48 protein-coding genes and 1 pseudogene (2 of these 49 cut by a window edge) are annotated in these 57,671 nt (G+C 54.2%); 39 read left to right on the forward strand and 10 right to left on the reverse strand.

What is annotated here, in order from left to right; genetic code table 11:
• The 8 genes from purL to yidZ all read left to right on the forward strand — a co-directional run.
• On the forward strand, nt 1–2,001 hold the 3' portion of the coding sequence (purL, locus tag ACF8D4_RS17395) for a phosphoribosylformylglycinamidine synthase (RefSeq protein WP_392466063.1). Its footprint begins 1,881 nt before the window's first position; the window shows 2,001 of its 3,882 coding nt (coding positions 1,882–3,882); its start codon lies beyond the left edge, outside the window; its stop codon occupies nt 1,999–2,001.
• Between the two features lie 1,176 nt (nt 2,002–3,177).
• The gene (locus ACF8D4_RS17400) at nt 3,178–4,752 is read left to right on the forward strand and encodes a cytochrome ubiquinol oxidase subunit I (protein ID WP_025886552.1); all 1,575 of its coding nucleotides are present in this window, start codon (nt 3,178–3,180) and stop codon (nt 4,750–4,752) included.
• Nucleotides 4,753–4,768: 16 nt separating this feature from the next.
• A complete protein-coding gene (gene cydB / locus ACF8D4_RS17405) occupies nt 4,769–5,908 on the forward strand; it encodes a cytochrome d ubiquinol oxidase subunit II (protein WP_028779211.1) in 1,140 nt (379 codons plus the stop codon).
• Nucleotides 5,909–5,920: 12 nt separating this feature from the next.
• Nucleotides 5,921–6,034: a cytochrome bd-I oxidase subunit CydX gene (cydX, locus tag ACF8D4_RS17410; protein WP_025009779.1), complete on the forward strand. Its 114-nt coding sequence runs from the start codon at nt 5,921–5,923 to the stop codon at nt 6,032–6,034.
• 61 nt (nt 6,035–6,095) lie between these two features.
• Nucleotides 6,096–6,680: a nucleotidyltransferase family protein gene (locus ACF8D4_RS17415; protein WP_144128635.1), complete on the forward strand. Its 585-nt coding sequence runs from the start codon at nt 6,096–6,098 to the stop codon at nt 6,678–6,680.
• 417 nt (nt 6,681–7,097) lie between these two features.
• Entirely contained in the window at nt 7,098–7,745 is a 648-nt protein-coding gene (ompW, locus tag ACF8D4_RS17420) for an outer membrane protein OmpW (RefSeq protein ID WP_025009781.1), read from the forward strand.
• A 152-nt stretch (nt 7,746–7,897) separates the two neighbouring features.
• The gene (locus ACF8D4_RS17425; RefSeq protein WP_392466000.1) at nt 7,898–9,130 is read left to right on the forward strand and encodes an MdtL family multidrug efflux MFS transporter; all 1,233 of its coding nucleotides are present in this window, start codon (nt 7,898–7,900) and stop codon (nt 9,128–9,130) included.
• Nucleotides 9,099–9,974 carry an HTH-type transcriptional regulator YidZ gene (gene yidZ / locus ACF8D4_RS17430; RefSeq protein WP_392466002.1) on the forward strand — a complete coding sequence of 292 codons (876 nt, stop codon included), beginning with the start codon at nt 9,099–9,101 and terminating at the stop codon, nt 9,972–9,974. Before ACF8D4_RS17425 ends, yidZ begins: the two co-directional genes overlap by 32 nt.
• A 93-nt stretch (nt 9,975–10,067) precedes the next feature.
• On the opposite strand, the gene ACF8D4_RS17435 is transcribed toward yidZ, so the two are convergent.
• Nucleotides 10,068–10,820, reverse strand: a complete 753-nt coding sequence (locus ACF8D4_RS17435; protein ID WP_044734178.1) for an SDR family oxidoreductase — start codon at nt 10,818–10,820, stop codon at nt 10,068–10,070.
• 117 nt (nt 10,821–10,937) lie between these two features.
• Here ACF8D4_RS17435 and ACF8D4_RS17440 point away from each other — a divergent pair, with 117 nt between their 5' ends.
• The 12 genes from ACF8D4_RS17440 (at nt 10,938) to ACF8D4_RS17495 (ending at nt 24,287) form a co-directional block, all read left to right on the forward strand.
• A complete protein-coding gene (locus ACF8D4_RS17440; RefSeq protein WP_392466004.1) occupies nt 10,938–11,351 on the forward strand; it encodes a YbaY family lipoprotein in 414 nt (137 codons plus the stop codon).
• A gap of 53 nt (nt 11,352–11,404) precedes the next feature.
• Nucleotides 11,405–12,349: a homoserine O-succinyltransferase gene (gene metA, locus ACF8D4_RS17445; protein WP_025009783.1), complete on the forward strand. Its 945-nt coding sequence runs from the start codon at nt 11,405–11,407 to the stop codon at nt 12,347–12,349.
• A gap of 635 nt (nt 12,350–12,984) precedes the next feature.
• A complete protein-coding gene (locus tag ACF8D4_RS17450) occupies nt 12,985–14,166 on the forward strand; it encodes an acetyl-CoA C-acyltransferase (protein WP_028780349.1) in 1,182 nt (393 codons plus the stop codon).
• 125 nt (nt 14,167–14,291) lie between these two features.
• A complete protein-coding gene (locus ACF8D4_RS17455; RefSeq protein WP_025009786.1) occupies nt 14,292–15,785 on the forward strand; it encodes a CoA-acylating methylmalonate-semialdehyde dehydrogenase in 1,494 nt (497 codons plus the stop codon).
• A 123-nt stretch (nt 15,786–15,908) separates the two neighbouring features.
• Nucleotides 15,909–17,066 (forward strand): acyl-CoA dehydrogenase family protein, encoded by a 1,158-nt coding sequence (locus tag ACF8D4_RS17460; RefSeq protein WP_025009787.1) that lies wholly within the window; start codon nt 15,909–15,911, stop codon nt 17,064–17,066.
• Nucleotides 17,067–17,103: 37 nt separating this feature from the next.
• The gene (locus tag ACF8D4_RS17465) at nt 17,104–17,877 is read left to right on the forward strand and encodes an enoyl-CoA hydratase (RefSeq protein ID WP_115390592.1); all 774 of its coding nucleotides are present in this window, start codon (nt 17,104–17,106) and stop codon (nt 17,875–17,877) included.
• Between the two features lie 13 nt (nt 17,878–17,890).
• Complete coding sequence (locus tag ACF8D4_RS17470) at nt 17,891–19,003, forward strand: enoyl-CoA hydratase/isomerase family protein (protein ID WP_107111006.1); 1,113 nt, start codon at nt 17,891–17,893, stop codon at nt 19,001–19,003.
• Between the two features lie 41 nt (nt 19,004–19,044).
• Nucleotides 19,045–19,944, forward strand: coding sequence for a 3-hydroxyisobutyrate dehydrogenase (mmsB, locus tag ACF8D4_RS17475; protein WP_144219971.1), 900 nt, complete (start codon nt 19,045–19,047; stop codon nt 19,942–19,944).
• A 10-nt stretch (nt 19,945–19,954) separates the two neighbouring features.
• Nucleotides 19,955–20,710 carry an SDR family oxidoreductase gene (locus ACF8D4_RS17480; RefSeq protein WP_025009790.1) on the forward strand — a complete coding sequence of 252 codons (756 nt, stop codon included), beginning with the start codon at nt 19,955–19,957 and terminating at the stop codon, nt 20,708–20,710.
• Nucleotides 20,711–20,782: 72 nt separating this feature from the next.
• Nucleotides 20,783–21,766 carry a hypothetical protein gene (locus ACF8D4_RS17485; RefSeq protein ID WP_392466010.1) on the forward strand — a complete coding sequence of 328 codons (984 nt, stop codon included), beginning with the start codon at nt 20,783–20,785 and terminating at the stop codon, nt 21,764–21,766.
• Nucleotides 21,767–21,917: 151 nt separating this feature from the next.
• On the forward strand, nt 21,918–22,142 hold the full coding sequence (locus ACF8D4_RS17490) for a hypothetical protein (protein ID WP_025009792.1): 225 nt from the start codon (nt 21,918–21,920) through the stop codon (nt 22,140–22,142).
• A gap of 78 nt (nt 22,143–22,220) precedes the next feature.
• A complete protein-coding gene (locus ACF8D4_RS17495) occupies nt 22,221–24,287 on the forward strand; it encodes a S9 family peptidase (RefSeq protein WP_392466013.1) in 2,067 nt (688 codons plus the stop codon).
• Nucleotides 24,288–24,292: 5 nt separating this feature from the next.
• Here the strand turns inward: ACF8D4_RS17495 and ACF8D4_RS17500 are convergent, their stop codons facing one another.
• Nucleotides 24,293–24,691 (reverse strand): MerR family DNA-binding protein, encoded by a 399-nt coding sequence (locus ACF8D4_RS17500; protein WP_028780343.1) that lies wholly within the window; start codon nt 24,689–24,691, stop codon nt 24,293–24,295.
• A gap of 227 nt (nt 24,692–24,918) precedes the next feature.
• On the opposite strand from ACF8D4_RS17500, the pseudogene ACF8D4_RS17505 reads away from it, so the two are divergent.
• The 4 genes and pseudogenes from ACF8D4_RS17505 to ACF8D4_RS17520 form a co-directional block, all read left to right on the forward strand.
• Nucleotides 24,919–25,554, forward strand: a pseudogene (locus ACF8D4_RS17505) (heavy-metal-associated domain-containing protein); the annotation flags it as partial.
• 189 nt (nt 25,555–25,743) lie between these two features.
• Nucleotides 25,744–27,951, forward strand: a complete 2,208-nt coding sequence (locus ACF8D4_RS17510) for a heavy metal translocating P-type ATPase (RefSeq protein WP_392466066.1) — start codon at nt 25,744–25,746, stop codon at nt 27,949–27,951.
• A 281-nt stretch (nt 27,952–28,232) separates the two neighbouring features.
• The gene (locus ACF8D4_RS17515) at nt 28,233–28,619 is read left to right on the forward strand and encodes a hypothetical protein (protein WP_144223913.1); all 387 of its coding nucleotides are present in this window, start codon (nt 28,233–28,235) and stop codon (nt 28,617–28,619) included.
• Between the two features lie 204 nt (nt 28,620–28,823).
• Nucleotides 28,824–30,416, forward strand: a complete 1,593-nt coding sequence (locus ACF8D4_RS17520; RefSeq protein WP_392466017.1) for an ABC-F family ATPase — start codon at nt 28,824–28,826, stop codon at nt 30,414–30,416.
• Between the two features lie 98 nt (nt 30,417–30,514).
• On the opposite strand, the gene ACF8D4_RS17525 is transcribed toward ACF8D4_RS17520, so the two are convergent.
• The 4 genes from ACF8D4_RS17525 to ACF8D4_RS17540 form a co-directional block, all read right to left on the reverse strand.
• Entirely contained in the window at nt 30,515–33,493 is a 2,979-nt protein-coding gene (locus ACF8D4_RS17525; protein ID WP_392466019.1) for a ricin-type beta-trefoil lectin domain protein, read from the reverse strand.
• A 407-nt stretch (nt 33,494–33,900) separates the two neighbouring features.
• Complete coding sequence (locus tag ACF8D4_RS17530) at nt 33,901–34,908, reverse strand: ArsA family ATPase (protein WP_045282438.1); 1,008 nt, start codon at nt 34,906–34,908, stop codon at nt 33,901–33,903.
• Between the two features lie 26 nt (nt 34,909–34,934).
• Nucleotides 34,935–35,207 carry a cory-CC-star protein gene (locus ACF8D4_RS17535; protein WP_025009799.1) on the reverse strand — a complete coding sequence of 91 codons (273 nt, stop codon included), beginning with the start codon at nt 35,205–35,207 and terminating at the stop codon, nt 34,935–34,937.
• On the reverse strand, nt 35,207–36,886 hold the full coding sequence (locus ACF8D4_RS17540) for a carbon starvation protein A (protein WP_025009800.1): 1,680 nt from the start codon (nt 36,884–36,886) through the stop codon (nt 35,207–35,209). The genes ACF8D4_RS17535 and ACF8D4_RS17540 overlap by 1 nt, the downstream gene beginning before the upstream one ends.
• 51 nt (nt 36,887–36,937) lie before the next feature.
• On the opposite strand from ACF8D4_RS17540, the gene ACF8D4_RS17545 reads away from it, so the two are divergent.
• The 9 genes from ACF8D4_RS17545 to ACF8D4_RS17585 all read left to right on the forward strand — a co-directional run bounded on the left by ACF8D4_RS17545 (nt 36,938) and on the right by ACF8D4_RS17585 (nt 47,207).
• Nucleotides 36,938–37,123: a hypothetical protein gene (locus ACF8D4_RS17545; RefSeq protein ID WP_392466021.1), complete on the forward strand. Its 186-nt coding sequence runs from the start codon at nt 36,938–36,940 to the stop codon at nt 37,121–37,123.
• A 160-nt stretch (nt 37,124–37,283) separates the two neighbouring features.
• A complete protein-coding gene (locus tag ACF8D4_RS17550; protein ID WP_146507848.1) occupies nt 37,284–38,258 on the forward strand; it encodes a nucleoside hydrolase in 975 nt (324 codons plus the stop codon).
• Between the two features lie 674 nt (nt 38,259–38,932).
• On the forward strand, nt 38,933–39,529 hold the full coding sequence (gene betI, locus ACF8D4_RS17555) for a transcriptional regulator BetI (protein ID WP_025886595.1): 597 nt from the start codon (nt 38,933–38,935) through the stop codon (nt 39,527–39,529).
• Nucleotides 39,529–40,989: a betaine-aldehyde dehydrogenase gene (betB, locus tag ACF8D4_RS17560; RefSeq protein WP_392466025.1), complete on the forward strand. Its 1,461-nt coding sequence runs from the start codon at nt 39,529–39,531 to the stop codon at nt 40,987–40,989. The genes betI and betB overlap by 1 nt, the downstream gene beginning before the upstream one ends.
• A gap of 9 nt (nt 40,990–40,998) precedes the next feature.
• Nucleotides 40,999–42,684, forward strand: a complete 1,686-nt coding sequence (betA, locus tag ACF8D4_RS17565) for a choline dehydrogenase (RefSeq protein ID WP_146507844.1) — start codon at nt 40,999–41,001, stop codon at nt 42,682–42,684.
• 161 nt (nt 42,685–42,845) lie between these two features.
• Nucleotides 42,846–44,063, forward strand: coding sequence for a choline transporter (locus ACF8D4_RS17570; protein WP_028780334.1), 1,218 nt, complete (start codon nt 42,846–42,848; stop codon nt 44,061–44,063).
• A 53-nt stretch (nt 44,064–44,116) separates the two neighbouring features.
• Nucleotides 44,117–44,821 carry a TorF family putative porin gene (locus ACF8D4_RS17575; RefSeq protein ID WP_219160420.1) on the forward strand — a complete coding sequence of 235 codons (705 nt, stop codon included), beginning with the start codon at nt 44,117–44,119 and terminating at the stop codon, nt 44,819–44,821.
• Nucleotides 44,822–44,972: 151 nt separating this feature from the next.
• The gene (locus ACF8D4_RS17580) at nt 44,973–45,587 is read left to right on the forward strand and encodes a PDC sensor domain-containing protein (protein ID WP_392466029.1); all 615 of its coding nucleotides are present in this window, start codon (nt 44,973–44,975) and stop codon (nt 45,585–45,587) included.
• Nucleotides 45,588–45,629: 42 nt separating this feature from the next.
• Nucleotides 45,630–47,207: a methyl-accepting chemotaxis protein gene (locus tag ACF8D4_RS17585; protein WP_107004566.1), complete on the forward strand. Its 1,578-nt coding sequence runs from the start codon at nt 45,630–45,632 to the stop codon at nt 47,205–47,207.
• Between the two features lie 74 nt (nt 47,208–47,281).
• Here the strand turns inward: ACF8D4_RS17585 and ACF8D4_RS17590 are convergent, their stop codons facing one another.
• From ACF8D4_RS17590 to ACF8D4_RS17600, 3 genes are all read right to left on the reverse strand, one after another.
• On the reverse strand, nt 47,282–47,851 hold the full coding sequence (locus ACF8D4_RS17590) for a DUF1415 domain-containing protein (protein ID WP_392466031.1): 570 nt from the start codon (nt 47,849–47,851) through the stop codon (nt 47,282–47,284).
• Between the two features lie 140 nt (nt 47,852–47,991).
• Nucleotides 47,992–48,810, reverse strand: a complete 819-nt coding sequence (locus tag ACF8D4_RS17595) for a DUF2797 domain-containing protein (protein WP_144190920.1) — start codon at nt 48,808–48,810, stop codon at nt 47,992–47,994.
• Nucleotides 48,811–48,940: 130 nt separating this feature from the next.
• Nucleotides 48,941–49,444, reverse strand: a complete 504-nt coding sequence (locus ACF8D4_RS17600) for a glycine cleavage system protein R (protein WP_025009810.1) — start codon at nt 49,442–49,444, stop codon at nt 48,941–48,943.
• 175 nt (nt 49,445–49,619) lie between these two features.
• Here ACF8D4_RS17600 and ACF8D4_RS17605 point away from each other — a divergent pair, with 175 nt between their 5' ends.
• The 4 genes from ACF8D4_RS17605 to phoU all read left to right on the forward strand — a co-directional run bounded on the left by ACF8D4_RS17605 (nt 49,620) and on the right by phoU (nt 55,182).
• On the forward strand, nt 49,620–51,878 hold the full coding sequence (locus tag ACF8D4_RS17605) for an ABC transporter permease subunit (RefSeq protein WP_345843879.1): 2,259 nt from the start codon (nt 49,620–49,622) through the stop codon (nt 51,876–51,878).
• Between the two features lie 62 nt (nt 51,879–51,940).
• Entirely contained in the window at nt 51,941–53,596 is a 1,656-nt protein-coding gene (gene pstA / locus ACF8D4_RS17610; protein WP_109248653.1) for a phosphate ABC transporter permease PstA, read from the forward strand.
• A 32-nt stretch (nt 53,597–53,628) separates the two neighbouring features.
• The gene (pstB, locus tag ACF8D4_RS17615; RefSeq protein ID WP_025009812.1) at nt 53,629–54,447 is read left to right on the forward strand and encodes a phosphate ABC transporter ATP-binding protein PstB; all 819 of its coding nucleotides are present in this window, start codon (nt 53,629–53,631) and stop codon (nt 54,445–54,447) included.
• Nucleotides 54,448–54,477: 30 nt separating this feature from the next.
• A complete protein-coding gene (gene phoU / locus ACF8D4_RS17620; protein WP_025886617.1) occupies nt 54,478–55,182 on the forward strand; it encodes a phosphate signaling complex protein PhoU in 705 nt (234 codons plus the stop codon).
• A gap of 202 nt (nt 55,183–55,384) precedes the next feature.
• Here phoU and ACF8D4_RS17625 read toward each other — a convergent pair whose 3' ends face one another.
• Nucleotides 55,385–55,768: a VOC family protein gene (locus tag ACF8D4_RS17625; RefSeq protein WP_025009814.1), complete on the reverse strand. Its 384-nt coding sequence runs from the start codon at nt 55,766–55,768 to the stop codon at nt 55,385–55,387.
• Between the two features lie 191 nt (nt 55,769–55,959).
• Between ACF8D4_RS17625 and ACF8D4_RS17630 the strand changes: the two genes are divergently transcribed.
• Both ACF8D4_RS17630 and ACF8D4_RS17635 read left to right on the forward strand, forming a co-directional pair.
• The gene (locus tag ACF8D4_RS17630; RefSeq protein WP_107111020.1) at nt 55,960–56,550 is read left to right on the forward strand and encodes a DUF502 domain-containing protein; all 591 of its coding nucleotides are present in this window, start codon (nt 55,960–55,962) and stop codon (nt 56,548–56,550) included.
• Nucleotides 56,551–56,905: 355 nt separating this feature from the next.
• Nucleotides 56,906–57,671, forward strand: partial view of a BCCT family transporter gene (locus ACF8D4_RS17635; RefSeq protein WP_208142677.1) — the 5' portion only. 1,220 nt of this gene lie beyond the right edge of the window; the window shows 766 of its 1,986 coding nt (coding positions 1–766); it begins with the start codon at nt 56,906–56,908; its stop codon lies beyond the right edge, outside the window.

Raw genomic sequence — 57,671 nt, forward strand, 5'->3', positions numbered from 1 at the left:
TCCATCGATCTCGCACAAGCCGTTAAGCGGGTGCTGACTCTGCCAACCGTTGCCGACAAGAGCTTCTTGATCACCATAGGCGATCGCACGGTAACCGGATTGGTGAACCGCGATCAGATGGTCGGCCCCTGGCAGGTACCTGTGGCGGATTGCGCCGTTACCGCCGCCTCGTTCGACAGCTATGTGGGCGAAGCCATGTCCATGGGCGAGCGCACTCCGCTGGCCTTGCTGGATTTTGGCGCCTCGGCGCGGATGGCCGTGGCCGAATCCTTGCTGAACATGGCCGGTGCCGATATCGGCTCACTGAAGCGCATTAAGCTATCGGCCAACTGGATGTCTGCAGCCGGTCACCCGGGTGAAGATGCCGGCCTCTATGAGGCGGTCAAGGCAGTGGGCGAAGAGCTGTGTCCCGAGCTTGAACTGACCATTCCCGTGGGCAAAGACTCAATGTCGATGAAGACCGCCTGGGAAGACAAGGGCGAGCAGAAGGCGGTTACCGCACCTATGTCGCTGATCATCTCTGCCTTCGGTGCGGTGCGCGACATTCGCAATACCGTGACCCCTGAGCTGCGTACCGACAAGGGCGAAACTGTATTGTTGCTGGCCGATCTGGCCAAGGGCAAGACTCGTCTGGGCGGTTCCTGCCTGGCGCAGGTGTTCGGTGAGCTGGGCGATATCGCGCCGGATCTGGATCAGGCTGCCGTATTGAAAGGTTTCTTCGAGGTGACTCAGCAGTTGGTGGCCGAGCGGAGTTTGCTGGCTTACCACGACAAGAGTGACGGCGGTCTGTTCACCACCTTGGTGGAAATGGCCTTCGCCGGTCACACTGGCCTGAATGTGGATATTTCTGCGCTGGCCGGCAGCGCTCTGGCGCGCCTGTTCAACGAAGAGTTGGGCGCCGTGCTGCAGGTGAGCAAAGACCAAGCCGCCGAGATTATCAAGGCTTACACTGATGCCGGTGTGGATTGTCATCCGATAGCAGAGCTGAGCGACGATGGCCGCATCCGTATCCAGGATCACGGCGCCGAAATTTATAATGCTTCACGCACCGAGCTGCGTAAGCTCTGGTCTGAAACCACCTACAGAATGCAGGCGCTCAGGGACAACCCTGAGTGTGCCCGTGAAGAGTTTGACCTCAAGTTGGATGAAACCGATCCCGGCCTCACGGTTAACTTAAGCTTTGATCCGGCAGAAGACGTTGCCGCGCCTTATATCCTCAAGGGCGCTGCACCCAAGATGGCGATTTTGCGTGAGCAAGGGGTCAACTCGCATATCGAGATGGCAGCCGCCTTCGAGCGTGCCGGTTTTGAAAGCCGCGATGTGCATATGTCGGATATCCTCAGTGGCCGTATCAGCCTGGAAGAGTTTCAGGGGCTGGTGGCCTGTGGTGGCTTCTCTTACGGTGATGTATTGGGCGCCGGTGAAGGTTGGGCCAAGTCCATCCTGTTCAATAGCCGTGCCCGTGAGGACTTCAGCCGCTTCTTCGAGCGTGCCGACAGCTTTGCTCTGGGTGTTTGTAATGGTTGCCAGATGCTCTCCAACCTCAAGGAGATCATTCCGGGTACCGAGCATTGGCCGCACTTTGTCCGTAACCGCTCTGAACGCTTTGAAGCGCGTTTTAGCCTGGTGGAAGTGCAGCAAAGCCCATCGCTGTTCTTCAGCGGTATGGCCGGCTCCAGAATGCCGATTGCCGTTTCCCACGGGGAAGGGCGTGCCGAGTTTGCTTCAGCTGCCGCCATGGCAGCGGCCGAGCAGAGCGGCACTGTGGCGCTGCGTTATGTCAATGGTAAAGGTGAGGTGGCCAGCTTGTATCCACAGAACCCTAACGGCTCGCCCAACGGCTTGTCCGGGATCTGTAGCCTGGATGGCAAAGTCACCATCATGATGCCTCACCCTGAGCGGGTGTTCCGCACAGTCGCCAACTCCTGGCATCCGGAAAACTGGGGTGAAGACAGCCCTTGGATGAGAATGTTCCGTAACGCCAGAGTGAAGTTGGGATAAGGTTAAAAATCATCCCATAAAGGGTAAAAAAAGGCGGGTATTTATAACCCGCCTTTTTTATTTAACTTTTGCCCTACAGTAAAAACTTTAAATCATCAATAGCTTGCACTTTGTTCAATATATTCTTATGTATTGAAGTGTCAAAATGCAGGCTTTACAGCGCTTAACAGGCTAAAGCCGGACTAAGGCTGGAATCACTCTTTAATGGCTGCAGAGACGAAAAAGCCCCATAGGAATACCTATGGGGCCGTTTTGCGCTAACAAAACTTCAAGACAAGCAGTTGCTCAGCTGTGATTAGTAAACCAGTTGAGACTTGTAAAGTTCAACAAAAACAGGCTTGTAGCAGTTAACCAGACGTTCAAAAAAATTTTTCATAATGATATCTCCACACAAAGTTCAGTCAATGTGCGCGGAGGAAGGTCTGCAGATATTGATGTCGGCCGACCCGAGCGTCTCCTTAACACAGGCTACATATTAGTCAACCCTGGCGGCTTTATCAAACGAGAAATAATACGATATGAGATTAGAAAAATTAATCTGAATTTTTGGTGATTTTTATGTTTGGTTAATTGGTGTTTATTTATTTCATCATAATCAAATGGTTAAAAAATAATGAGATCAAAATCACACGCTTTGAGTTAGCATATTTAACTTTAAAAATTGTTAAAAAGTTTATTTGGCTAGTTTATACGTGTTTTTTCATAAAGCATCCAAAATGATGGATTATTTATAGTTGGTGTAAATGCTCTAACAGGATTTTACCACAAAGTCAATACTCATCCTTGGTGGCTGTGTGCCCCTCCGCAAAACCCAGCTAAAGCCCGGAGTTTGATTGATTTGCGTCAAATTCAAGTGGTATAAAATCAGGGCAAATCTTAGCTGAACTAATAACGCAAGTGCCTGATATTAAATAATTTGCAAATATTGGAACACTGGCAAATGCTGATGCTGATCGCATAAATCTGCAAAAGCGTGATTCGCCTCTCGTTAAGGCCGCCAAAAACCGATTTTTAAGCTTTTGGTGAGTTAAAGCGCAGCAACGCGAATCATTTGGGTGGTTTATCCGGGTTTCCGGGTAGATAAGAAATTAATGAACTAAGCTATCCAACTCACCACCTGTTGTCTTTGATGGGGATCTGAAGACAACGGGCGGAGCACCATGTAAGGAGTCACAAATGATAGTTGAAGAAGTCGTTGAGCTATCGCGCATACAATTCGCGCTGACAGCCATGTATCACTTCTTGTTTGTTCCTTTGACTTTGGGTTTGGCCTTCCTGCTGGCAATCATGGAATCACTCTATGTGATGACAGATAAGCAGATCTACAAGGACATGACTAAATTCTGGGGCAAACTTTTCGGTATAAACTTTGCCCTGGGGGTTACCACAGGTCTGGCAATGGAGTTCCAGTTCGGTACCAACTGGTCCTACTACTCACACTATGTGGGTGACATTTTCGGTGCTCCTCTTGCGATTGAGGGCTTGATGGCCTTCTTCCTGGAATCCACTTTCGTGGGTATGTTCTTCTTCGGTTGGGACAGATTCTCCAAGCGTCAACACTTGGCTGTGACCTGGTTGGTTGCATTGGGAAGTAATTTGTCTGCGCTGTGGATCCTGGTCGCCAACGGCTGGATGCAAAACCCTGTGGGTAGCGTGTTCAACTATGAAACCATGCGCATGGAAATGACCAGCTTCGCGGAAGTGGTATTTAACCCAGTCGCTCAGGTTAAATTTGTTCACACTGTCGCTTCCGGTTATGTAGCCGGTGCCATGTTTGTTCTGGCTATCAGTTCTTACTACATCCTCAAGAAGCGTGACCTGCCATTTGCCCGCCGCTCTTTCGCCATTGCGGCGAGTTTTGGTATGGCCTCTATCCTGTCTGTTATCGTACTGGGTGACGAATCCGGTTATAAAGTTGGTGAAGCTCAGCGGGTGAAACTGGCGGCGATTGAAGCTGAATGGCACACAGAGCCTGCTCCGGCAGCCTTTACTGCGATAGGTTTCCCTAACCAGGAAACCATGCATACCGACTATGCCATCAAGATCCCATATGCCATGGGTATCATAGCTACTCGTTCTATTGATGAAGAAGTGACAGGTATCAAGGATCTGATCGCCGAGCACGAAGTTCGCATCCGCAACGGTATGAAGGCTTATGCCCTGCTTGAGCAGTTGCGTGCCGCCAAGGCTGACCCTGCTATTGAGGAAGATCCTGCGGTTCGCGCGGCTTTCGAAGAGCAGAAAGTTGACCTGGGTTACGGTCTGTTGTTGAAGCGCTACACAGATAAAGTGGTCGATGCCACCGAAGAGCAGATTAAGGCGGCCGCCAGGGATTCTATTCCAAGCGTAGCACCACTGTTCTGGAGCTTCCGTATCATGGTGGGCCTTGGTTTCGTCATGCTGGTAGTGTTTGCAGCTGCCTTCTGGCAGAGCACACGTCATCAGATTGAAGAGAAGAAGTGGGTACTCAAAGCTGCGCTCTACAGCTTGCCTCTGCCTTGGATCGCCATCGAGTGTGGTTGGTTTGTGGCCGAGTATGGTCGTCAGCCATGGACTATCTCCGAGATTCTCCCGACCTTTGTGTCTGCTTCCAGCCTGACGGCGGCCGATCTCTGGTTCAGTATCATCAGCATTACTCTGTTCTACACTGTGCTGCTGGTTATCGAGCTCTTCCTGATGTTCAAGTTTGCGCGCCTGGGTCCAAGCAGTCTCAAGACCGGCCGTTATCACTTTGAAAAACTAGAAGCCTGAGCAGAGGGATTTCATTATGTTTGATTATGAAATATTAAGATTTATCTGGTGGTTGTTAGTTGGCGTCTTGCTCATAGGCTTCGCTATTACTGATGGCTTTGACATGGGGGTAGGTGCCTTACTGCCAATCTTGGGTAAGGACGATACCGAGCGCCGGGTGATGATTAACACGGTTGCTCCTCACTGGGATGGTAACCAGGTGTGGTTGATCACCGGTGCCGGTGCCCTGTTCGCCGCTTGGCCTACTGTATATGCCGTTTCTTTTTCCGGCTTTTACGTGGCCATGATCATAGTGTTGCTGGCGCTGTACCTGCGTCCCGTAGGTTTCGACTATCGCTCCAAGATAGAAGATCCACGCTGGCGCAAGAGCTGGGACTGGGCATTGTTTGTCGCAGGTTTTGTTCCTCCGCTGATCATAGGTGTTGCCTTCGGTAACCTGCTGCAAGGCGTGCCTTTCAGCTTCGACGAGTACCTGCGTGCCCACTATGATGGTGGCCTGTTCGGTCTGCTCAATGGCTTTGGCCTGTTGGCCGGTCTGGTCAGTGCCTGTATGTTTATGATGCAGGGTGCTTGCTGGTTGCAGATGAAGACCGAAGGTGAGCTACGCAATCGCGCCGCTGCAGCTTCACAGTTGACCGCACTGCTGCTGATTGTACTGTTCGGTGCAGCCGGTGTGTGGCTGGCTACCGGTATTGATGGTTATGTGGTGACTTCGGCTCTGGATACTAACGCCGTGTCTGACCCAACCATGAAGACAGTTGAAGTTGTTTCCGGTGCTTGGATGGCCAACTACGACAAGTACCCAGTGACCATGCTGTTCCCTGCTTTGGGCCTGTTGGCGCCTGCCTTGGTGCTGCTGACCAGCCGTATGGGACGTAGCGGTTTCGCCTTCCTGTTCAGCTCACTGGCCATTGCCGGTATCATCCTGACCTGTGGCGCGGCTATGTTCCCATTCGTGATGCCTTCATCACAGGAGCCTAACGTCAGTCTGACCATGTGGGACGCTACCGCCAGCCAGATGACTCTGACTGTGATGACTTGGGTTGCGATCATCTTTGTACCAACAGTGCTGAGTTACACCTGCTGGACTTACTACAAGATGTATGGCCGTCTGAACCGTCAGCACATTGAAAACAACAGCACATCACTTTACTAAGGAGCCTGAATTATGTGGTATTTCACTTGGATACTCGGCATTTTATTGGCTTGTTCCTTCGGTATCATCAATGCTCTCTGGTTGGAAAATACAGAGAACATGGATAGAGACACTGAAGAGAAGTGATAGCTTGAGTTAGAATCGAAAGCCTCCGCTCTGCGGGGGCTTTTGTCTTTTTAAGGGGGCTATGGTGGCAAATGATAAGCTTGAGTCGAGAGGGCCGCAGCAGGTCAGTGAAAGTGAGGCGGCTGAGCTGATTGAAAACTGGCTCAGGCAGGACAGGATGCGAATGCAGGCACTTGAGTGTGTTGCAAACCTTGGGCCTATTGATGCCTGGGTAGCCGCGGGATTTGTCCGTAATCTGGTGTGGGACAAGTTGCACGGCAGTGTATCCAGGCTCAGCGACATAGATGTGCTCTACTTTGAGCCAAACGACAGCTCGGAAGTCACCGACAGGGCCTATGAGGCCAAGTTGGCCACAGCACTCGACTTACCATGGTCGGTAAAGAACCAGGCCAGAATGCACCTTAAAAACCACCATAAACCCTATACTTCAGTGATTGATGCCATGAGTTACTGGCCAGAGCAGCAAACGGCCCTGGCTGTCAGGTTGAGGGCAGGGGAGCTGCAACTGCTCAATCTGTTCCCGCTTGGCCCATTACTGGCGTTGGAACTCAGTCCTAATCCCAAGAGCACTCCCGGCGTATTCGAGAGTCGGCTCAAGGCTAAGAACTGGTTGGCAAACTATCCGTTGCTGAAGAGGCTTTACTGAGTACTTTCTCAAGCATTCTCTGACACATTTATCTTGCCGATTGCAGTTATCTGGCATCCTCTGTTTCCTTTCCTCTCCAGTTAAAAACACCATTCTGTAAGTGCTGGTCAGCATATCTTACTGTGACTGATTGTTAATTTTTGGTTGTGAGCGCCTCAAGCGTCATTGCTCGAAAAATGTACTTTTCTTTCACTTTGGGGTTAGTGGAGTTTTGAACTGGCTCACTTATTTTAAAGGTGCAATATCAATAAATCTTTATTTTATGTGATCTGTTTCGCGCTTGCTGTATCTAAATCTGGGTACCTCTTAAAACGCTTGATGCAGATCAAAAATGTGAAGAGTTAAATCTGGCAGTGTGGCCTCAGTTGTTATGGATGTAATAAAAAACAAAGCGCTGTGTTGTCGCTACGGAGTGAGATGATGAAAAAAAATATCGTATCAGGATTGATTGCCGCCGCCCTTTTTTCTACTGTTGCTGCCCCTGCACTGGCCCACAAGGCCGGTGACTTTATTGTTCGTGCCGGTGCCGTTGTGGTAGCCCCGGACGAGTCCAGCCCGGTTGTGGCCGATATCGCCTCTTTTGGCGTGGACAATAACACCCAGTTGGGTCTGAACTTCGGCTATATGCTGACAGATAACTTTGGTATCGAACTGTTGGCCGCTACCCCGTTCAGCCATGACGTATCTCTGGGTGCACTCGGCAAGATTGCCGAAACCAAGCACCTGCCGCCTACCTTGGTGGCCCAGTACTACTTCGGTAATGCCGAGTCCAAGCTGCGTCCTTACGTGGGTGTCGGTGTTAACTACACCAACTTCTTCGACAATGACTTCACCGATGAAGCTAAAGGTCTGGGTCTGGATAACCTGAGTTTGAGCAACTCTTGGGGCTGGGCTGCACAAGTGGGTCTGGATTATCAGATCAACGATAATTGGCTGGTAAATGCTTCTGTGTGGTACGCCAAGATCAGCACAGACGTGAAATTCACTATGGGCGGTGCCGAGCAGGTTGTTGATACTGACATAGATCCTTGGGTCTATATGATCAGTGTCGGTTACACCTTCTGATCTCCCCCAAATCCAGCTCCCAACCCAAAGCTCCCAACTATTGAAAAGGCGCCTCTGGCGCCTTTTTTGTCATTGGCGTCAGCTGTATGTTTTTCCTCTGAGGAAAATACTCTTGTCTTGATGGCAACTCGCTGGCATCAGTCCGGGCATTTATGCTGACAAGCAAATTCCTGCTCTATCAACTGATCATGCGTTATTACCTTATCTGTGCCTTTGCCTTGGTTTTACTCTATCCATTGGGGATCGATCTCTACTTGGTTGGCTTGCCCGAGATAGCCCTCATCCTAAACGCCGATGAGGCCCAATTGCACAACGCCTTTTCCTGTTATCTGGCGGGCATGGCTCTGGCCATGTTGCTCGGTGGGCATCTTGCCGATAGGCTCGGGCGCAAGCCGGTAGCCCTTTGCGGAGCGTTGATTTTTGTGCTGTCGTCGATTTGGGCCGCCACGACTCTATCAATCACGGCGTTTTTGTTTGCCAGGGCCGGACAGGGTATAGGTGCCGGGGCGGCCTATCTGGTGACCTTTGCCATTCTGCGGGATGTGCTTGATGACCAAAGACGAGCCAAAGTCTTGTCGATGATAAATGGAATTACCTGCATAGTGCCGGTTCTAGCGCCTGTGCTGGGGCATTTGGTTTTGCAGTATTTTCCCTGGCCGGCGCTGTGTGTATTGATGGCTTTGTTGGCTGCGGCGGCGCTGATTTTGTGTTTGGGTTTGCAAGAGTCGCTTCCGGCCAAGACGGCGGAAGAATTGATAGCCGGTGAATCCTTGCTCTGTGTGACTTTCATCAGTCGCTTATTGATCAGTTGTCTGGCCGTGACGGCGATACTCACCTTCGTCAATACTTCGCCCATGCTGTTGATGGAGCAGTTAGGGCTCGACAGTGGTGGCTACGCCTCAGCCATGGGTGGTTTGGCACTGATAAGCATGGTTATGGCCTTTGTTTCTCCCTGGCTAATAGATTCGATTGGCCAACAACGCATGTTGCAACTGTCGCAACTGGCTTTTGCCTTGGCGGCCACTGTACTGCTGTTGGCTGCGTCTCTGGCCGCAGAGCTTTGGCTATATTTGCTGGGCATTGGCTTTGTTTGCGCCGGTTTTTCTGTGGGGTTCGGGGTCACTATGAGCCAGGCTCTGGCCCCCTTTGCTCAGCGCTCGGCTCTGGCAAGTTCCATATTGGGGATCTGCCAGATAAGTTGGTCTGGAGCCTTCATTGCGATAAGTGCTTGGTTTGGATTGACGGCGAGCACTATGTTGATACTGAGCTTGCTGATCGCCGCTTTGGGCAGCATCATACTGCTGTATTTTACCTCGCGCGCTCCAATTAAGACCAATAGCCAATGGAAGCAAGATGAACAGAGCCTTACATCGCCTCGATCTTAACCTCTTGGTCACGCTGCAGATCCTCCTCAGTGAGCGTAGTGTTACCAGAGCGGCCAAACGCCTGTCGGTAACACCTTCTGCCGTAAGTAAATCTTTGACCAAGTTACGTCATTGGTTCGATGACCCTCTATTGGTTCGTTCTCCCCAAGGCCTGTTGCCGACGCCATTGGCGTTGGCATTGGCCGAAGAGTTGGCCGAGCTGTTTCAGTTGGCCAGCAGTATAGTGGCCAAACGTAATGTTGAAGTTCCCAAAGGGGTAGAGTTTCAGCTGATGTTGGAGTCACCATTCTACCTCGAATTGTTGCCTGAACTTCCAGGGTTGATTGATGCCCATTTCCTTGATTCCGTGGTGCGGATCCGCAATTGGGACTATGACTCCCTGGACGCCATTATTTCCGGCAAGGCTGACTTGGGGCTATCGGGGCGTGAGAGTCATCCCGGCTCGCGGGAGACGCTGGCACTCTTGCCTGCGGCCGTGGATTATGAGGTCTTGTTCAGCGACGAGCCCTTGGTATATCTGCGGAAAGATCATCCCGCACAGCAACAAGTCTGGAGCCTGGAGACATTCCTTGAGTATCGGCAAATCAATATCGAGTGGGAAAAATGTGAGGGCTGGGCTCTGGATAGCCTGCTGGCTGAAAAAGGTCTGAAGCGGGATATCGCGTTGTCGGTTTCCCTGTTTGAGCAATCTTTATGGCTGGCATCACAGCCCGGGTCGCAGCTGTTAACCACGGCTCCTGGCTATTGCCGGACCTATGCGGCCAGGACATGCCCTGAGCTGGTGACCCGGCCATTGCCAATGGTTGCGGAAGATAGGGAAAGCTCACCATTCTCTTTACCCTGATGTGGCACAAACGCGACAGCTACAATCCCAAGTTGCGCTGGCTTAAGGAAACCATTCGCCGGCAATTGGAACAGCGGCTGTCGCTTTAAAAGATTATTCCGCTTGCCCCTTGCGTTTCTTCACCTTCCAATGGCGGGTGTTATAGATAAACTCGGGCAGCAGTTTGGTGAGCCAGGCAACCGTCGCCCAGCGTTTGGTGACATAGACCCGGCGCTTACCTTTTTGCAGGGCGCGGATGATTTGCCCGGCAACCACATCTACGGGGGATAGCCATAGCCTGCTCTGCTGCAGCGCGGCCTTATCCAACAAACCCAACTGAATATCCGTGATGGTGATCGGTAGCTTGAGCCTTTGGGCATGCATGGACAGCCCCTCGAGATAGTTCATCCCAAAGGCTTTGGAGGCATGAAAGGCTACGCTGGGGCCACCGCGAAGACCGGCAATGGAGTTGATGGCCGCAAGCTGGCCATAACCCTGCTCGCGAAACAGCCTGAAAGCTGTGTTGCAAACGGCGGCAAAGCCACGGACATTGACACTGATGATCTCATCTTCCAACTGCCAAGGCAGATCCGGATGATAGGAGTTGAGTCCGGTATTGACCAACACCAGATGTGCGCCACCCAACTGTTGCCAAATCTGTTCCAGCTCGGCTATCAAGGTTTGCGGTTTATCTATGTCCAGGCCAAACACCTGAGCCTCGGTTGCCAGGGTGGCGGCAAACTCTTTCAATGAGTCGGGATCCTGTGCCAGCAATGCCAGTTTAGTGCCTTCATCGGCCAGGCGGCGGGCTATTTCACGGCTGAGGAGTGAGCTGGCGCCCACAATAATCGCAGTTGCTTGTGTCATAAGGATATTTGAACTCAAAAATGGAGTCCTATGATAGGATTATCCTCCCAGGTTCTCAATGATTAAACTTGGATGTATAGACATCCAGAAGTCTTTGTGTATGATTAGGAGCTAGCAATGAAAATGACAGGCAACTGGCTGCGACTGCCAATGATGGTGGCTGTAGCAGGAATGATGGCACTCACAGGTTGTGCGACCCCGAATGCCACAGTCGAAATTGATGGCGATGTTTGGTACCGCGAACGTATTGCTCTGCCACCGGAAGCCGTGCTGACGATTCAGGTTCAGGACATTTCCAAGGCGGATGCTCCGGCAGAAGTGCTGGCGGTTATTCAGCGCGACAGCGTGACCAGCCCAACGCCTTTTAAGTTTATTCTTGCCCGGGACCAGTTCCAGAGTGGCCATAGCTACAGTGTCAGTGCCAGGATCACTCTCAAGGATGACTTACTCTTTATCAATACCCAGGCTTATCTTGTCGATATCGACAAGGCTGAGCCGGTATCCGTCATGGTGCAAAAGGTAGGGCGCTAATAGGTAGAATCAGCCGAGCGTCTTGCCCTGGATAGTTCAGGAGAGGCGCTTTTATGCCCGTAAGAATACCCGATAACCTGCCCGCCGCCGGCGTTCTTGAGTCGGAAAATATCTTCGTTATGTCCGAGAGCCGGGCGGCGATGCAGGATATACGGCCGATGAAGGTGTTGATCCTCAATCTGATGCCCAACAAGATTGAGACAGAAACCCAGTTGCTGCGGCTGTTGGGCAATACTCCGTTGCAGGTGGATATCGACCTGCTGAGGATCCACGACAAAGAGTCGAAACATACGCCGACCGATCATCTCAACACCTTTTACCGTGACTTTGAAGATGTACGCCATCGCAACTATGACGGCCTAATCATCACTGGCGCCCCCCTGGGACAGCTGGATTTCGAGGAGGTCACTTACTGGGATCATATCCGCGAGATTATCGATTGGTCACAGGAACATGTTACCTCGGTACTGTTTCTCTGCTGGGCGGCCCACGCCGGTTTTTATCACCTGTATCAACTCGAGCGCAAGATCCTCGCTGAAAAATGCTCCGGGGTTTATCAGCACAGGCGTATTCGCGCCCACGTGCCCTTGCTGCGCGGCTTTGATGATGAGTTTTATGCTCCGCACTCCCGTTATGCCCAGATGGATGTGGATGAGCTTAAGGCGCATCCCGAACTGACAGTGCTGGCCGAGTCGGACCAAGCCGGTGCCTATCTGGTGATCAGTAAGGACAATCGCAACCTGTTTGTGATGGGGCACCCAGAGTATCGCAAGTCGACCCTTAAAGATGAGTACCAAAGAGATCTGGCGGCCGGTTTGGCGCCCAAGATCCCGCAAAACTATTTCCGCAACGATGACCCAGAGGCTGAAGCGATTGCCCGTTGGTATAGTCACGGTAGTCTGTTGGTGAGCAACTGGCTCAACTATTATGTCTACCAGTTGACCCCTTATGACTTATCGGATCTCAGTGCTATTACGCCCTGGGAACAGAGTGGCTGAGCCCGTAACGCCAAATGTTTTGTTGGCGGGAGTCGCAGTCTTGTGACTCAAGGAAGGTGCGAACAAGTCCCATGTGTGCTCTGCGCCGGCTTACAGGCCTGGATGCAAAGCGTGGTTCGCAGCAAATGGCCCGAGTCCTTTGCTAGAGGCACAACACAGCAAGCAGGCCTGTAAGCCACGCCCTTCGGGGCTTTCACAGCAACCGGCTCTCTGCGTTATCCGACTTCGCCAGGCCCCGGCATGCCTTCAGTCAGATGCCTTGAACGCCAATTGCTGTGTAAGCCAGAGTGCCACTAGGACTTATTGGCACCTTCCCTAAGTCCTAAAGGGCTTAGCTCATATCAAGCCAGATGGCGTCGGCCTCTACTGCTTATGCTTCCTCAAACTGGTACTTCCTTCCCTAACCTTTTCTAAGCCGTAGTGTTTTGGCTTTCTTTCAGGGCACAAGCTGTCATCCTGCTGTAAATCCTCCCTGACAAAAATACCTATAAACAGAGCCTGTATTAGACTAATTAGTACTTGCCTTACGTTCGCGTAAACGTCAAAGTGACAGCAACAGAGTGCAAATTTGCTGCACCTAACACCGCCGGCCTGCTGTTGGGCCGGTGTTTGGGTGCCCAACAAGGGAGTCAACAATGAGTCGTCCTCAGGATATTGTTATCGTCGCTGCCAAACGAACCGCCATGGGCGGTTTTCAGGGCTGTCTTTCCACTGTGCCTTCTCCTCAGCTGGCGGCTTTCAGCATCAAGGCCTTGATGGAAACTACAGGAGTGAAGGGCGAACAGGTCGATGAAGTGCTGATGGGATGTGTATTGCCGGCTGGCCTCGGTCAGGCCCCTGCCAGACAGGCGGTTTTGGGGGCAGGTTTGCCCCAGTCTGTTGGCGCAACCACAGTCAACAAGGTGTGCGGCTCGGGGATGAAAACCGTGATGCTGGCGCACGATCTTATCAAGGCCGGCAGTGCCAATATCGTGATTGCCGGTGGTATGGAGAGCATGAGTCAGGCGCCGTATCTGCTGGATAAGGCTCGCGGCGGCATGCGTATGGGCCATGGTAAGGTGCTGGATCATATGTTCCTCGATGGGCTGGAAGATGCCTACACAGGTGGCGCCATGGGAACTTTCGCCCAGAAAACTGCCGACGATTTTGGCCTGACCCGGGAAGCCATGGACGCCTTTGCCCTGAGCTCACTGGAAAAAGCCAATGCAGCCATCACCTCAGGTGCCTTCAAGGAGGAGATAGTTCCGGTAACCGTAAGCAGCCGCCGCGGCGATACGCTGATTGATACCGATGAGCAGCCCGGCAATGCCCGCCCTGACAAGATCCCGGCGCTACGCCCCGCTTTTGCCAAAGACGGCACCATTACCGCCGCCAACTCCAGTTCGATTTCCGACGGTGCCGCCAGTTTGATGCTGATGAGCCGTGAGCAGGCCGAAAACCTGGGGCTGGCAGTGATGGCCACCATCAAGGGCCATGCTACCCATTCCCAAGAGCCGGCCATGTTTACCACGGCGCCCGTGGGCGCCATGCAAAAACTCTTGGCACAGACCGGTTGGAGCAAGGATGAGGTCGACCTTTTCGAAATCAACGAAGCCTTCGCCATGGTGACCATGTTGGCCATCAGCGAGTTGGGGCTGGATGCCGCCAAGGTTAACGTCAATGGCGGTGCCTGTGCGCTCGGTCATCCGATAGGTTGCTCCGGCGCCCGTCTGCTGGTGACTCTTATTCATGCGCTCAAGGCCCGAGGTCTCAAACGTGGCATGGCATCGCTGTGCATAGGTGGCGGTGAAGCCACTGCCATGGCGATTGAGCTCTAATATCCAGTAGGCCGCGGCAGCGGCCGGCAACAAATTGAAGCAATCAACAAGACAGGAAACGGCGCCATCAAAAAACAGCCACAAGAGCTGTTGCCGCGCCGTTCCACTACTTACAAGGAATTCTTATGAGCACACAAGTCAAGCACTACATAGATGGCGAATTCGTCAACGGTTCCGGCAGCAAGCAGATCAATGTCACCAACCCGGCCAACAATGAAACCATCGCCTTTATCAACTGTGCGACCCAGCCGGAAGTTGAGCGCGCCATCGCCAGCGCCAAGGAAGCCTTCAAGAGCTGGAAGGAAGTGGCCGTTTCCGAACGCGCTCGGGTGATGCTGCGCTATCAACATCTTTTGAAAGAACACCATGACGAGCTGGCCACCATTTTGGCCCAGGAAACGGGTAAAACCTTTGAAGATGCCAAGGGTGATGTCTGGCGCGGCATTGAAGTGGCCGAGCATGCCTGCAACATCGCCTCCTTGCTGATGGGTGAAACGGTTGAGAACGTGGCCCGCAGCATAGATACCTACTCCTACACTCAGCCGCTGGGTGTCTGCGCCGGGATTACGCCATTCAACTTCCCGGCGATGATCCCGCTGTGGATGTTCCCGCTGGCTATCGCCTGCGGCAACACCTTCGTTCTCAAGCCGTCCGAGCAGGACCCAATGACGCCGCAGCGTCTGGTGGAGCTGTTTGAACAGGCCGGTGCTCCCAAGGGCGTGTTGCAGCTGGTTCACGGTGACAAAACTGCGGTTGATGTACTGCTGTCTCATCCGGATATCAAGGCGATTTCCTTTGTGGGTTCTGTGGGTGTGGGTCAGTACATCTACAAGACAGGCACTGACAACCTCAAGCGGGTGCAGGCCTTTGCCGGTGCCAAGAACCACTGCGTGATCATGCCTGATGCCAATAAGCAGCAAGTGATCAATAACCTGGTGGGCGCCTCGGTTGGTGCCGCCGGTCAACGCTGTATGGCGCTGTCGGTCGCTGTGTTTGTCGGCGCCGCCAAAGAGTGGATCCCTGAGCTGAAAGAAGCCCTGTCCAAGGTGCGTCCCGGTCTTTGGGATGACAAGGAAGCCGGTTACGGCCCACTCATCAGCCCGGCCGCCAAAGAGCGGGTGCTCAAGCTTATCGCCGAGGGCAAGGCTGAAGGCGCCGAGTGTCTGCTCGATGGTTCCGACTGCACTGTACCCGGTTATGAGTCAGGCAACTGGGTCGGTCCGACCATGTTCGACAAGGTAACCACGGACATGAGCATCTACAAGGAAGAGATCTTCGGCCCTGTGCTCTGCTGTATGGAAGCCGAGTCGCTGGAAGATGCCATTGAGTTGGTTAACGCCAGTCCTTACGGTAACGGCACCTCTATCTTTACTGCCAGCGGCGCCGCGGCGCGTAAGTATCAGCATGAAATCGAAGTGGGTCAGGTGGGTATCAATGTGCCTATTCCTGTGCCGCTGCCATTTTTCTCTTTCACGGGTTGGAAGGGCAGCTTCTACGGCGATCAGCACGCCTACGGCAAGCAGGCGGTGCGTTTCTACACAGAAACCAAGACCATCACCAGCCGTTGGTTCGAGTCTGATATCGCCTCTGGTCCCAACATGACTATCGCCCTCAAGTAACAGTGTGAGCCCAAGGGCACCGGCAATGGCCGGTGCCCCTTTTTAATCGCAACAGTAAATAACAAGAGATCCGGCATCACCGGATCACCGCAAGACGCAGAGATCTGCGCACAGGAGTCAAGCATGGATTTCAATCTCAACGAAGATCAGCGCCAATTCGCCGAGCTGGCCCGTCAGTTTGCCGCCGATGAACTGGCCCCATTTGCCGCCAAATGGGATGAGGAACATCACTTTCCCAAAGACGTGATCCAAAGAGCCGGGGAGCTGGGATTCTGTTCACTCTATTCTCCCGAGTCTGAAGGCGGCATGGGCCTGTCGCGTCTGGATGCCTCGATTATTTTTGAAGAGCTGGCCAAGGGCTGCACTGCCACCACAGCCATGCTGACCATTCACAACATGGCCACCTGGATGGTGACAACCTGGGGCCAGCAAAGTCTGCGGGCCGAGTGGTCTGAAGCGCTGACCACAGGCAGCAAGCTGGCTTCTTACTGCCTGACCGAGCCTGGTTCAGGCAGTGACGCCGCTTCACTTGCCACCCGCGCCGAGCGCGACGGCGATGAGTATGTGATTAACGGCTCCAAGATGTTTATCTCGGGCGCCGGCGCCACCGAGCTTTTGGTGGTGATGTGCCGCACCGGTGAGGCCGGCCCCAAGGGAATTTCGGCCATTGCCATCCCGGCTGATGCCAAGGGTGTTATCTACGGCAAGGCCGAGGACAAGATGGGCTGGAACGCCCAGCCAACCAGACTCATTACTTTTGAAAACGTGCGGGTGCCGGTCAATCATCTGTTGGGTGAGGAAGGCCAGGGCTTTACCTTCGCCATGAAGGGCCTGGATGGCGGCCGCATCAATATCGCCACCTGCTCTGTGGGTACCGCTCAGGCTGCACTTGAGCGCGCCACTGAATATATGCATGAGCGCAAGCAGTTCGGCAAACCACTGGCCGCCTTCCAGGCGCTGCAGTTCAAGCTGGCCGACATGGCCACCGAATTGGTCGCCGCGCGGCAGATGGTGCGTCTGGCGGCATTTAAGCTGGACAGCGGCGATCCCGAAGCCACGGCTTATTGCGCCATGGCCAAGCGTTTTGCCACAGACATAGGGTTTGCCGTGTGTGACAGCGCGCTGCAAATTCACGGTGGTTACGGCTACATCCGCGAATACCCACTGGAGCGACATTTCCGTGATGTACGGGTACACCAGATCCTGGAAGGAACCAATGAGATTATGCGCCTTATCATCGCCCGCCGTCTGCTGGATGAGCATGCCGGCGAGATCCTCTAAGGCCAAACCCATTTAACCGAATTGCAAGGAGTCATTCATGTCTTTTTTGATTGAGCATATCGAAGGCCACACGGCTGTTCTGACCATCAACAATCCACCGGCCAACACCTGGACGGCCGAGAGCCTCAATGAACTGCGCCTCAAGGTGGAAGAGCTCAACAATGATCCCGATATCTATGCCTTGGTACTGACAGGGGAAGGGGAGAAATTCTTCTCGGCCGGCGCCGATCTTAAGCTGTTTGCCGATGGTGATAAAGGCAATGCCGCTACCATGGCACGCTATTTTGGCGAAGCATTTGAAACCCTGAGCGCCTTTCGCGGTGTGTCTATTGCCGCCATCAACGGCTATGCCATGGGCGGCGGTTTGGAAGTGGCTCTGGCCTGTGATATCCGTATCGCCGAAGAGCAGGCGCAGCTTGCATTACCCGAGGCCACCGTCGGCCTGCTGCCTTGCGCCGGCGGCACCCAGAATCTGACCGCTCTGGTCGGTGAAGGCTGGGCCAAGCGGATGATCCTTTGCGGTGAGCGAATCGATGCCGCCAAGGCCCGTGAGATTGGCCTGGTAGAAGAGGTAGTTGGTAAGGGTGAGGCCCTGAGTGCTGCCATTGCGCTGGCGAACAAGGCCGCCAAGCAGAGCCCATCGAGCGTGACCGTTTGCAAGCAGTTAATCCAGGCCGGACGTAATATGCCAAGAGCTCAGGCGCTGCCGCTGGAGCGTGAGCTGTTTGTGGCTCTGTTTGACACCCAAGATCAGAAAGAAGGGGTCAATGCCTTCCTGGAGAAGCGCGCAGCCAACTGGAAAAACGCATAAGGAAGGCGCTGATATGAGTCATGAAGTGGTATTTCAGACCCTGGGAACCGCCAGCGGCAAGTTGATTGGTGTGGCGACACTCAATGTGGAAAAAGCACTCAATGCACTGAATCTTAACATGGTGCGTTTGCTGGCCAAGCAGTTGGCTGCCTGGAAACAGGATGAGCAGATTGCCTGCGTGATCCTCGACGGCAGCGGCGACAAAGCCTTCTGCGCCGGTGGTGATGTGCGGGCGCTGTATCAGGCGCAGCAGGCCAATCCCGGCAGTTACACCCAGGAAGCACGGGTGTTTTTCGAAGAGGAATATCGGCTCGACTTTCAGCTGCACACCTTCGGCAAGCCTGTATTGGTTTGGGGCGACGGCATAGTGATGGGTGGTGGTCTGGGGCTGATGATAGGTGCCAGCCACAGGGTGTTGACTGAGCGTTCGCGCATCGCCATGCCCGAGGTCACCATAGGCCTATACCCGGATGTCGGCGGCAGCTATTTTCTCGGCCGCATGCCGGGCAAGACTGGGCTGTTTCTCGGCCTGACTGCCTACAATATGAATGCGGCCGATGCCCGTTATACCGGCATTGGCAATCATTTTCTGGCCTCAACGGATAAAGAGCGCATGCTCGATGCCATGGCGACGGTGAACTGGGGCAATAACACCAGTCTCAACCAGCAGAAGCTGCATGATCTGCTCAATGAACTGGAAACCCAGAGTGAAGAGCGTCCCGGCAGCAGCCGCTTGAAGGGCCATCAGGCTCAGATAGATGAGCTGATGACCGGAGATATGGCGGAAATTCTCGCCAAGATGCAGGCCCTGGAAACCCAAGAGAGCTGGTTGCAGCGCGCCCGTGACACCATGCTGAGCGGCAGCCCGCTTAGCTGGGCGCTGGCCTACGAGCAGTCAAGGCTTGGGACTGACATGAGCCTGGCGGATTGTTTCCGCTTCGAGCTGGGGCTCAGCCTCAACTGCTGCGCCATAGGTGATTTTTGTGAGGGTGTCAGGGCGCTGCTTATCGACAAGGACCGTAATCCCAACTGGCGTTACGGCAAGGGCAAGATAGCACCGCAAGAAGCGGTATCTGCCTTGCTCGAGTCGCCATTTGAACATGAACACCCATTGGCCGATCTGTAACAGATGCAGGCAAACAAGATTCCAACAGGGAGAGCAAACAGATGACAACAGTGGCTTTTATTGGTTTGGGCAATATGGGGGGGCCGATGGCGGTCAACCTGATCAAGGCCGGGATGACTGTTCGGGTATTCGATCTGGTGCCGACGGCGATGCAGAGCCTGGCAGAGCAGGGGGCTATAACGGCCCAGAGCGCCTGTGGCGCAGCGGCGGGTGCCGATGTGGTGGTAACCATGTTGCCGGCCGGCAAGCATGTTCGTAGCCTGTACCTCGGCAGCGAGCAGCAGCAAGGGCTGCTGGATGTTGTGGCCGAGGGGACCTTACTTATCGATTCATCGACCATAGATGCCGACAGCGCCCGCACTGTGGCGGCTGCGGCGGCCGCCAAAGGGCTTGAGTTTGTTGATGCGCCGGTTTCCGGTGGCACCGCCGGGGCCGCGGCCGGTACGCTGACCTTTATCTGCGGCGGCAGCGACGCAGGTTTTGCCAAGGCCAAACCCGTTCTCGAGTGCATGGGCGCCAATATTTTCCATGCAGGTGGTGCCGGAGCTGGTCAGGTTGCCAAAATCTGCAACAACATGCTGTTGTCTGTCTTGATGGTGGGTACCAGCGAGGCACTGAGTCTGGGGATAGATAATGGTTTGGATCCCAAGGTGCTGTCAGATATCATGAAAGTTTCGAGCGGCGGCAACTGGACCTTGGAGAAATACAACCCCTGTCCCGGGGTGATGCCAAGCGTGCCATCATCCAATGACTATCAGGGCGGGTTTATGGTGGATCTTATGGTCAAGGATCTCGGCCTGTCCCAGGAAGCAGCGCTGTCCAGCCAGTCAAGCACCCCTATGGGCGCACTGGCGCGCAGCCTCTATGTCAATCATGCCCGCAAGGGCAATGGTCGTCGCGATTTTTCCAGTATTTTTGAACAATTCAAGCAAGAGAAATAAGGATAACCCAATGGATGTAAAAGGTAAGGTAGTCGCCATCACAGGTGGAGCCGGTGGACTGGGTCTGGCCATGGCGCAGGAGCTGGCCGCTGCCGGTGCCCGTCTGGCGCTGATCGATGTGGATCAGGACCGTCTGGAGCAAGCCTGTGCCCTGATGGGCGAGACCGAAGTTCAGGGTTATGCGGTGGACATCACGGATGAAGAAGATGTGATGGCAACCTTTCAGTACATTCTGGAAGATTTTGGTCAGCTCAATGTGCTGGTAAACAACGCAGGTATTCTGCGTGACGGCATGCTGATTAAAGCCAAAGAGGGCCAGGTGACAGACCGTATGTCGCTGGAGCAGTTCCAGTCGGTTATCAATGTAAACCTGAGCGGCAGCTTCCTCTGTGGCCGTGAAGCCGCAGCCGCCATGATAAGCTCTGGCCAGGAAGGGGTGATCATCAATATCTCCAGCCTGGCTCGGGCCGGCAATGTGGGGCAGAGCAACTATGCCGCCTCCAAGGCCGGTGTTGCTGCCATGGCGGTGGGCTGGGCCAAAGAGCTGGCGCGCTACAAGATCAGGGCCGCCGCTGTTGCCCCCGGGGTTATTGCCACCGAAATGACCGCCGCCATGAAACCGGAAGCGCTGGAGCGCCTGGAGAAAATGGTGCCGGTCGGCCGTTTGGGCGATGCCGCTGAAATCGCCTCGACAGTTAAATTCATCATTGAAAACGACTATGTCAATGGCCGGGTATTTGAAATTGACGGCGGTATCCGCCTGTAATTCAATGCTTTGATATCAAGGCGAAAATAGATATCATCCCTGTTCTTTACTGCGTTTCAAACAAGGACAGGGATGATGTTTTCTTCCACCAGGCAGGTTTCCTTTAACCCTCTATTGTTGTCAACCACGCTAGTGCTGACTGCTTCGCTCTCCTGTGCTCTTGTCGGCTCACAAGCCAATGCTAGCCAAACCAATGCCAGCCAAACCTTACACACTACTCAGACAGTTCACCCCAGTGAAGCCAAAGCTGCCATACGTCACGAGGAAGGGCGGCAGATTTATGCTGAGCAGATGGAAGGAAAACTGCTCGCCAAAGACGGCCAGAGCTTGCCAGATGGCGTTGCGCCCAAGACGTTGCTCGATTGGTTGGCGCCGGGACGCTCCCCGGACTTGCTGGCAAGCATAGGCGCCAAACCTTGGGGCAACCAGGGCTTGTATCTGGGCTATGCCTGTGTGGTTGCCGAAGAATCGGATCTTAAATATACGGATGGCAGCGATCTTTGCAGTGAGAACTTTGCCGAGCGTCAGACCCATGATTTTTACTTTGGCGTATTTAAGCTGGACCAGGGGAACTTCCAAGCGCTTGCTGCCCACGATGGCCCACTCAATACCCCGGTCAACTGGAACTACTCCAATCTGGAAAGCACAGTGGATGGCGGTTCTGATACAGTACCTCAATCGGTCAAAAAGCTGGATCTGGCACCCTACAAGGTCAGTGACCAGTTAACCGCCATAGGGATCCGAGTTGGTTTCAGTGAAGGTTTTTCCGGTGGCGGTGCCTTCTATGAAGCGCTGCAGCTCTATGTAATTGATGGAGAGAAGCTGGTGAATATCTTCTCTGAACCCATGTATTTCTATAAAGATCTGGCCGGTGAGCGGGATGAAACCGGCGTACGCGCCCGGGTTATTGATGAAGGCAAAAATCTGCTGCAGCTTCTTGGGCGTCAACATCAGGGATACTATGATCTGCGCCTGAAAAATGTCGACAATGGCAGCAAAGTGGACTTTCGTTGGTCCAGGGATGCCGGGCGTTATTTGCCCAAAAATAGCGGTTGAGCCGCGCCCAAGTCTCTCAAAAGTTATCATTCTGCAATCCGGGGTGTCAGATACTTGTCCGCTTTGTATCACAGACGTTGACAATTCTTGTCCCGGATTGAACAATTCCCCTACTAAAAGGTAAAAGCACCAGAGGTATAAACACTCACCCATGCATTGGCTGGAGAAACAAATCAAGCGCCTGCTTTTACTGGTGGGAGTCGTGGGGGTCATGGTAATCTACTTCGGATTCTTCTACCTGCTTCTCAGCGGTCGCTCCACAGAACCCATCACCTGGTACTATTTGCTTTCACCTTGGATCTGCATCTTTTTTGGATTATCCAGTTTGCAGCAGTACAGGGTTTTGCAGTGGTTCTGTGCCAGATATAAAAAATAAGAAAAACCAAGAAAACACAAGACTTAAGTTGTAGTAGTTTCAGCCTGCCCCTGGGCAGGTGTTGGGGGAAACGAAACCATGATTTTCAATCCCGGAAAGCGAATTCTGGCCGCAGCGCTGATGGCTTCAGTGTTGCAGGGTTGCGGTCAACCTACGCAGGAGCAAGAAGCCCCTGCCAACAATGAACAGAGGATTAGCGCCGCTTATGGCAGCTGGGTCTCACCTTTGGGAGCCGCCGAAGTCTACGGCAGTGCCTCGGCAATAGGTGAGCTGCAGAGTGTCGGTGATGCGATTTATTTCTCGGAATCCAGCCCGGCCGAAGGTGGCAAGGTGGGGATCAAGCGTCTCGAAAAAGACGGCAGCATCACCAGTGTGGTGGCGCCGGCCTTTGGTATTGGCAGCCGCGTTCATGAATATGGCGGAGGCGACTTTCTCGGCATAGGCCAGAGCCTGTTTGTCACCAAGGGGCAGGATCAGCTGTTTTACCGGATAGCGCCCAATCAGGAGGCGCTGGCACTGACACCCAATGGCACCCGTCACGGTGACTGTATCTCTTATCCCAAGGGCTCACGGATTATCTGTGTCCGGGAAGATCATCGCCAACCGGGAGAGCCCAAGGCCAGTTTGGTGACCATTAACCTGAATTTCTCCGGTGAAGGGGATATCTTCGTCGATGGTCACGACTTTATCAGTTCTCCGGCAATTAATGCCGACAATACACAGCTTGCCTGGATCACCTGGGAACACCCCAATATGCCTTGGGATAATACCCAGTTGTGGCTTGGGGATCTCAACCGCAAGGGGCAGTTGACCAATATTCGGCAAATCGCCCCTGAGCGAAAGGGCGCACTGATGCAACCCCTGTTCAGCCCTGGCGGTGTGCTCTACTTTATTGCCGACTATGACAACTGGTGGAACCTGTATCGGCTGGATGCCAACGGCAGTATCGAGCAGGTTACTCAACTCAAGGCTGAAATCGGCGGCCCTGCCTGGAAGCTGGGCCAGCATGCTTACGCCTTTGAGAATGAAAACACCCTGATAGCCAGCTTCAACAAGGAAGGCGATGCCGGATTGCTGCGACTGGATCTGCAGACTGGGGTCATTGAACCTTTGGCCGCCGACTTTGCCGATATCAGGCAGGTGGTGCAAGGAGCCGACGGGGTTTATTTTGTTGGCAATAGGCCAACACCCGAGCGTGGCATCTACAAGGTTTCCGGCCGCGGTACAGAGCTTGTGTACGCCCCGGAGATCAGCGGATTGGATCCCAAATATATCTCCCGCGCCATCAATGTGGAGTTCACCACCAAGGGGGGAGACAAGGCTCACGGCTATTTTTATCCGCCGGTAAATGGTGACTACCAACCCCTGCCGGACACCCGGCCGCCGCTGCTGATGATGTTGCATGGTGGCCCGACCGCCAAGGCCAACCGGGCTTACAGCAGCGCCATTCAGTACTGGACCAGTCGCGGCTTTGCCGTGTTTGAGCTCAATTACCGCGGCAGTACCGGCTTTGGTCGCCAATATCGCCAAAGCCTCTATGGCAACTGGGGCAAGGCAGATGTTGAGGATGCCGTCTGGGCCGCAGGGTTTTTAGTTGACCAAGGCTGGGTCAGTGCTGACAAACTGGCGATTCGCGGCGGCAGTGCCGGTGGCTTGAGCGTGCTTTCGGCCTTGGCCTTCTATGACAAGTTCAAGGCCGGGGTGAGCTATTTCGGGATCAGTGATATCGAGGTGCTGGGCAAGGAAACCCATAAGTTTGAGTCAAGATACCTGGATCAACTGATAGGCCCTTACCCCAAAATGAAGGCTGTATATCGTGAACGCTCGCCCCTGTATCATCTGCAGGGATTCAATGAGCCTTTGCTGCTGTTGCAAGGGCTCGAAGATAAGGTGGTGCCACCGAATCAGTCACAGCATATCTTCAAGGCGCTGAAAGACAAGGGCGTTCCCACGGCGTTTATCGGCTTTGAGGGGGAGGGGCACGGCTTTCGCCAGCCCCACAACAAGATACTGGCATTGGAGTCAGAGCTGGTGTTCTACGGCATGGTGTTTGATTTCACCCCGGCGGGCACGCTGCCGGCACTGAAGCTGGACAATGCCGCAGCCTTGGCGCGGCCCGGGCAGCAAGCCAAATTGCCTGAGTGACAACTTCAGGCCTGTTTGGCTTCGCTGGACAGGCCATCTATGATGGCGCATTCAGACTGGCTGCCACCGCGGCATTGAGATACCAGCTCGCTCAGTTGGGCATGCAGTGAGGCCAGTCTGGTCATCTTTTCTTCCAACGCCTGCAGGTGCCCCTTGGCCAGGCGTTTGACATCCTCGGCGCAGCGCTTGGGATTGTGTTTCAGTTGCAACAGATCCCGGCATTCATCCAAGGTAAAGCCCAGCTCGCGGCAGTGCTGCAAAAACTTGAGCGCCTCGATTTCGGCTGCCCGATACTCACGATATCCGTTGTCACCTCTGTGGGCCTCAACCAAGCCTATGTCATGGTAATAGCGGATACTCTTGATACTCAGGCCTGTTGCCTTGGCCACTTCGCCTATTTTCATCGTCAAACTCCCGCTTTCTGCCGTATTTGGACTATTGTGGGCTATTTTGTCGCGCCGCAAGCGTATTGTTGAGAGTCAGTGCACCTTTTATCTCACTGATGATTTTTCGAGCTTGACTCTCCCGTTACTGGAGACTTTAACCTTTATCCCAGTGTTGAGCCAGCCTCGCTTGCGAGGGGCACAGAAGGGAGTTTCCAATGGACCAGATACAATTCACCATAACGAATATGAAGTGCGGCGGCTGCGCCAGCAAGATAAGAGCCCTGTTTGCCGACGATATCGGCGTAGAAGCCGCTACCGAGGTGGCCGATAAGTCGTTGACGCTGACATTCGCCCCGGGCGCTGAGCTTACCCCCGCCGCGGCGCTGGCGAGGCTGAAAGACGCAGGTTATGACGCTGAGCAGGCCGAGATTGCGGCTCTTGGCGCCGGTGACAGCGCGCAAGAGCCAAGCCCTGAACCCAGCCCTGAAGCCAGCCCTGAAGCCCCTGCCAGCTTTAACTTCCATGTTGCCGATATGAACTGCGGCCACTGTGAGAGTAAGCTTCGCAGGGCGCTGGCTGATGAGCTTGAGGTAGAAGTCGACCTTAAAGGCAAACAGCTGCGGCTGAAAAGTCACAAGAGCGCGGCGGAACTGGCCGAATTGATAACCGGCGCAGGCTTTACCCCGCCAACGCTTGCGCCAGGTAATACAAGTGAGCCGGAAAACTTCCACTTTTATGTTGGCGATATGACCTGTGGCCATTGTGAGGCCAGTATTCGTAAGGAGCTCAGCGATGAAGCCGAGGTGACAGTCAATCTGAAACAGAAACGGCTAGCAGTGAAAAGCCATAAAACCGCCGCCGAGTTGACCGAGCTGTTAAAGGCCGCTGGGTTTACCGCCGAGCCTTGGCGCGATGAGCATGCCGAGGCTGATACCGAGACTGAGACAGAAGCTCAGGCTGACGCTTTGAAACCGGCGGTGGCCGAAGCCACAACTGAAACCGAAACTGGCAACCATGCCGATAAAGCTGTCAAGCACAAGGCCGCCACGGCTCACCCTGCCAAGCCCACACTGCTGTTTGTGCCGGATATGAGCTGCGCCAGCTGCGTGGCCAAGATAGAAAAAGCCTTTGCCGCCAAAGAGGTCGAGGCCAGAGTCAACTTGGCCGACAAGCAGGTGAGCGTGGCCGCTGGGTTGCCAGTGGCTGAAGCTGTTGCGCTGCTGCTCTCGGCCGGGTATCGCGCGGAGCCGATAACCGACGCCGCCAGTGCCATGGCCGACAAGGCCGAGCATGATGCCAGGGAATACCGCACCCGGATCAGACAGGCCATCGCCGGTCTCGGGCTGGGGATCCCCTTGATGATCTGGGGCCTGGCCGGTGGTGACATGATGATCCACGATAGCAAAAGCCAACTTATCTGGGGCGCCATGGGGCTGTTGACCTTGTTGCTGCTGGTCACCACCGGGAGCCATTTCTTCAGTGGTATGTGGCGCTCACTCAAGGCCAAGAGTGCCAATATGGATACGCTGATCGCCCTGGGTACGGGCACGGCCTGGCTTTACTCCATGCTGGTGGTGCTTATTCCCGGCTTTTTCCCCGACGGCACCCGTCATGTGTACTTTGAGGCCAGTGTGATGATCCTCGGCTTGATTAACCTTGGACATGCATTGGAGCTGAGAGCACGCGGCAAGACCAGTGAAGCGGTGCAGAAGCTTATTGGCCTGCAGAGCAACACGGCCATCAAGATCACTGAAGACGGCGATGAAACCGTGGCCATAGCAGCGCTGGTGGTGGGCGACAAGCTGAGACTGCGCCCGGGTGACAGAGTGGCGCTCGACGGTGAAGTGCTTTCAGGCAATTCGCTGCTCGATGAGTCCATGCTCACAGGCGAACCCATTCCCGTGGCTAAATCCGTGGGCGACAGTCTGAGCGCCGGCACAGTCAATGGAAACGGCAGCCTTATTTACCAAGTTACTGCCGGGCCTGCCGATACCCGCCTGGCGAAGATTATCGCCCTGGTTCAGGAGGCCCAGACCTCCAAGATGCCCATAGGGCGACTGACAGACAAGATAGCCGCCGTGTTTGTGCCTGTGGTGGTGGTGATTGCGCTGCTGGCGGCCATCATCTGGTATTTTGCCGGCCCTGAGCCTGCGCTGTCCCATGCGTTGGTGGTGCTGACCAGTGTACTGATTATCGCCTGTCCCTGCGCCTTGGGGCTGGCGACGCCCATGTCCATCATGGTATCTGTCGGCCGCGCCGCTTCCATGGGGGTATTGGTGAAAAACGGTGAGGCGCTGCAAACCGCCAGCAAAGTCAGCTGTGTGGTGCTGGATAAGACCGGCACCATCACAGAAGGTAAGCCCGCCGTCACCCAGGTGGATATTTTTGATGATGCCTTTGATGAGCGCGAGCTGCTGCGCGCCGTGGCGAGTCTTGAGCAACACTCGGGCCACCCTTTGGCGGCGGCGCTGCTGGATGCCGCCAAAGTCAAAGAGGTTGTGCTGAGTGAGCCGCAGGGGTTTGACTATCGCCAGGGGCAAGGTCTGCTGGGGCAGTTTGAAGGCCGGCAGTGGGCGGTCGGTAACAGCAAGCTAATGGACGCACTGGGCATTAGGCTGACCGAGACGCACCAGGCAAGGCTGGAGCAGGGGGCGGCGCTTGGACACACCCAGGTGCTGGTGGCCCGAGATAATCAACTGCTGGCGTTGGTGGGGATCAGTGACCCAATCAAAGCCGATGCCAAAGAAGCCATGACCGCGCTCAAGGCCCAGGGCAAGCGCTTGGTATTGCTCAGTGGTGATAACCAGGCCACAGCCGAAGCCGTGGCGCGTCAGGTGGGGATTGAGGAAGTCATCGCCGGGGTGTTGCCGGATGAAAAGCAATCCTGGGTCAGTAAGTTTCAAGCGCAGGGTGAAGTGGTGGCCATGGTCGGTGATGGGATCAATGACGCCCCGGCGCTGATGGCCGCCGATGTCGGCATTGCCATGGGCTCGGGCACCGAGATTGCCATAGAGAGCGCCGACCTGACCTTGCTTAACCCAAGGCTGGGTAGTTTGGCCGGGGCATTTGCCCTGTCGCGGGCGACACTTGGCAACATCAAGCAGAACCTGTTCGGCGCCTTTATCTACAACACTCTGGGGATCCCGATTGCGGCCGGGGTGCTGTACCCGCTGACAGGGATCTTGCTGAGCCCTGTGGTGGCCGGCGCGGCAATGGCGCTGTCTTCACTGACTGTGGTGACTAACGCCAACCGCTTGCGGCGTCAGTCTTTGGATTAGGGTTTTTCAGCATTTGAGCCGGGGAAATTGCCCCGGCTTTTTATTGTTTTCTTGTTTTATCGCCTTGTTTTTCCTGTTTAAATAAGGGGTTTGCCTTTGCTCAGCACCAATGCCTGCCGAAAAAGGCAGTCGGCGGTCACGGCCTGAGCCCTTAGCCTGTCAAAGCCTTTAGTCTCTAAGAGCCTTTGGTCAATATAAGCTTGGGGCTGGATATCGCTGGCCAAGCGAGTCACAGCAAGGGCAACGGGGAATAAGAAACGAAATGGGAAAGGAGTAGGAAAATGCAATCCAGAAAATTAACCGCGGCAGCTAAGCCGAGTCTGCTAGGCGGTGTCTTGCTGCTCAGCGCCATCTCTGTGCCTGCTCAGGCGGGCTGCGGCGAGAAAACCACTGAGTGCATAGTGATCAAGGGTGACAGCCAAAAGACCCTGGAGTGTGAAATCACGGTTTGTGCCAATGTGCACTCATTTCTCAGTCGCTGGCAGTTGGCCGATGGCACCACGCTGAGCACGGATTACACCGATGACAGCGAGAGCATCACTATCAATGGTGAGCCGGGATATGCCTTGCCGACAGAGATTTTGCGCCCCGAACTTGGCTGTTACAGCACTTTTGCAACAAACAAGGCGGAAACTACCTTGGTGTGTGGCCGCGATCTGGATTTTTAATCTGCTTGCAGAAGATTTTTAAAGTCTTTGGTAAACAGCTGGTTGCACTGCTTTATCTCGCTGGCTGTCCGCGACTTTGGTTGATAATTCACGCAGGAATGTTATAGTGCCCGGCTTTATTTACCCGGCCAATCATAGGCCTTGGGCTCTTGGACGCGGCTTTACATAGCCAGGTCCCGCATCTGGATATTTTGGAATCATACAGTGATAACGACAGCTAACATCACCATGCAGTTTGGCGCCAAGCCGCTGTTTGAAAACATCTCGGTTAAATTCGGCGAAGGCAACAGATACGGCCTTATCGGCGCCAATGGCTGCGGTAAGTCTACTTTTATGAAGATCCTTTCCGGTGAGTTGGAGCCAACCTCGGGTAATGTGTCGCTGGATCCCAACGAGCGTCTGGGTAAGTTGAACCAGGATCAGTTCGCCTATGAAGAGCACAGCGTTATCGACACAGTGATCATGGGTCACAAAGAGCTGTGGGCGGTGAAGCAGGAGCGCGATCGCATCTACTCCTTACCGGAAATGAGCGAAGAAGATGGCATTAAAGTGGCCGATCTTGAGATGCAGTTTGCCGAAATGGACGGTTATACCGCAGAAAGCCGCGCCGGTGAGCTGCTGCTCGGGGTGGGTATTCCGCTGGAACAACATTTTGGCCCCATGAGTGCAGTGGCACCGGGTTGGAAACTCAGGGTGCTGCTGGCACAGGCCTTGTTCTCTGATCCCGATGTGTTGCTGCTCGACGAACCGACCAACAACTTGGATATCGATACCATTCGCTGGCTGCAGGAGATGCTTAACCAGCGTAACAGCACCATGATCATCATTTCCCACGACAGATACTTCCTCAACTCTGTCTGTACCCATATGGCGGATCTGGACTATGGTGAGCTGCGGGTCTATCCGGGCAACTATGATGAATATATGACAGCCGCCTCTCAGGCCCGCGAGCGCCTGGTGGCTGAAAACGCCAAGAAAAAGGCACAGATTGCCGAGCTGCAAACCTTCGTGGCGCGCTTCTCTGCCAACGCTTCCAAGGCCAAGCAGGCCACATCCCGTGCCCGTCAAATCGACAAGATCAAGCTGGATGAGATCAAGGCTTCCAGCCGGGTTAACCCCTACATTCGTTTCGAGCAGGAGAAGAAACTGTTCCGTAACGCTTTGATTGTTGAGAATATGAGCAATGGTTACGATGAGCTGCTGTTCAAGGATGTGAACTTTATCGCCGAAGTGGGCGAGCGTATCGCGATTCTGGGTGAAAACGGCGTGGGTAAGACCACCTTGTTGCGTACTCTGATCCACGAGTTGCCACAAAAGTGCGGTACCATTCAGTGGTCTGAAAACCATCGTATCGGCTACTACGCCCAGGATCATGCCAGCGACTTTGAAAATGATATGAACCTGTTCGACTGGATGGGTCAGTGGCGTCTGGAAGGTGATGACGATCAGGCAGTGCGTTCAGTGCTGGGCCGTATGCTGTTCAGCGCCGACGACATCAAGAAATCTGTCAAGGTACTGTCCGGTGGTGAGCAGGGGCGTATGCTGTTTGGCAAGCTGATGCTGCAAAAGCCCAATATTCTGGTGATGGACGAACCAACCAACCACCTGGATATGGAATCGATTGAGTCGTTGAACAACGCCCTCGAGCTCTATGAAGGCACCTTGCTGTTTGTCAGCCACGACCGCGCCTTCGTGTCATCTCTGGCCAACCGTATAATAGAGATAAGCGCTGATGGCGTGAGCGACTTCAAGGGCACTTATGATGAGTTCCTGGCCAGCAAAGGCATTGAAGCCTAAGTCTTTTATGGCGAGCTTGGTTTAACACCAAGTAAAAAAAATCACAATAAACAAGGCCGGTTCATTGAACCGGCCTTGCTGTTTTTTAAGGGCTTGGATCAGAGGCTGGACTTCCACTTCTGATTACTGTCGCCATGGTGGTGGTAGAGGATAAGAGCCGCGCCGGCTTGTTCTCCCGAGGCATCAAGCACCTGATTGGGTGCCATTCGGCTTGAGAACACGCTGCCGTCTTTATCGAATGCCTGAGCCGGATTGGAAGCATCGCAGGGCGCCAGTGCCAACTGGCTGTGATCCTGGGTATTGCCACCCGGAATGTGCAGGCACAGTCCCGCGTCACCAGCCAGTTTGATACTGCCTTTTATCGGTTCGAAGTACCATTTTTGCCCCTGACGGTTGCTGCAGTTGTCCAGGTTCACCAGGCTGCCGCTTTGGGCCTGTTCGGGAGCGCTGATACATAGTCCGGCACGTTTATCCCGCAAACTGACCCAGCGGTGAATGGTCATCTCAGGCCTGAGCAACCATTGCTGGTTGGCGCCGCCATGAAACTGCCATTGACCCACTTGGGCATCGTTGCCACGGCCGTAGGCGTCGGCCACTATATTGGCGTCATGGGCACTGCGAATAAAGCGGCCGTCATAATCCCAACGCAGATTGTCGCTGTCGACACACTCCCATACCACGATTTCGCCTTCATTGTAGGCCTGGCCGCGATTGTCCAAACACAAGGATGGATTGGCCTTGTTGCTGAACATGTGTTTGTCGGCATCAAAGCTCCAGCGTTGATCCCAGGCGTCGCGTTCACAGTCATAGAGGATCACATCTGTGCCATTGACCATATCGCTGCCATTACCCGGAATGTCCATACACTTGTCCGAAGCGCGGTTGACTATCCGCACATAGGTCGGTAGCGGATTGATATAGGCTTCATCCCTGTGGGCTTCAGCGCGCTCCCACATCTGCAGATAGGCTTCGGCCGAGTTCATCAAGGCTTCATAGGTACTGCCGCCAAGCTGCTCGCGCACATCCTGCAGATGATCAGCCAGCATCCCGTAATGGGCCATGCCATCCTGATTGAAGTCAAATACACGATTCCCCGATACCTGACGCTCAAACTGGATACCGAACTCACTGACGAAGGGGTAGTGCAGTGGATTAGTGGCCGCATCGTCTCTGGGACCGGCCTGAGCGCCGAGGCCACTCATATCGGTTCCCAGGCCGACACCCGGCAGAAAAGGAGTATCGGCTATCAACTGCAGGTATCTATCAATACTGCCTCCAAGATGGTTGGCGTTACTGTTGTAGGGCGCCATAAAGCCGCCGACCTTGGCCAGGCGCAGGGTGTTGGGGTGCAGTCTGCCTTGGGTACCGTCAGTCATCCAGCTGTGGCTGGTGATCACCCCACCATATTGGCGCTGCTCGACAATATCCATCACACTGGTGGCGGTTTGTGCCGACATATGATCCAATTCTATCAACATTCCCATATCTATCATGCGGTTAACCAGGTAGACGCCTTTTTCGGACAAGCCATGCTTGTTGCAGTGCAGCATGTTCTCGTCGTACTGGGGATTGAGACCCACGGCATTGAGAATATCCTTGAGTACTGGGATTTCGCCCAAAATGGGGAAACCTGACTTGAATGGTCTGCCTTGGGTGTCGGCGTCACAGGCCTGGGTTTCAAAGAAATGGCCCGTCGCCAAGACTTCACCGATATTGATAAAGCCGTCTTCCACCACTGAGCCGCCCAGTTGGTTATCGAACTTGTGGGTCGGGAACAGGATTCTCACCCCCTTGGCATAAACTTGCTGCAGTTGCTCTTCAATCTGGCGGCGGTTGCAATCATCCTTGATACCGCAGTTGAACAGCTCTGAGGCCTCTATGCCCATCAGCACCGCCAGCTTGCCGTCGGCAATGACCTCGCGAGCCTCTTGAGGCGAGGACACCAGGCGGAAGAAGCCTTTGCCGGGGCCGCCGGACTGCACATCAATATACTCCTGCATTTGCTTGAGACGGTTAATCTGCAACTGAATGCTGTTCATGGTGTTACAGTCGTTGGGGTTGACCCAACTGGCGGGATTGATGGTTTTCTGGGCGTTGCACAACACTTCGTTTTCCACCAGATGGGTGACCATCAGGCGCAAACCGCCTAGCCAGGCGCGCTCAATCCACTTGTAGTAGTAACCTGAGTGAGTCATCTGCTCGTGATTGGGCCACCAGGGGAAGTCCGGCCAGCCTCGGGTGTCATAGCGGAAGTTGGTGTCGTTGAAGGAGTAGAGATTGCCGATGAGATCCAGTGAGCCATTCGGCCCATGGATCACCGCACTGTCGTTCAACGCCTGGGTCACCCCCCAGCGGTGGAACGGCTTGCCATGCATCATCTTGCCGCCCATAAACTCATACGAGGTGATATGGGTGTGGGCATCGACCAGACCCCGCACCGGCAGTGAAGCATCGCCTTTCAGGGCGGAGAAATCACCACTGGCATTGACTTCAACCTCGGGAAACGCGCTGCAGGCATCACTGGCAACCAGCTTGAAGCTTGCCTCTGAAGTGTTGTTTCCAGGGTTGAGCAGATCGAAGAAATACAAGCCACCACCGCTGTAGTTGTGCCTGAGTCCCAGATTGAGGCCCACGGCGTGGAAGCGATAACTGAATTCACCGGATGGCGTTGTTTCGGCGTCAACCCGCCACTCGGCAAATTCCCCCGGATAACGACCGGCGCTGACTTCGGCCGGCAGATGGCTGGCAAAGAAGCGGCCATCTGCGTCTGTCATCATAAAATGACCGCGGCGACTGGGTTTGAAGTAAAACGCACTGGCCTCGGCCTGGCTGATATTATCGAAACGATAACTCAGACCATCATCCACAGTGCCTCCCTGATGGAAGCGATGCAGATACTGGCCATTGGTCGGCGATTGAATAATAAAACATTGCTGCGCCAGGCTGTCGACCGCCTGGGTGGTTTGAGTTTCAGCTGCAGTTAGGGGTAGGGTTCCCAGCGCAAACAGGCCGGGGATCAGGGCAGAGAACAGACTTTTGGCACTGGGCCAATCTCCATGTCCGATTAGCTTTTTCATAGGTTAGTCCACGAAGTTGCTGGTTAATGTTGGTTTATTTCGCAACTGCTAAACTTCTGCACCCTCATGTATATGGCTAACACTGGTTTTAATCAAGCGATTGTTTAAATTTTGTTAACTTTGAGGTTGGTGATCTTGGTAACAGGCAACGTTGAGATGTAGAGACTGCTGCGCCACTGCGCCTTCTTGATTTGAGCTAGTTGGTTTTTATATGTTTAAATTCAATATCTTGTGATTTTTTTGGCGGTTGGCTATATAGGCTATGGCGTCTCTTATGCTGCGGATTTAGCTGTGTCAAAGGTATACCTTCTGATATAAGTAGCTCCTTGCCGGAGCTCGCGATTGGGTGCAGGTGTTGTCTGCGTTTGGTGAAATAGGCCAAACGATTGAAGGGAAATTGGCTGAATTTACAGCCCGGCTTTGGCCAGTTCTGTCGCCATCTGTTCAAGACCGCTCAGGCCCTGGATATCGGTTTCCTTGAGGGGCAGTCGAAAGCGGGACAGCTTGCTAAAGTTTACGTCTATTTCTTCGAGGTGCACGGCTTCCTGCTGGCGGCGTTTGGCAAGAAAACTGCCGTCGGCCTCGGGTGGCAGCAGTCGATTGACCACCAAACCGGCCAGCGGTAACTGCTCGGCCTGCAGGCTGGCCACGGCGCGGCGGGTTTCCAGAATAGGCAGCTTCTCTGCGGTCAGAACAAACAGCAGCCCTGTTTGCTGCGGATCTTTAATCAGCTCACGGGTGCGTTGCAGCAGCCGTTGTCGCGCCAGCAGGGTTTCGGCTATGGCCTTGTTGCGCGGCGCCATTCCGGCGGTGGCGTGCTCGGCCGGATCGTCGAAGGGGTTATCGACATCACGGCCCCGGCCGGGTGTCAGGTGCGACAGCATGGCGCCGAGCTTCTCTGATTTCTGATTGGCGCTCAGCATACCTTGGGTCCAGGCGGCCATCGCCTCAGGCAGGCTCAGCAGCCTAAGGGTATGGCCGGTGGGCGCGGTATCGAAAATAATCAGATCGTATTCACCGAGGCCGCTTTCCAGGGTCTTGGCTATTCGCTCCAGCAAGGCGGCTTCCTGGGCACCGGGAGACTGACGGGTGAGGCGCATCTGCCGCTCGATTTCAGCGAACATCTCCGGGCGGGTAAAACTCTTCAACTGTTGGCTGACCCGGTCGAGATGTTGGCGCACTTCCTCATCCGGGTCGATTTCCAGTGCATCCAGATTCGGTGCCAGCCGGGTGCAGTGATCGCCTATCTGCTTGGCAAAGGCATCGCTCAGGCTGTGGGCCGGATCTGTGGACACCAGCAGGACTTTCTTGCCGCGCCCGGCTGCCAACAGGGCCAGTGAGGAGGAGACAGTGGTCTTGCCGACACCGCCTTTGCCACCCACCCACAGAATACGTTTGTCGGTCAGCTGCGCCATAGCCCGTCCTTAATTAACATCTTGTTTCAACAGCATCTGAACTGATCCAGTGGTGAGTGGGGCATACCCATACGCAGGTGCCAGTCATGGAACTTTTCCAGCATCAAGGGCTGCAGCTCCAGAGTGTAGTAACTGGCCGGGTTGGGTACCCCCATCATTTCGGAGAAGATCAGCAGCATAAAAAGATCGTCCTGCTCCCTGCGGGCGCGGGCGACTGCCGAGCGAAAAGGGGCGTTATACGCCTCTTCCGCCAGGTGGCTAAGGTCTTTGACCAATGCCTTGATCTTCGCTAGTTTCATCAGTCGTTCTCCGCCGCAGTTTTACGCGCCTTGAGCGAACGGCTCAGCGTGGCACTGCACTCCAGTGAAATCACTATGGCGGCGATCAGTACCACCAAGTCCAGAGTAAACAGGAACCAATCCTGCTTGTCGTAGAAGCCTTTGAGTTGAATAAGCAGGCCCATGGTGGTCATCACCAGCAGGAAGATAAGCGGAGCCAGGGTATACCACATGGGGCGACCCAGTTTCACCAGCATCACTGTGATTACCAACAATGTCAGGCCAGCCAGTAACTGGTTGGTGGTGCCAAACAGCGGCCAGATCAGCATGCCACCCGAGCCGTCACCGCCGGCGCCGAAGGCCAGCAGCAAGCAGGTGCCCACGGCCAGCAGAGTGGCGACGGCGCCATTTTGCATCCAGTTGAGGTTATAGATGCTGCCCCATTCCTGGAATATGTAACGCTGCAGCCGCAAGCCTGTGTCCATGGTGGTACCGGCAAACAGCACCACCATTACTGTCAGCAGGGTTTGCGCCATGGTTTCATCCATGCCTATCCCGGATTCGAGGATATTGGCGCCGCCCTTGATAAAGGCGCTGACGCCCCCCTGCCCAAAGGCGTGGTAGACAGCCTGCCAGTCGGCCAGGGTCGCAAAACCCGCTGTGGCGGCTATGATGGCCGCCAGTGCCAGAGAGCCTTCGCCTATGGCGCCAAAGTAGCCGACAAAACGTACATCCGGTTCTTTATCCAGTTGTTTCGAGGTGGTTCCGCTGGAAACCAGGCCGTGGAAGCCGGAAATCGCGCCGCAGGCAATGGTAACAAACAGCAGTGGCACTATGGATGGAGTGCCTTCGGGCACATCGGTATTAAAGGCCGGTGCCACTATATCAGGCGCGCCCAGAAGCACGGCGCCGTAAAGCAAGCCTAAGCCGATAAACAGCTGAATACCATTGATATAGTCCCGTGGTTGCAGCAGCATCCATACCGGCAGCAGCGAGGCGATGGCGGCATAAACAAACAGCAGGATGATCCAGCTTTGGTTATCCGACAGCGGCCCCAGGGTTTCCGGCAATGCCAGCGGCAAAGACGGACCGATATAGATGAGCGCGTACAATGCTGCCACGCCGACAATGGACACCACCAAGAGGTTGATAAGACGGCGGTAGATGAGCTGGCCTATGATGAGTGCCACCACTATGGCGCCCCAAACCGGCAGGGTAGCGCTGGGGAAGTTGATCAACTGCTTGGCAATGACGACGGCAAACACGGCGTTAACCATGAGCAACACCAAGAATATTACCACCATAAAGATGCTGCGGGCCCGCTCGCCGATAACATCACCCGTGACCGCACCTATGGATTTGGCCTTGTTGCGGTTACTGGCCCAGATGGCGCCGGCATCGTGCACCCCGGCAAAGAAGATGGTGCCGAACACCACCCAGAGGAAGGCCGGCACCCAGCCCCAGATAACCGCAATAGCCGGGCCGATAATCGGTGCAGCTCCGGCCACAGAGGTAAAGTGGTGGCCCCAAAGCACATATTTATTGGTGGGCACATAGTCGATACCATCCTGCATCTCGTGTGCAGGAGTCACGAAGTTGGGATCGACTTTGAAGATTTTTTCGCAGATGAATTTTGAATAGACAAAATAGCCGGCCGCCATCGCGCCCAGGCCCATTAACATCAACAGCACAGCATTCATGGGACACCTCTTGTTGTTGTTTTGATGTATCGATGTTAATGGAAGGTGGTTGTGGCTGATATCAGACTAAAGTCCTATTCGCTCGCGGCTATCAAGAACAGCATCTTTGCTGTAGGCATTTGTCAGAAAAGCAATAATTGCCTGCAATACCGCGGTGGTTCATGCCGCTTGATTGTGCGTTTTGCCGCTTTTATGGGCTATCAAGCTTATCCGGATGAGAGCCGAATATTGCAGTGATAGCCCTTAGGTGAACAGATACTGACCCCTGTGTCTCATTTCCTCAATTCGGCGCACTATTATGGGGCGCACAGCGTGAGATTTAGCGCTAGAATGGGCCAGTGCCGCCGGCTTGCAGCGGCACAGATAATATCAATAACATCACAAAGGAAGCTGGATTGTGACGAAGAAAATTATCCTGGATACAGATCCCGGTATTGATGATGCAATGGCAATTCTGTTTGCCGAAGGGCATGCATCTGTGGATCTTATCGGTATCACCACAGTATTTGGCAACGCCACCATTGAAAACAGCACTCGCAATGCCCTTTACTTGAAACAGAAATACGGCATGAAGGCAGACGTATCCATAGGGGCGGATAAGCCGTTGTCGCGCCCTCCTGTCGGCCCTACCACCATAGTTCATGGTGATACCGGTTTTGGCGATCTGCAAGTCACCGCCGCCGATGTCAGCCTAAGCGCCGATCCCCGTCCGGCATGGCAGTATATCGTCGAGCAGCTCAAGGCGCAGCCGGGGGAGATCACTCTGGTGGCTGTTGGGCCTCTGACCAATCTGGCACTGGCGCTGCAGCATGAACCCGGGATCACCAAACTGGCTAAAGAAGTGGTGATCATGGGCGGGGCCTTCGGGGTTAACGGCCATCAGGGCAATGTCAGCCCGTTTGCCGAAGCCAATATCCATGACGATCCCGAGGCGGCCGATATCGTATTTACTGCCGACTGGCCCGTGGTGATTATCGGTCTGGATGTGACCCATGAGAGTTTCTTTACGCCCGAGTATCTGGATAAGCTGCGCGATGAAGCCGGTGAGCCGGGACGCTTTATTCACCAGATAAGCCGTTTCTATCTCGACTTTTACCAGCGTAGCCTGGGAATTTCCGGCTGCCATGTGCACGACCCCTCGGCGATTGCCTATGTGATAGATCCCAGCCTGTTTACCCTGAGAAAAGGGCCTGTGCGGGTGGTTTGCTCCGGCCCGGCCATTGGCCACACAATGCAGAAAACCTACGAGCGGCGCCATCCCCATGATGACTGGAGCGATATGCCGGCGCAAAGTGTTGGGGTGGGGGTGCGCAACGAGGCGCTGCTCGAACTGTATCGCAACACCCTGATAGATTTCGGTCGTCGGTCATAGGTCTTGCTGCGGCAGTTATTTTTCTGCTCAGCCGACTTCATCTGATGCCAGAGCCCGGTATTTGGCCGGGCTCTTTTACTAACCCCTTGCAGGGACTCTTGTCTTGCGGTTTATCCGCCTTTTCACTTTATTCATCTGTTACCTGTCCCAACATGGTTCAGCGTTAGTCGGCTTCCAGGTTCAGTATTCCTCTTGTTAATTATGACTCCTCTTTTTTGGTCATAACTCCTCATTCTAATCACTCTTTCTCATTGTCACCTTATTCTCTGCTTCCCACTAATCATCGCCTTATCCTCAGCCCCAGTCTCAATCTCAGTGTCCGGCTTCCAAGCAGCAGGTTAGGTCCGGAGCGACAGGCGTATTTATCTGCGCTATCGGGTTAGAGAGTGAGTCACAATGTTTTAGTTCAAATGATATCTGCTGTAATTATTTAGACGGTGAACACTTGGGTCGTTCTGCGGTAATTTTTCGGTTAACACCTCAGAAATAGCGAAGTTTTGTCGGTAAATAGAAACTTTTTCAGATAAATTTCAAGCAACGTAAGCATTTGTTGCTGTGAGGTAAATCACTCTTTTGTGACTTATGTGATCTTAAAACTCGGCTCCAGTTGGGTTGATAATTACAGTTCAAATCATTAGGCTTGTTTTTAATTGAACGGTCAATTAATAAAAAATATGCCCAAGATTGGAATGAAACCCGTGCGCCGCCAGCAACTGATCGATGCCACTATGGCCTCGGTGGCCGCCAATGGTTTGCACAATACCACCATCAACAGCATCAGCCGCTTGGCCGGGTTGTCGTCGGGGATCATCAGCCATTATTTCGGTGGCAAGCAGGAGCTGATTGAAGCGACATTGCGGCATTTGCTGGAGCAACTGAAGCTGGCTTTGCTGGCGCAAACGGCAGAGCGGCAGCTTTCCCCCAAGGCACGGCTGCACGCCATAGTGGCGGCCAACTTCACCGAGTTTCAACGCTCGGGGGCGGCTACCCGTACCTGGCTTAATTTCTGGGCTCAGTCCATGCATGAGCCCGGGCTTGCCAGGTTGCAGCAGGTCAACAGTGCCAGACTGCAGAGTAACTTGGCCTTCTCTTTCAAACAGTTATTGCCCAGGGAGCAGGCGCTCAAGAGTGCCGAGCAGGTGGCCGCCATGATTGACGGTTTTTGGCTGCGCAGTGCTCTCAGTCCTGAACCTGAGCAGGCGTTTGCTGCCGCAGAATCCTGGTGTATCGATTTCATTGACCAAAGTCTGGCTTATCACGGAGTACATTGATGACACAGCCTGTTTATCAGAATTTTATTGACGGTCGTTATATGGCCAACGCCTCGGGTGAATCCTTTGAGGTGATTAACCCTGGCACGGGCCAGGTGCAATACCACGTTGAAGTGGCCGATGAGGCCATCAAACAGGCGGCCATTGCCAGTGCCAAACGCGGATTTGCCGCTTGGTCAGCCATGAGCGCCATGGCGCGCAGCCGGGTGCTGTTGAAGGCGGTGGCCCTGCTGCGGCAGCGCAACGATGAGCTGGCCAAAATTGAAGTGCTGGATACGGGTAAACCCTGGCAGGAGGCGTCTGTGGTGGACGTGGTCACAGGGGCCGATGCCATAGAATACTTCGCCGGCATAGTGGTGGGCCTGGAAGGCTGCCAGCAAAGTGTTGGCGATGATTTCTTCTATACCCGCCGAGAACCTCTGGGGATCTGTGCCGGTATCGGCGCCTGGAATTATCCTTTGCAGATTGCCTGTTGGAAGTCGGCGCCGGCGTTGGCCGCCGGTAATGCGATGATCTTCAAGCCGTCTGAGGAGACCCCGCTCGGCGCTCTGAAGCTGGCGGAAATCTTTATCGAAGCCGGTGTGCCCGCCGGTGTGTTCAATGTGGTGCAGGGCGCGGCCGAAGTAGGTCAATGGCTGACTCACAGTGAGGATATCGCCAAGGTGTCCTTTACCGGCGAAGTGGGCACAGGCAAGAAGGTGATGGCGGCAGCGGCCTCCAGTCTCAAGGATGTCACAATGGAACTGGGGGGCAAGTCTCCGCTGATCATCTTTGAAGACGCCGAGCTGGGAGATGCCGTCAGCGCCGCCATGCTGGGCAACTTTTATACCCAAGGTGAAATTTGTACCAATGGTACCCGGGTCTATGTCGCCCGCAACCTTTACCCGGCCTTTATCGAACGTTTGCAGCAAAGGATGGCCAATATCAAGGCCGGCGACCCCATGGCGCCGGACACCAATTTCGGCGCTCTGATATCCAGCGCGCATAGAGACAAGGTGCTCGAGTATATCGCCCTTGGGCAGGCTGAGGGGGCGAGGCTTCTTTGCGGTGGCAAGCCTTTGACGCCGGACTCGGCCCCAGAGGGTTTCTTTGTTGAGCCGACCGTATTTGTCGACTGTGATGACAAGATGCGTATTTGCCGTGAAGAGATCTTCGGCCCCGTGATGTCTGTGTTGATTTTCGACGATGAAGAGGAAGTGATCCGCCGTGCCAACGATACGGCCCTTGGTTTGGCTGCTGCGGTATTTAGCCGCGATATTCGCCGCGCCCACAGGGTGATTCATCGGCTTCAGGCCGGGATTTGCTGGATCAATGCCTATGGCGCTTCACCCTCGGAGATGCCCGTCGGTGGCTACAAGCTTTCGGGAGTCGGCCGGGAGAACGGCAGTGAAACCCTCAAGGCCTATACCCAGACCAAATCGGTTTATGTCGGCATGCAGCCCCTGGGAAGTCCATTTTAAGGAGCCGTTATGAACCAGAATTTCGATTACATCATTGTCGGTGCCGGTAGCGCAGGGTGCGTGCTGGCCAACCGCCTGAGCGAAGATAAAAACAAACGGGTCTTGTTGCTGGAAACCGGCGGCAGCGATCGCAGCATCTTTATTCAGATGCCAACGGCGTTGTCCATTCCCATGAATACCCAAAAGTACGCCTGGCAGTTTGAAACCGAGCCTGAACCGGGGCTGGACAACCGGCGCATGCATTGTCCCAGGGGCAAGGTGCTCGGCGGTTCTTCATCCATCAACGGCATGGTCTACGTCCGCGGTCACGCCCATGACTTTGATGAGTGGCAGGCCAGTGGCGCCGAGGGCTGGAGCTACGCCGATTGCTTGCCCTATTTCAAAAAGGCCGAGACTTGGGCCTTTGGCGGTGACAAGTATCGAGGCGATAGTGGGCCCTTGGGGGTCAACAACGGTAACCGCATGGCTAACCCCCTGTATAAGGCCTTTGTTGATGCCGGTGTGCAAGCCGGGTACCTGGCCACGGATGATTACAACGGTGCCCAGCAGGAAGGCTTTGGTGCCATGCATATGACGGTGAAAAATGGTGTGCGCTGGTCTACGGCCAATGCCTATCTGCGTCCGGCCATGACACGGGATAATTTAAAAGTGGTGACCGGCGCCTTGGTACACAAGGTATTGCTGCAGGACAAGGTGGCAACCGGGGTGCGCTATGAATGCGGCGGCAAGTTGCAGCAGGCCATGGTTGGCATGGGCGGCGAAGTGATCCTTTCAGCAGGTCCCGTGGGTTCGCCCCATCTGCTGCAGCTTTCCGGTATAGGTGCGCCCGAAGTCCTTAAAGAAGCCGGTATTGAGCTGGAGCATGCCTTGCCCGGGGTGGGGGAGAATCTTCAGGATCATCTGGAGTTCTATTTTCAGTTCCGTTGCACCCAGCCAGTTTCCCTCAACCGCAAACTGGATTGGTGGAACAAGTTCCTGATCGGCAGCCGCTGGTTCTTTACCAAGACGGGACTTGGGGCGACCAACCATTTTGAATCCTGCGGTTTTATCCGCTCCAAGGCGGGCCTGGCCGCACCGGATCTCCAGTATCACTTCCTGCCCGCCGCCATGCGTTATGACGGCCGGGAAGCCTTTGATGGTGATGGTTTTCAGGTGCATATCGGCCACAATAAACCCAAGAGCCGGGGATGGGTCAGGGTACAGAGCAGCGATCCGCACCGGCATCCGCAGATACGTTTCAACTATTTGCAACACCAGGATGATATCGAAGGCTTTCGCGCCTGTGTGCGCCTGACCCGGGAGATTATTCATCAGCCGGCATTCGATGGTTATCGCGGAGAAGAGATCCAGCCTGGTGCCGAGGTGGAAACCGATGAGCAGATAGATGCCTTTGTTCGTCGTTCGGTAGAGAGTGCTTATCATCCATCCTGTTCCTGCAAGATGGGCACAGATCCCATGGCCGTGGTGGACCCGCAAAACCGGGTGCATGGCATTGAAGGACTGAGAGTCGTGGACTCTTCCGTATTCCCCACCATTCCCAATGGCAACCTCAATGCACCGACCATAATGTTGGCAGAGAAGGCCGCCGATATTATCCGCGGCCGTGAAGCCTTACCGGCCTCTGATGCCACAGTTGTTCTGGCTGACAAGTGGCGAGCGCAGCAGCGCTGCCACGCACCCGAGCGGCCTAGCTGATCTTAAAATCCAAGGGGCCAGTCTGCAGTCGGCCCCTTAACCCCTGTCAATGCTGAAATCGGCGCAGCCAAGCCGAGGGCTTTTTGCTGGCCAAAATTCGCCATTAGTCTGGGGCTGGAATTAGAAAAATATAATTTAAATCAACAATAAAGGGAAAAATTATGGAGCTTTGGCTTTCAGCAGGGATCTTATTTACCTTTGCCATGATAGGGGTGATCCTGTATCGGTGGGGCAACATCCCCTGCGTAGGTGTCACCCCGGTGCGGATCAACACCTTTATCGCTATTTTGTTCACCTCAGGCCTGGATGTAGGCTTGATCATGTTCCCGCTCACCGAATTCGGCACTTACACAGATACCAACAGCAGCCCCGAATACGCCTTTTCCAATCCCTTGGCGATAGAGTTTGGATTTTGGGCCTTTCTCATCTGGGGTTTTTACTTTGTCACCTGTTTCTATTTTTGCGTCATTGAGCCCAGAGTGAAGTTCTTTGAACTCAAGGCGGTAAAGTTCATCAACAACATGGTGATTATCGGCACCTGTGCCTTCACTGCTTATCTGCTGCTCAGCAACTTGCCCTGGTATCTGCCGGAGATGGGCGATGGAGAGTCCGTCATAGGCGCCTTCTATCTGATAGTGTTTGCCGTCATCGCCATCGCGGTTTATTCCAGTACCAGCATTAAATACGTCAAGGTGCTCAGCCTGGCCAGTACCTGGCTGTTTGTGGCGCTGATAGCCCTGATGTGGAGCGGCGCATTTTTAGGGGAGAATGGCACTGTCGGCGACTTCATTACCACCTTTTCGTTATTGGGTGAGTACTTTGTCGATATCAAGCATTTTGTGTTGCCGCTCAATGACTATCATGCCTTTTACCTGTTCTGGTGGTTTGCCTGGAGCATTATGATAGGCCAGTTTACCTCGCGGTTTGTCGGCGGGATCAAGACCTGGCAACTCTTGCTTGCCATGATGGTGTTTCCCTCCATTCCCATCGCGATCTGGTTCAGTGTCCTCTATTTCTACGATACCCAGGCCATCTCCACATCCGGCTTTTATAACCTGGCCATGGTCATGGTGGGCATTACCTTTGTGATCAATTCGCTGGACTCATTGATCCGTCTCTACACGGATAACCTGGGGCTGACGGTTGCCAGGCTCGGCAAACGCAACTATCTGCTTGGCAATATCGCCGTGATGGTGCTGCTGACCTTGCTGTTCCAACTGGATTTCTTGGAGATTCAATGGGTTGGGGCCCTGGCCATTGGGCTTATCTTCGCCTGTGCCGGTTACATGCTGCTGACCAAACTGAAAACCTTGGGCCGGATCCAAGGCTCTCCCAAAGAAAACACCATAGATTTTAATAAAATAGAGTTGGCTGACTGATGCCGGCTTCAATCCATAAAACCAAAAGAGGAACACAGATGCGCTTGAACGCCATGGCAAATTATCTCAAGAGCGGCGGTGTGGCGGCACTGCTGACACTGACTTTCACGGCCGAGGCCGAGTGGTCATCGACCGTGACCCTGGCATCGGATTACAGTTTCAACGGGGTCAGTCAGACAGATGAAGGCCCGGCGTTACAGGCCAGCTTGGATTACAGTAGTGAAAGTGGCTGGTATCTTGGCAGCTTCGCTTCCAATGTCGACTTCGGTGGCGGCGATGATACCTGGTTGGAACTTGACGGTTACGCAGGTTATTTTTACCAGTTCAATGAACACCTGAGCCTGGATGCCGGGCTTGCCTATTATAGCTATCACGGCGAATCCTTTTCCGATGACTACAACTATCCGGAAGCTTATGCCAAGTGGGGTTATCAGTCGCCATTCGGTCAGTCGGAGCTGAATCTCTGGTACAGCTGGGATTACTTTGGTACCGGTGCCGGCCACAGCATAGTGATGCTAGCCCACAGTTTTGAATTGGCGCCCGGTCATCGGCTGAGGTTGAGTTTTGACCGTTCCACATCGGATGATACAGACAAGTGGCTGTGGCAGGGAAGCAGAGGTTATCAACACTATCGCATCGCCTACCAGACCCAATATCACGGCATAGATATTGAGCTGGCAGGTGAAGATACCAGCCTGGACTCGGACAATGCCGATGCCAGGTTGGTGCTAAGCCTGTCGCACAGATTCACCTTCTGAAGAGCTGCCCTATTGGCCCAGGCTGGAGTGGGCGGCGTCAGCCGGGCCTTGCGGCTTACTTAAGAATATTCTTTTATCTTTCAAGCGCTCTTGTGATTTGTTGACTAGTCTTATCTCAGGATGATTTCTATCACAGCAGGGAGCAACCCAGATGACCTCTATCAGCAAATTTTGTCGCAGCAAATCTTGCGCTGCATTGTTCAGTGTGACGCTGCTCGGCGCGACTTCTATGTTTGTTGCCGCTTCAGCCAATGCCAACGACTATGAAGCCGCCATCAGCGAACTTGCCAATACCCAGGTCAAGAGTTGGCTTGGCGACCCTTTGATCGTCGATAGCATCAAGCAACAAAACAGTGCCAATGCCGAACTTTCCAAGGAGCAAATTCTCGACTTGGACAAGCAATGGCGTGCTCAGGTTGCTGCCGCCGACAAGCCATTGGTGAATAAGCTTCTCAACAATCCGCTTTCCGATTTTTTGCGGCAGAAACTGCAGCAAAGCAATGGCCTTTATACCGAAATATTCATCATGGATGACAAGGGATTGAATGTGGGACAGAGTGCCATGACTTCAGATTATTGGCAGGGGGATGAAGCCAAATGGCAGCAAACCTTCGCCAAGGGGCCAGACAGTATCCATATCAGCGAGGTGGAAGAGGATGAGTCTACCCAGAGTTATCAGAGTCAGCTGAGTCTGCCTGTTGTCGACCCCTCGTCCGGTGCAGTGATAGGCGCCATTACACTGGGGATCAACGTAGAGCTACTTTAAGCGTCTTTTACTTGTTATTTCCCCTCAGTCAGGGAGGCCTGTATGGGAATCTTCAACAGGATCAGCAGCAAGATGGCCTTGATCGCCTCTGTGGTGGTTTTGGCCGGTTTTACGCTGACCAACTTTATAAGCCAGCATAGGCTCACCAGCACTCTGGTCGATATGGAGCGGATCAGCAGTCAGGTGATCACCGGATTTGTGTCGCAACAACTGCTCAATGCGGTGAAATTTGGCAAGGCGGACAAGGTCGAGGAGGAGTTTGTCAATCTGGCCAAACAGACCCGGGGGAACCTCGGGTATGCCGTGGTGTTTGATGCTTCGCAGGCCGTTTTTGCTCAGTTTGGTGAGCCAGGCAAGACCGGTGCCCAGATGCAGGCCTCGCTGGGGCAGCATCTGCCGCAACTGAAAGCCGGCGAGCCTCAGACCTTGGTCACCGACAAGGACATTCAAATACTTCATCCCATTATCAACAGCCGTGATCAGGCGCTGATTGGGGTACTGGGCATGAGCTGGAGTCTTCAGGAGATCCAGCGGCAGACAAATGCTATGTTGTTGGGAGGCATAGCCGTTGCTATTCCTGTCGCCGTGGCGATCATCATCTGCCTGCTGCTGGTGATGAAGCGCCTGGTGATGCGCCCGGTGGACAGGATCACCCAACTGGCGCAGGAGTTGGCTCGCGGAGAAGGGGATCTGCGTCGGCGTATCGAATATTCGAGCGACGATGAGTTGCGCGGCCTGTGTGACAACATCAATCACTTCATTATCAAGGTGCAGGAAGCCCTGGCCGATGTTACCGCTCAGTCGAGTTCCTTGACTGAGATAGCCACCCAAAGCCGCCAGACATCCCAGAGTGCCAATGCCGCCACTCAAGAGCAGCGCGGCAGCCTGGAACAGATGTCCCACTCGATACGTGACATGTCCAGCGTGATCCACGAGGTGGCACAAAACGCGGCCGAGGCAGAGGATTCCACCAAGGATGCCAGGGCGGTATCCCAGGAAGTGCAGGCCATCATAGAGCGCAATCGTGAGTCGATAGACTCACTTGCCGCCGAGGTGGAGCGGGCCTCGGGAGTGATTCAGCGGCTTTATGATGACAGTCAGCAGATAGGGCGGATCCTCGAAGTGATCCAAGCGATTGCCGAGCAGACCAATCTGTTGGCACTGAATGCGGCCATAGAGGCGGCCCGTGCCGGTGAGCAGGGGCGGGGCTTTGCCGTTGTGGCCGATGAAGTACGCTCTCTGGCCAGCAAGACCCAGCAGTCGACCGAAGAGATCAAGGCGATGATAGAACGTTTGCAAGCTGGCAGTAAAGATGCCGCAGATGTGATGAATGCCAGTTGTAACAAGGCTCGGGAGGGGGTTGAGCAGGCACAGCAGAGCCGTGAAGCACTGCAGCTGATTGCCGCTAAGGTAGACGCCATTTCCAGCGTCAACAGCCTGATAGCCTCGGCGACCCAATCTCAGGCACGCTCGGCCGAGAGTCTGTCCCATGATCTGGAACAGTTGCATCATCTGAGTGAAATCTCCGCCAGCAGCGCCGAGGAAGCGGCGCACCATGGCAGTGAGCTCTTCGACCTAATCAATAAGACCCAGGTAACCCTCGGGCGTTTCAAAGTCTAGGGTTTCAAGGTCTGAGGTAAGGCCCGGGAAGGGGCAGATAAGCCTGAATCACATCAAGGCTTATCTGCTTTTTTTTATGGTTTTCGGCTCAGGCAGTGTTGCAGCAGTTTGGCGAAGAACTCGCTGCCCTTGCGGCGGGCAAAGGCGATGTTGCGCTCGGGAATCGACTCAGGATCATCATATTCGGCCAGGGCCTGTTCCATACTGGCTTCACGTATGATGTGCAGGGTCGGATAGGGCGCTCTGTTGGTATAGTTGGCGGCATCATCCTGGGCCTCCCCTTCGAAACAATAGTCGGGGTGAAAGCTGGCCAACTGGTAAACCCCTTCATAACCCTCTTCGAACAACAGCTGCTCGGCAAAGGCCAACAGATCCAGATAGAGGTGAAAACCTTCAAAGCCCCTCGGCAGAATGAACAGGCTGGTTTCCGCTTGTGGGTGCTCATCCAGATATTGGCACTCGTCCAGCAACGCCTGCAAGGCAGTATCCATGCGGCTTTCTTCGCAAACTGTGTAACGAATCGAGTCGCGCTCGACTTCCCGCCTGGCGAAGGGGCAGATGTTGTACTTCATGATCACCTCCTTGACCCAAGCCTGGGTTTGGGCGGCGATAGTCTGGGATCCCATCATGGAGTCTGTGGCCATATTCTGCTCTGTATCTGTGTAAGGGCGTTATTGGCGGCCATCATAGGCAGCCTCTGGGGTACTGGCAAGCACCAAAGGTACTGAGGGATGAAATACGGCGCCCATCCAAGTGGCGCCGCTGGTTTGCTCAAATTAAAAAATCAGTAGCTGACTTCCACTTCATAAGAGGTGAACTTGCGGATATTGATTACTCCGGTATCGAAAAGCAGGTACTGACCCTTGATGCCCATCAGAGTGCCGCTGACAATGGCTTCTTTGTCAAAGTTATGGGACTTGATCTTCTTTGGAAACTCACTGACCGGGTAGTGAATTTGCGTCTCTGTCTCGGTCAATCTCTCTATCTTGTAATCACCGCGGCTCATTGCCAGCTCGTGCAAGCGGGTTTCGATACTCGGCAATAGCGTTTCGGCCTTGGCCTTGAGATCTATCTCGTCGTTGTTGCCCTTGAGCATCGCCTGCCAGTTGGTCTTGTCGGCAATCAGTTTGGCCAGTTCGACTTCGATAAGGCCGGAAAGCTGCCTGCTGCTGACCTTGAATATCGGCAGCCCCTGAGTGGCTCCCTGATCCAGCCAGCGGGTGGGCAACTGGGTGTGGCGGGTAATGCCGACCTTTATTCCCGAGGTATTGGACAGGTAAACATAGTGGGGCACCATGCAATGCGTGTCGCCCCATTCGGGTTCGCGGCAGGTTCCCTGATCATAGTGGCAGGTTTCCGGTTTCATCACGCAGAGATCGCAGCTGGCGAGTTTCTGCATACAGACATAACAGTGGCCCTGGGAGTAACTCTTCTTGGTCTTCTTACCGCAGTTGCAGCAGAAGATGTTACCCGTGTGACTCAGGGTTAAACTCTTGCCGATCAAAGGGTTCAACGCCAGGCGCTGTTCAGCCACTCTGAGGGTGTATTGTGCCAGATGGTTCTCGTCCAGGGCGACGGCCATCTTATTCAGTGTTCCAAGCATAACGACAAAGCTCTGTTCTTGAGATTTTCGCCAGTGTACCAGTTTTCCTAACAGGAATTATCGATTGCACATCGGTTGCTGCTTTTGCAGGCGTTCAAGAGTCAGAGGTCGGGCAGCTGCAGTATCGGGCTCAGGTCAGATTCAGCTTATCCAGTACCAGATCATCACCTATGCTGTAGAGGGATTCGGTCAGGCGCTCCTCCTGCATAGGGTCGGTCAATCCCAGGCTGATGGTGGCCCGAAACAGGGCGATGCCGGTATGGCCCGCGGTTTCAAACTTGCTGCTGAATTGCTCGATATTGATGCCCAGGGCATTGATCCTGTTGGAAATGTCCAGCACCAGCCCGGGCCTGTCGTAGGCCACCAAGTTGAAACTCAGGCGTTTGATATATTTCTGCTGCTGGCCGGCCCTGGCACTGGTGAGCGCCATACCATCGATGCACTCCAGGGCATCGAGCAGGTCATCCCAGTGTTCGCTGGGAACCTCAAGCAGCAAAATAGCGGCAAAAATCCCGTCTATATGACGTAATTCCGAGTCGAGCCAGTTGCCGCCGTGGCGGCTGACCGCATGGGCAATCTGCTCAACCAATCCTTTTCTGTCAGGGACTTGCAGTGTGATAAGGTAACGAAGCATGGTAGACAGACTCCTGAATAATGTTAAAAAAAGCTATGTAACACTATTGTCATTTTTGCGTCATATAATCCCAGCCACTCGATAAGGGATGGTCTTACCTGGGTTGGCCGAAACGCAATAACGTACGGTTAATTCGGTAAAAAAGCCTAACAGCTATTAATAATAGAGGTTCTTAATGGAAAGTCAGGTCATTCAGCCTGCTTCTGCGTCGAAAGATCTGTTGGTGAGCAAAGGCTCCGGCCGCAGAGCCTTCAAGGATAAGGCCGCGCAGATAGGGGTAACAGTGGGCGGAACCATGGTGTTCGTCGCCCTTTTGTTGATCTTTTTCTATCTGCTTTACGTGATTAAGCCGGTGTTTGACGGCGCCAGTGTTGAACCCGTCACCGAAGTGAGCCTGCCGGCCAGTTCAGACAAGACGCTGATGGTGGGCAGTGACGAGCAAAATGAACTGCTCTATCGGGTCGGTGACCAAGGCGTGGTGGACTTTTTCAGGGTCAAAGGCGAACAGCAGCACCAACAGGTGAAACTGCCTGTGCCAGATTCGAGCAAAGTGGTCAGCAGCGCAGTCAGCGCCCCAAGCCAGCAGTTGTTTGCCCTCGGACTGGATAACGGTCAACTCTTGTTGGCCGGGGTCGAGTTTGGTGTCAGCTATCCCAATAACCAGCGTCTGATCACTCCCAAGGTCAAGTATCCACTGGGGGAGTCGGCACTGACGGTTGCCGAGGATGGCTCGCCACTCAAGAATCTCGCCTTCGGCTATAGCTCGGAGAGCATGAGCTTTGCCTACCAGGACAGCCAGAATCGCTGGCAACTGACCAAGATGCTCGGCGAAGAGAACATGATGACAGAGGAAGTGGAGTGGAACACACAAACCATGCCACTGCCGGATGCGCCTTCCCGTACTGAACATCAACTCATGACCCCGGATCAGCGCCAACTGCTGCTGCAGTCCGGCAACAAAATTTTTGTCTACAACATTCAATATGTGGATGAAATCTCGCTGCAACAGGTGATAGATGTCGAGAAAGCCAAGGCCAAGGTCACCAGTTTGAGCTTGCTGGCGGGCGCCAGTTCACTACTGGTCGGCTACGATAACGGTGTGGTGGCCCAGTATTTTCAGGTGGCCAGCGACCGCGGCCGTGTCTATCAGGAGATCCGCAAGTTTAGCGGTTTGGGTAAGGTGGACACCATAGCCTCTGAGTTCTACCGCAAGAGCTTTGCCACAGTAAGCCCAGAGGGTGAACTGTCTTTGCTTTACACCACGAGTGAGCGCGAGCTGTTCGACAAGAAGTTCGATCTCAAGGCGCCGGGTGTTATGGGCTTCAGCCCCCGCTCCAATGCCTTGATCATTGAAGATGGCCGCAAGCTGCACCTGTACGCGGTTGACAACGACCACCCGGAAGTTTCCTGGAGCGCCCTGTGGAACAAGGTATGGTACGAAGGTTACCCTGAGCCGCAGTTTGTCTGGCAGTCCACTTCCGGCTCGGATGATTTTGAAGCCAAGCTCAGCCTGATGCCGCTGGCATTCGGTACGCTCAAGGCGGCATTCTATGCCATGCTGTTTGCCGTTCCTCTGGCGATTGCCGGCGCCATCTATACCGCCTATTTCATGTCGCCCAAGGTGCGCAGCATAGTCAAGCCCACCATTGAAATCATGGAAGCCCTGCCGACAGTGATCCTCGGTTTCCTGGCCGGTCTCTGGCTGGCACCGCTGATTGAAGAGCATCTGCCCGGCATTCTGGCCTTGCTGCTGCTGTTGCCGATAAGCATAGTGACCAGTGCCTATGCCTGGTCCAAGCTGCCGGGGCGCATCAAGGCGATACTGCCGGAAACCTATCAGGAACTGATGCTGATCCCGGTGATCTGTTTTGTCGGTTGGTTCTCCTTTGCCATCAGCCCGGCAATCGAAGTGGCCTTCTTCCACGGCGACACCCGCCAGTTCATCACCAATGAGCTGGGGATCACCTTCGATCAGCGTAACGCGCTGGTGGTGGGAATAGCCATGGGCTTTGCCGTCATTCCAACCATCTTCTCCATTGCCGAAGACGCCATCTTCTCTGTGCCACGTCACCTGTCGAACGGCAGCCTGGCCTTGGGAGCGACCCCCTGGCAGACCCTGACCCGGGTAGTGCTGCTGACCGCAAGCCCGGGGATATTCTCGGCAGTCATGATGGGCCTTGGCCGCGCCGTGGGTGAAACCATGATTGTACTCATGGCCACGGGGAACACCGCCATCATGGAGTGGAGCGTGTTTGAAGGGATGCGGACCCTGGCGGCCAATATCGCGGTGGAAATGCCGGAGTCGGCCATCGGCAGCTCCCATTACCGGGTATTGTTCCTCGCAGCCTTTGTGCTCTTTATCTTTACCTTCCTGTTCAACACTGTGGCCGAAGTGGTGCGTCAGCGTCTGCGCGACCGCTACAGCTCACTGTAACGGGAGAGAAATTATGAATAGAACACTAGATGTTTCGCCAATCACCTTAAGGGGTTTGTGCAATGGGTAAGTGGTTTAAATCAGGCTCTCCCTGGATCTGGATGACAGGGGGCGCCGTTAGCCTGAGTTTGATTGCGGTGTTGGGGCTATTGTTACTCATCGCCTGGCGTGGCCTGAGCTATTTCTGGCCCGCGGATATCTATCAGTGGGAGATGCAGGATGACAAAGGCCAGCGCTACACCCTGATAGGAGAGCTGTACGACAGAGAAGAAGTGCCGACCGAGCGGTTGAAATCCGCCGGTTACCACTTCAACTCAGAGCCGGGTGAGTTTGTGACCCGTTATCTGGTCAAGACGGGTAACCGTGAGTTTGTCGGCCTGGATTTCCGCTGGATTTTGGAGACAGATATTGTGTCGCGCTCCACCCCGGAAGGCTTGGCCATGATAGAGCGTACCAAGAACGGTAACTTCTACGGCTACCCTGTGGCCGTGATTGAGAAGGGCCAGCGGCTGGAACTCGGTGGCGATGTGCAGAACTCACTCGAGGAGCATATCGAGCGCGCAGTGGACCTGGCCGATCAGGCGATGGCACTGCAGAAGCAGGACATAGGCGCGGTTAACTATGAGCTGGAACGTCTGCGCCTCAAAGAACGTGGCTATGAGCTTGATGATGCCTTGACGCCTGAGCGCAAGGCCGAGCTTGAGTCCAAGCGTCAGCAACTGAACCAGCATTATCAAGGATTGGAAAAGCAGCTGTTCTCTCTGCGTGAGCAAGCCGGGCGTGACTCTGTGATAGTACGCGACATGCGCGGCGAAGAAGTGACCCTCAGCCTGGATTCGGTGCTCGATGTCAGCTATGTCAACCGCATGGGCTTTATCGACAAGGTTGGCCACTGGTTTGTTGGTCTGGGACGCTTTATCAGTGACGATCCCCGCGAAGCCAACACAGAGGGCGGGGTGTTTCCGGCGATTTTCGGCACAGTATTCATGGTGTTGCTTATGGCCGTGATAGTGACACCATTCGGTGTGGTGGCCGCCATCTATCTGCACGAATACGCCAAGAAAGGGCCAATCACCAAGATGATACGTATCGCGGTGATCAACCTCGCCGGTGTGCCTTCGATTGTGTACGGGGTGTTTGGTCTGGGCTTCTTTGTCTATATGTTGGGGGGCTCGCTGGATCAGCTGTTCTATCCAGAGGCGTTGCCGTCGCCCACCTTTGGCTCTCCCGGGGTTATCTGGTCGGCACTGACTTTGGCGATTCTGACCCTGCCTGTGGTGATAGTTTCCACCGAGGAAGGCTTGTCACGTATTCCAAGCTCAGTGCGTCAGGGCAGCCTGGCACTGGGGGCCACCAAGGCCGAAACCCTGTGGCGGATTATTATCCCCATGGCCAGCCCGGCGATTATGACAGGGCTTATTCTGGCTGTTGCCCGCGCCGCCGGCGAAGTGGCACCCTTGATGCTGGTGGGGGTGGTCAAGTTGGCGCCTACCTTGCCTGTGGATATGAATTTCCCCTTCGTGCATCTTGAGCGTAAGTTCATGCACCTCGGGTTCCATATTTATGATGTCGGTTTCCAGAGCCCCAACGTAGAAGCTGCCAGGCCTTTGGTCTATGCCACCTCGTTCCTGCTGGTATCTGTGATCGTGGCACTCAACCTGACGGCTATCAGCGTGCGCAACCATCTGCGTGAAAAGTACCGCTCGCTTGAACACTAATTGACGATTATCCTGAAGTGATAGGACAGAATATGATTTCGATAGACTCATCGGTAATGAATACTGAGACGCTGGATCTGGCGAACCTGCCTGCCGAAGAGACGGCGCTGGAGATCCGTAACCTGGATTTGCGCTATGGTGACAAGCAGGCGCTGTTTGATGTTTCCATGAAGATCCCCAAGAAGAAGGTTACCGCCTTCATCGGCCCCAGTGGTTGCGGTAAGTCAACCTTGCTGCGCTGTATCAACCGGATGAACGATCTGGTGGATAACTGCCATATCGACGGGGAGATCTTGCTCCATGGCCAAAACATCTACGACAAGAAAGTCGATGTTGCGGCGCTGAGACGCAATGTGGGCATGGTGTTCCAGCGCCCCAATCCTTTCCCCAAGTCCATTTATGAAAATGTCGTCTATGGCCTGCGCCTGCAGGGCGTGAGTAACCGCCGTGAGCTGGATGAAGCCTGTGAGCGTTCACTGCGCGGCGCCGCCATCTGGGACGAAGTGAAAGACAGACTGCATGACAACGCCTTCGGGTTGTCAGGTGGTCAGCAGCAGCGTCTGGTGATTGCCCGGGCGATAGCCATCGAGCCTGAAGTCCTGCTGCTCGATGAGCCGACTTCGGCGCTGGATCCTATCTCGACCCTGACTATCGAAGAGCTGATCACAGAGCTCAAGTCCAAGTACACAGTGGTGATAGTGACGCACAACATGCAGCAGGCGGCCAGGGTGTCGGATCAGACTGCCTTTATGTATATGGGCGAGCTGATCGAGTACTCGGATACCAACACTATCTTTACCACGCCAAAACAGAGTAAGACCGAAGATTATATTACCGGCCGCTACGGTTGATAAACGCTGCGTCCGAGCAAGGGGAAGCAAATGGAAAACAAGAACCTGAATAAACATATCTCAGGCCAGTTCAATGCCGAGTTGGAAGATATCCGCAACCGGGTGCTGGCCATGGGCGGTATGGTAGAGCGGCAGTTGGAACAGGCGCTGGATGCCCTGGGCAGCCTGGATACCGAGTTGGCGCAGAAGGTGATCGAGGGCGATCACAAGGTCAACGGCATGGAGGTGATGATAGATGAAGAGTGTACCCGTATCATTGCCAAGCGTCAGCCTGCGGCCAGTGACTTGCGTCTGGTGATAGCCATCTCCAAGACGATTGCCGATCTTGAGCGCATCGGCGATGCCTGTGTGCGTATCGCCAAGGCGGCACAGGAGAAGCGCAGCAATAATCAGCAGCCGCTGCTGGTCAGCATTGAGTCCATGGGGCGCCATGCCACCCGTATGTTGCACTCGACCCTGGATGCATTGGCGCGGATGGACGCCGACTCGGCGCTGGAGCTGCACAAGGAAGATGCCAAGCTGGACAAGGAATATGAAGGCATCATTCGCCAGTTGATGACTTACATGATGGAAGATCCCCGCTCTATCCCAGGTGTGCTGGATGTGCTCTGGGCTGCCCGCGCGGTTGAGCGGGTAGGGGACCGCTGCAAAAACATCTGTGAGTACGTGATTTACTACGTCAAGGGCAAAGACGTACGCCACGTCTCCTACGAGGAGATGGAAAAAGAGCTTTAAGCTCTTATCCGCGAGCCTTAGAGAAAGCCGCTTGTAGTCAAGCGGCTTTTTTGTGCCTGTGCAGGCTGGTGCAGCTCGGTTAGCTGCACCGCCCGGTCAACGGAGCTCTTGGTCAACGGAATACTTGGTCAACAGAGAACTTGGTCAACATAGGACTTAGTCAACATAGGACTTAGTCAAAGCAGTCTCGTCAAAGCCCAGCCTAGTCAACGCGGTATTCTGCCAGCTCGATCAGGTTGCCGTCAGGATCGCGAATATAGACTGAGTCTATCGGGCCGGTGGCGCCGGTACGGGCGACGGGGCCCTCTTCGATGTCGATACCCACGGCACTGAGATGCGCCATAACATCCTCGAGTGAACCACAGGTGATAAAGCACAAGTCCGCCGAACCACTTTGGGCTTTGGCGGCATTGGGGTAATATTCGCGGCCAAGCTGGTGCAGGTTGATTTTCTGATCGCCAAATTGCAGCGCCGTTCTGTTATCGGCAAAGGTTTGGCGTTTCATGCCCAGTTTTTGGTAGAAGGCGACACTCTGCTCTATGTCGCGGACGGTCAACACCAGGTGATCCAGTCGGGTTACGCGCATGCTGTTATTCTCCTTGTCGCACCCGGGAGACCCTGCGGCCTCCCGGGGTAATATGCACAACATTTTGCTATCGATTTGCGTCTCTGTCAGGATACAGAGTTGAGCGCCTGTTGGGGAAGGGGCAGCCGAGAAACCTTCCTTTGAGCCTCTGTCCTGCGCCCTATACAGTCTTAAATATCAAGAGGAATTCAATGAAACAAACCCTGATCCGCGGCTTGCTTAATCTGCTGCCTATGGCACTTAGTCTCTGGCTGTTCTGGTCCTTGTTTGAATCTCTCGACAGCCTGGGCAAGTTACTCTTCTCTCTGGTGGGCATGGACACTGTATTTACCGGAGCCGGTTTTATATTGGTCACAGCCTTGGTATTTGTTGCCGGTTTACTGTTTTCCGTCAGCCCCATCGTTTGGCTCTGGAGCTGGATTGAACGGCAGTTGATGCGTTTTCCCCTGTTCAAGTCTGTCTATGGCAGTATCCGCGATATTGCTTCTTTGATGAACCGAGATGGCAGTAAGCCCAAGTCGCAGCAGACAGTATTGGTGCGCCAGGCAAACAGCGGTTTTGTGGTCGGCTTTATTATGACGGACAAGCCGCCTCAGCCGCTGCTCGATGCCTTGCCCGAAGGGGACTGGGTGCCTGTGCTGTTTCAACTCTCCTACCAGATGGCCGGGGTCACCAGCCTGGTCAAACGAGAGGACTTGATCATGGTGGATTGGTCATTCGAGGAGGCGATGCGCTTTAATCTGACCGCGGGTATTTCACAAACCCCCAAGAGCGGCGAGTAGGAAAAGGCTGATTCTGTGAGCGGGAGTTGCCAGAGACTCCCCATTTTGTCCGTTTTTGTGTATAATCAGCGCCGATTGTTGCCAAAAGTAGCAGTTTGTGTCCGAGTCGATTGCCATTCAATATGCCACGGTAATCTTGTCTGTCCCGCCAACACTTTGATCCCGGTGGGTCCTATCTCTTCCATTTTTATCAAGCCGAGAGCTTGTCCGCGGAAGGGTGTCACACACTGCACATAAACACCCGATAAGCTTTTGGTGTGGCTTTGGATAAGCGTTGTCCCCGGCCGAGTTCAGCGGTAACTTAGGAACTTGATCGCAGGCAGCGCAGTTTTATCCGTAAAAAGGAGCGCAAAATTTGATTAAGTCGAGTATTAATCCTCCGGTGTTTTTTTCGTCAGTGTTCTGTATCGCCTTCATGGTGTTGGTGTGTGCCGTCTGGCCGAATGAAGCGCAGGAGCTATTTAAGTCAGCTCAATCCTGGCTGGAGTTGAAGGCCGGCTGGCTCTACATCATGGGCGTGGCCATTTTTCTGGTATTCATCATCTTTGTGATGGTGAGTCGCTTCGGTGATATCAAGCTTGGGCCGGATCATGCCGAGCCGGATTACAGCTACAAGAGCTGGATCGCCATGCTGTTCTCTGCCGGTATGGGCATAGGCTTGATGTTCTTTGGGGTTGGTGAGCCTGTGATGCACTACCTGGCGCCGCCGGACGCGGATCCCCAGACAGTTGAAGCCGCCAAAGAGGCGATGAAGATCACCTTCTTCCACTGGGGTATTCACGCCTGGGCCATCTATGCGGTAGTGGCCTTGAGTCTGGCCTATTTCAGCTATCGGCATAAGCTGCCGCTGCTGCCAAGAAGTGCCCTTTATCCTCTGATTGGTGAACGTATTTATGGCCCCATAGGCCACTGCGTCGACACCTTTGCCGTGCTTGGCACCATGTTTGGTGTGGCTACCTCATTGGGCTTCGGGGTATTGCAGGTTAACTCGGGACTCAACTATCTGTTGGGTGATTCTTTCCCTATCAGCAGCACTGTACAGGTGGCACTGATCATAGGTATCACTCTTATCGCCACCGGCTCTGTGTTTTCCGGCCTGGATAAAGGGGTGAAGCGTTTAA

Origin of the sequence: Shewanella sp. YQ_9 (assembly GCF_043103185.1) — a bacterium.
Taxonomy (GTDB): domain Bacteria; phylum Pseudomonadota; class Gammaproteobacteria; order Enterobacterales; family Shewanellaceae; genus Shewanella; species Shewanella algae.

Bases quoted from the DNA above. Each gene is read 5' to 3' on its own strand.
- ACF8D4_RS17400 (WP_025886552.1), top strand. From the start codon at position 3,178: ATGATAGTTGAAGAAGTCGTTGAGCTATCGCGCATACAATTCGCGCTG.
- cydB (WP_028779211.1), top strand. From the start codon at position 4,769: ATGTTTGATTATGAAATATTAAGATTTATCTGGTGGTTGTTAGTTGGC.
- cydX (WP_025009779.1), top strand. From the start codon at position 5,921: ATGTGGTATTTCACTTGGATACTCGGCATTTTATTGGCTTGTTCCTTC.
- ACF8D4_RS17415 (WP_144128635.1), top strand. From the start codon at position 6,096: ATGGTGGCAAATGATAAGCTTGAGTCGAGAGGGCCGCAGCAGGTCAGT.
- ompW (WP_025009781.1), top strand. From the start codon at position 7,098: ATGATGAAAAAAAATATCGTATCAGGATTGATTGCCGCCGCCCTTTTT.
- ACF8D4_RS17425 (WP_392466000.1), top strand. From the start codon at position 7,898: ATGCTGACAAGCAAATTCCTGCTCTATCAACTGATCATGCGTTATTAC.
- yidZ (WP_392466002.1), top strand. From the start codon at position 9,099: ATGAACAGAGCCTTACATCGCCTCGATCTTAACCTCTTGGTCACGCTG.
- ACF8D4_RS17435 (WP_044734178.1), bottom strand. From the start codon at position 10,820: ATGACACAAGCAACTGCGATTATTGTGGGCGCCAGCTCACTCCTCAGC.
- ACF8D4_RS17440 (WP_392466004.1), top strand. From the start codon at position 10,938: ATGAAAATGACAGGCAACTGGCTGCGACTGCCAATGATGGTGGCTGTA.
- metA (WP_025009783.1), top strand. From the start codon at position 11,405: ATGCCCGTAAGAATACCCGATAACCTGCCCGCCGCCGGCGTTCTTGAG.
- ACF8D4_RS17450 (WP_028780349.1), top strand. From the start codon at position 12,985: ATGAGTCGTCCTCAGGATATTGTTATCGTCGCTGCCAAACGAACCGCC.
- ACF8D4_RS17455 (WP_025009786.1), top strand. From the start codon at position 14,292: ATGAGCACACAAGTCAAGCACTACATAGATGGCGAATTCGTCAACGGT.
- ACF8D4_RS17460 (WP_025009787.1), top strand. From the start codon at position 15,909: ATGGATTTCAATCTCAACGAAGATCAGCGCCAATTCGCCGAGCTGGCC.
- ACF8D4_RS17465 (WP_115390592.1), top strand. From the start codon at position 17,104: ATGTCTTTTTTGATTGAGCATATCGAAGGCCACACGGCTGTTCTGACC.
- ACF8D4_RS17470 (WP_107111006.1), top strand. From the start codon at position 17,891: ATGAGTCATGAAGTGGTATTTCAGACCCTGGGAACCGCCAGCGGCAAG.
- mmsB (WP_144219971.1), top strand. From the start codon at position 19,045: ATGACAACAGTGGCTTTTATTGGTTTGGGCAATATGGGGGGGCCGATG.
- ACF8D4_RS17480 (WP_025009790.1), top strand. From the start codon at position 19,955: ATGGATGTAAAAGGTAAGGTAGTCGCCATCACAGGTGGAGCCGGTGGA.
- ACF8D4_RS17485 (WP_392466010.1), top strand. From the start codon at position 20,783: ATGATGTTTTCTTCCACCAGGCAGGTTTCCTTTAACCCTCTATTGTTG.
- ACF8D4_RS17490 (WP_025009792.1), top strand. From the start codon at position 21,918: ATGCATTGGCTGGAGAAACAAATCAAGCGCCTGCTTTTACTGGTGGGA.
- ACF8D4_RS17495 (WP_392466013.1), top strand. From the start codon at position 22,221: ATGATTTTCAATCCCGGAAAGCGAATTCTGGCCGCAGCGCTGATGGCT.
- ACF8D4_RS17500 (WP_028780343.1), bottom strand. From the start codon at position 24,691: ATGAAAATAGGCGAAGTGGCCAAGGCAACAGGCCTGAGTATCAAGAGT.
- ACF8D4_RS17515 (WP_144223913.1), top strand. From the start codon at position 28,233: ATGCAATCCAGAAAATTAACCGCGGCAGCTAAGCCGAGTCTGCTAGGC.
- ACF8D4_RS17525 (WP_392466019.1), bottom strand. From the start codon at position 33,493: ATGAAAAAGCTAATCGGACATGGAGATTGGCCCAGTGCCAAAAGTCTG.
- ACF8D4_RS17530 (WP_045282438.1), bottom strand. From the start codon at position 34,908: ATGGCGCAGCTGACCGACAAACGTATTCTGTGGGTGGGTGGCAAAGGC.
- ACF8D4_RS17535 (WP_025009799.1), bottom strand. From the start codon at position 35,207: ATGAAACTAGCGAAGATCAAGGCATTGGTCAAAGACCTTAGCCACCTG.
- ACF8D4_RS17540 (WP_025009800.1), bottom strand. From the start codon at position 36,886: ATGAATGCTGTGCTGTTGATGTTAATGGGCCTGGGCGCGATGGCGGCC.
- betI (WP_025886595.1), top strand. From the start codon at position 38,933: ATGCCCAAGATTGGAATGAAACCCGTGCGCCGCCAGCAACTGATCGAT.
- betB (WP_392466025.1), top strand. From the start codon at position 39,529: ATGACACAGCCTGTTTATCAGAATTTTATTGACGGTCGTTATATGGCC.
- betA (WP_146507844.1), top strand. From the start codon at position 40,999: ATGAACCAGAATTTCGATTACATCATTGTCGGTGCCGGTAGCGCAGGG.
- ACF8D4_RS17570 (WP_028780334.1), top strand. From the start codon at position 42,846: ATGGAGCTTTGGCTTTCAGCAGGGATCTTATTTACCTTTGCCATGATA.
- ACF8D4_RS17575 (WP_219160420.1), top strand. From the start codon at position 44,117: ATGGCAAATTATCTCAAGAGCGGCGGTGTGGCGGCACTGCTGACACTG.
- ACF8D4_RS17580 (WP_392466029.1), top strand. From the start codon at position 44,973: ATGACCTCTATCAGCAAATTTTGTCGCAGCAAATCTTGCGCTGCATTG.
- ACF8D4_RS17585 (WP_107004566.1), top strand. From the start codon at position 45,630: ATGGGAATCTTCAACAGGATCAGCAGCAAGATGGCCTTGATCGCCTCT.
- ACF8D4_RS17590 (WP_392466031.1), bottom strand. From the start codon at position 47,851: ATGGCCACAGACTCCATGATGGGATCCCAGACTATCGCCGCCCAAACC.
- ACF8D4_RS17595 (WP_144190920.1), bottom strand. From the start codon at position 48,810: ATGCTTGGAACACTGAATAAGATGGCCGTCGCCCTGGACGAGAACCAT.
- ACF8D4_RS17600 (WP_025009810.1), bottom strand. From the start codon at position 49,444: ATGCTTCGTTACCTTATCACACTGCAAGTCCCTGACAGAAAAGGATTG.
- ACF8D4_RS17605 (WP_345843879.1), top strand. From the start codon at position 49,620: ATGGAAAGTCAGGTCATTCAGCCTGCTTCTGCGTCGAAAGATCTGTTG.
- pstA (WP_109248653.1), top strand. From the start codon at position 51,941: ATGGGTAAGTGGTTTAAATCAGGCTCTCCCTGGATCTGGATGACAGGG.
- pstB (WP_025009812.1), top strand. From the start codon at position 53,629: ATGATTTCGATAGACTCATCGGTAATGAATACTGAGACGCTGGATCTG.
- phoU (WP_025886617.1), top strand. From the start codon at position 54,478: ATGGAAAACAAGAACCTGAATAAACATATCTCAGGCCAGTTCAATGCC.
- ACF8D4_RS17625 (WP_025009814.1), bottom strand. From the start codon at position 55,768: ATGCGCGTAACCCGACTGGATCACCTGGTGTTGACCGTCCGCGACATA.
- ACF8D4_RS17630 (WP_107111020.1), top strand. From the start codon at position 55,960: ATGAAACAAACCCTGATCCGCGGCTTGCTTAATCTGCTGCCTATGGCA.